This window comes from Agrobacterium albertimagni AOL15, from assembly GCF_000300855.1.
Lineage (GTDB): Bacteria > Pseudomonadota > Alphaproteobacteria > Rhizobiales > Rhizobiaceae > Allorhizobium > Allorhizobium albertimagni.
Genome location: NZ_ALJF01000005.1, coordinates 1 through 53,172 on the forward strand (window position 1 = coordinate 1; position 53,172 = coordinate 53,172).

At 59.7% G+C, this 53,172-nt stretch carries 38 protein-coding genes, 1 pseudogene and 1 riboswitch; of the genes and pseudogenes, 15 read left to right on the forward strand and 24 right to left on the reverse strand.

All coding sequences use genetic code 11. The annotated features are described in order from the left end of the window. Positions 1–199 precede the first annotated feature (199 nt). A pseudogene (locus QWE_RS24640) lies at positions 200–412 on the forward strand (transposase); the annotation flags it as partial. A gap of 106 nt (positions 413–518) precedes the next feature. Here QWE_RS24640 and QWE_RS06845 read toward each other — a convergent pair. From QWE_RS06845 to QWE_RS06870, 6 genes are all read right to left on the reverse strand, one after another. Next, positions 519–2,300 carry a sensor domain-containing phosphodiesterase gene (locus QWE_RS06845; protein ID WP_006725368.1) on the reverse strand — a complete coding sequence of 594 codons (1,782 nt, stop codon included), beginning with the start codon at positions 2,298–2,300 and terminating at the stop codon, positions 519–521. 792 nt (positions 2,301–3,092) lie between these two features. Continuing rightward, positions 3,093–3,692, reverse strand: a complete 600-nt coding sequence (locus QWE_RS06850) for a histidine phosphatase family protein (protein ID WP_006725369.1) — start codon at positions 3,690–3,692, stop codon at positions 3,093–3,095. After that, a complete protein-coding gene (locus QWE_RS06855; RefSeq protein WP_040299694.1) occupies positions 3,689–4,729 on the reverse strand; it encodes an ABC transporter ATP-binding protein in 1,041 nt (346 codons plus the stop codon). Before QWE_RS06855 ends, QWE_RS06850 begins: the two co-directional genes overlap by 4 nt. Before the next feature lie 10 nt (positions 4,730–4,739). After that, positions 4,740–6,479 carry an ABC transporter permease gene (locus QWE_RS06860; protein WP_006725371.1) on the reverse strand — a complete coding sequence of 580 codons (1,740 nt, stop codon included), beginning with the start codon at positions 6,477–6,479 and terminating at the stop codon, positions 4,740–4,742. 54 nt (positions 6,480–6,533) lie between these two features. Beyond that, entirely contained in the window at positions 6,534–7,646 is a 1,113-nt protein-coding gene (locus QWE_RS06865) for an ABC transporter substrate-binding protein (RefSeq protein WP_006725372.1), read from the reverse strand. Positions 7,647–7,714: 68 nt separating this feature from the next. Further along, on the reverse strand, positions 7,715–8,584 hold the full coding sequence (locus tag QWE_RS06870) for a MurR/RpiR family transcriptional regulator (protein WP_006725374.1): 870 nt from the start codon (positions 8,582–8,584) through the stop codon (positions 7,715–7,717). 456 nt (positions 8,585–9,040) lie between these two features. Continuing rightward, a riboswitch (cobalamin riboswitch) is annotated at positions 9,041–9,255 on the forward strand. A 242-nt stretch (positions 9,256–9,497) separates the two neighbouring features. Here QWE_RS06870 and nrdH point away from each other — a divergent pair. From nrdH to QWE_RS06915, 9 genes are all read left to right on the forward strand, one after another. Continuing rightward, the gene (nrdH, locus tag QWE_RS06875; RefSeq protein ID WP_006725375.1) at positions 9,498–9,719 is read left to right on the forward strand and encodes a glutaredoxin-like protein NrdH; all 222 of its coding nucleotides are present in this window, start codon (positions 9,498–9,500) and stop codon (positions 9,717–9,719) included. A 9-nt stretch (positions 9,720–9,728) separates the two neighbouring features. Then, positions 9,729–10,127: a class Ib ribonucleoside-diphosphate reductase assembly flavoprotein NrdI gene (gene nrdI / locus QWE_RS06880; protein WP_006725376.1), complete on the forward strand. Its 399-nt coding sequence runs from the start codon at positions 9,729–9,731 to the stop codon at positions 10,125–10,127. Then, positions 10,115–12,268, forward strand: coding sequence for a class 1b ribonucleoside-diphosphate reductase subunit alpha (nrdE, locus tag QWE_RS06885; RefSeq protein ID WP_040299696.1), 2,154 nt, complete (start codon positions 10,115–10,117; stop codon positions 12,266–12,268). Before nrdI ends, nrdE begins: the two co-directional genes overlap by 13 nt. Before the next feature lie 18 nt (positions 12,269–12,286). After that, positions 12,287–13,276, forward strand: coding sequence for a class 1b ribonucleoside-diphosphate reductase subunit beta (gene nrdF, locus QWE_RS06890; protein ID WP_006725378.1), 990 nt, complete (start codon positions 12,287–12,289; stop codon positions 13,274–13,276). 48 nt (positions 13,277–13,324) lie between these two features. Then, positions 13,325–14,419 carry a 5-methyltetrahydropteroyltriglutamate--homocysteine S-methyltransferase gene (locus QWE_RS06895; RefSeq protein ID WP_006725379.1) on the forward strand — a complete coding sequence of 365 codons (1,095 nt, stop codon included), beginning with the start codon at positions 13,325–13,327 and terminating at the stop codon, positions 14,417–14,419. Between the two features lie 396 nt (positions 14,420–14,815). Then, complete coding sequence (locus QWE_RS24345) at positions 14,816–16,879, forward strand: extracellular solute-binding protein (RefSeq protein ID WP_006725380.1); 2,064 nt, start codon at positions 14,816–14,818, stop codon at positions 16,877–16,879. Between the two features lie 75 nt (positions 16,880–16,954). Then, complete coding sequence (locus QWE_RS06905) at positions 16,955–18,724, forward strand: ABC transporter permease (protein ID WP_006725381.1); 1,770 nt, start codon at positions 16,955–16,957, stop codon at positions 18,722–18,724. Between the two features lie 12 nt (positions 18,725–18,736). Further along, positions 18,737–19,801, forward strand: coding sequence for an ABC transporter ATP-binding protein (locus tag QWE_RS06910; protein WP_006725382.1), 1,065 nt, complete (start codon positions 18,737–18,739; stop codon positions 19,799–19,801). Further along, complete coding sequence (locus QWE_RS06915) at positions 19,798–20,583, forward strand: NUDIX hydrolase (RefSeq protein ID WP_006725383.1); 786 nt, start codon at positions 19,798–19,800, stop codon at positions 20,581–20,583. Before QWE_RS06910 ends, QWE_RS06915 begins: the two co-directional genes overlap by 4 nt. A 425-nt stretch (positions 20,584–21,008) precedes the next feature. On the opposite strand, the gene QWE_RS06920 is transcribed toward QWE_RS06915, so the two are convergent. The 9 genes from QWE_RS06920 to QWE_RS06960 form a co-directional block, all read right to left on the reverse strand. After that, positions 21,009–22,241 carry a type II toxin-antitoxin system HipA family toxin gene (locus tag QWE_RS06920; protein WP_006725384.1) on the reverse strand — a complete coding sequence of 411 codons (1,233 nt, stop codon included), beginning with the start codon at positions 22,239–22,241 and terminating at the stop codon, positions 21,009–21,011. After that, complete coding sequence (locus tag QWE_RS06925; RefSeq protein ID WP_006725385.1) at positions 22,238–22,510, reverse strand: helix-turn-helix transcriptional regulator; 273 nt, start codon at positions 22,508–22,510, stop codon at positions 22,238–22,240. Before QWE_RS06925 ends, QWE_RS06920 begins: the two co-directional genes overlap by 4 nt. 339 nt (positions 22,511–22,849) lie before the next feature. After that, positions 22,850–24,682 carry an ABC transporter ATP-binding protein gene (locus QWE_RS06930; RefSeq protein WP_006725386.1) on the reverse strand — a complete coding sequence of 611 codons (1,833 nt, stop codon included), beginning with the start codon at positions 24,680–24,682 and terminating at the stop codon, positions 22,850–22,852. A 47-nt stretch (positions 24,683–24,729) separates the two neighbouring features. Then, complete coding sequence (locus QWE_RS06935) at positions 24,730–25,488, reverse strand: DUF1028 domain-containing protein (protein WP_006725387.1); 759 nt, start codon at positions 25,486–25,488, stop codon at positions 24,730–24,732. Between the two features lie 3 nt (positions 25,489–25,491). After that, complete coding sequence (locus QWE_RS06940) at positions 25,492–27,276, reverse strand: gamma-glutamyltransferase family protein (protein WP_006725389.1); 1,785 nt, start codon at positions 27,274–27,276, stop codon at positions 25,492–25,494. A gap of 24 nt (positions 27,277–27,300) precedes the next feature. After that, entirely contained in the window at positions 27,301–28,176 is an 876-nt protein-coding gene (locus tag QWE_RS06945; RefSeq protein WP_006725390.1) for an ABC transporter permease, read from the reverse strand. Beyond that, a complete protein-coding gene (locus QWE_RS06950) occupies positions 28,173–29,120 on the reverse strand; it encodes an ABC transporter permease (protein ID WP_006725391.1) in 948 nt (315 codons plus the stop codon). The genes QWE_RS06945 and QWE_RS06950 overlap by 4 nt, the downstream gene beginning before the upstream one ends. Before the next feature lie 72 nt (positions 29,121–29,192). Then, the gene (locus QWE_RS06955; RefSeq protein WP_006725392.1) at positions 29,193–30,701 is read right to left on the reverse strand and encodes an ABC transporter substrate-binding protein; all 1,509 of its coding nucleotides are present in this window, start codon (positions 30,699–30,701) and stop codon (positions 29,193–29,195) included. 98 nt (positions 30,702–30,799) lie between these two features. Next, the gene (locus QWE_RS06960) at positions 30,800–31,531 is read right to left on the reverse strand and encodes a FadR/GntR family transcriptional regulator (protein WP_006725393.1); all 732 of its coding nucleotides are present in this window, start codon (positions 31,529–31,531) and stop codon (positions 30,800–30,802) included. A gap of 638 nt (positions 31,532–32,169) precedes the next feature. Between QWE_RS06960 and QWE_RS06965 the strand changes: the two genes are divergently transcribed. Further along, complete coding sequence (locus QWE_RS06965) at positions 32,170–33,120, forward strand: dienelactone hydrolase family protein (protein ID WP_006725394.1); 951 nt, start codon at positions 32,170–32,172, stop codon at positions 33,118–33,120. A 106-nt stretch (positions 33,121–33,226) separates the two neighbouring features. On the opposite strand, the gene QWE_RS24350 is transcribed toward QWE_RS06965, so the two are convergent. From QWE_RS24350 to QWE_RS07005, 8 genes are all read right to left on the reverse strand, one after another. Continuing rightward, on the reverse strand, positions 33,227–34,003 hold the full coding sequence (locus QWE_RS24350; RefSeq protein WP_006725395.1) for a hypothetical protein: 777 nt from the start codon (positions 34,001–34,003) through the stop codon (positions 33,227–33,229). Continuing rightward, on the reverse strand, positions 34,000–35,031 hold the full coding sequence (locus QWE_RS06975) for a zinc-dependent alcohol dehydrogenase (protein WP_006725396.1): 1,032 nt from the start codon (positions 35,029–35,031) through the stop codon (positions 34,000–34,002). Before QWE_RS06975 ends, QWE_RS24350 begins: the two co-directional genes overlap by 4 nt. Before the next feature lie 30 nt (positions 35,032–35,061). Beyond that, positions 35,062–35,790 carry an ABC transporter permease gene (locus QWE_RS06980; protein WP_420804546.1) on the reverse strand — a complete coding sequence of 243 codons (729 nt, stop codon included), beginning with the start codon at positions 35,788–35,790 and terminating at the stop codon, positions 35,062–35,064. 115 nt (positions 35,791–35,905) lie between these two features. Further along, positions 35,906–36,673, reverse strand: coding sequence for an ABC transporter ATP-binding protein (locus tag QWE_RS06985; RefSeq protein WP_006725398.1), 768 nt, complete (start codon positions 36,671–36,673; stop codon positions 35,906–35,908). 52 nt (positions 36,674–36,725) lie between these two features. Then, positions 36,726–37,748 carry an ABC transporter substrate-binding protein gene (locus QWE_RS06990; RefSeq protein WP_006725399.1) on the reverse strand — a complete coding sequence of 341 codons (1,023 nt, stop codon included), beginning with the start codon at positions 37,746–37,748 and terminating at the stop codon, positions 36,726–36,728. 149 nt (positions 37,749–37,897) lie between these two features. Continuing rightward, positions 37,898–38,845 carry a LysR family transcriptional regulator gene (locus QWE_RS06995; RefSeq protein ID WP_006725400.1) on the reverse strand — a complete coding sequence of 316 codons (948 nt, stop codon included), beginning with the start codon at positions 38,843–38,845 and terminating at the stop codon, positions 37,898–37,900. Then, positions 38,835–39,740 (reverse strand): alpha/beta fold hydrolase, encoded by a 906-nt coding sequence (locus QWE_RS07000; RefSeq protein ID WP_006725401.1) that lies wholly within the window; start codon positions 39,738–39,740, stop codon positions 38,835–38,837. The genes QWE_RS06995 and QWE_RS07000 overlap by 11 nt, the downstream gene beginning before the upstream one ends. Before the next feature lie 12 nt (positions 39,741–39,752). Continuing rightward, complete coding sequence (locus QWE_RS07005; RefSeq protein WP_006725402.1) at positions 39,753–40,661, reverse strand: LysR family transcriptional regulator; 909 nt, start codon at positions 40,659–40,661, stop codon at positions 39,753–39,755. Between the two features lie 96 nt (positions 40,662–40,757). On the opposite strand from QWE_RS07005, the gene QWE_RS07010 reads away from it, so the two are divergent. Beyond that, complete coding sequence (locus tag QWE_RS07010) at positions 40,758–41,579, forward strand: shikimate dehydrogenase family protein (protein WP_202802980.1); 822 nt, start codon at positions 40,758–40,760, stop codon at positions 41,577–41,579. After that, positions 41,572–42,840, forward strand: coding sequence for an FAD-dependent oxidoreductase (locus QWE_RS07015; RefSeq protein ID WP_040299710.1), 1,269 nt, complete (start codon positions 41,572–41,574; stop codon positions 42,838–42,840). The genes QWE_RS07010 and QWE_RS07015 overlap by 8 nt, the downstream gene beginning before the upstream one ends. A 263-nt stretch (positions 42,841–43,103) precedes the next feature. Here the strand turns inward: QWE_RS07015 and QWE_RS07020 are convergent, their stop codons facing one another. Further along, on the reverse strand, positions 43,104–43,964 hold the full coding sequence (locus tag QWE_RS07020) for a LysR family transcriptional regulator (RefSeq protein ID WP_006725405.1): 861 nt from the start codon (positions 43,962–43,964) through the stop codon (positions 43,104–43,106). 83 nt (positions 43,965–44,047) lie between these two features. Between QWE_RS07020 and QWE_RS07025 the strand changes: the two genes are divergently transcribed. Beyond that, positions 44,048–45,037: a bile acid:sodium symporter family protein gene (locus QWE_RS07025; protein WP_006725407.1), complete on the forward strand. Its 990-nt coding sequence runs from the start codon at positions 44,048–44,050 to the stop codon at positions 45,035–45,037. A 981-nt stretch (positions 45,038–46,018) separates the two neighbouring features. Next, positions 46,019–53,172 (forward strand): peroxidase family protein (locus tag QWE_RS25690; protein WP_006725408.1); only part of this gene is annotated, 7,154 nt, incomplete at its 3' end.

The window sequence follows — 53,172 nt, forward strand, 5'->3', positions numbered from 1 at the left end:
CAACTACGGATTCGCGCTCTCGGCGCAACCGGGCGAGTCGCAGAGGCGGCCAGCTACTAACACGAGCTCACAGCTCATCTAATGTATCGGCCTGCCCGCACCTTCGTGCTCCCGGTGCCTCTGTCCCGGATGCTCACAGCATACGCCGCAATTCTCAGAACTGCAGCAGGACATCACCACCGCTGGTCTTATACCGGTTACAAATCCGATCGAGCGTCTCAACGGCGAGATCAAGCGACGCACAGAAGTCGTCGGCATCTTCCCCAACGACGATGCCATCGTCAGGCTCGTTGGGGCGCTGCTGCTCGAGCAAAACGACGAGTGGGCCGTTCAGCGATCCCGCTACATGACACTTGAGACCATAGCAGCAATGAGCGATGATCCACTTATCAGCCTGCCAGCCGCAAGCTGATCAATTCCCGGCTTTGTCCGGAAGGCACGGCCAGCGCCGGAGCTACACCACGCAGTGGGACACGATCCGCCAAACTCAACGGTGCTATCTTTGTATCGCACCAGGGTCAGTGGTTTTGCCCTCTTTCCTTTAGCAATCTTGCTGCTTCGGGGCCTGGCAGCGCTTTGGAGTAAAGGTAGCCCTGACCGAGTCTACATCCTCGCTCAAGCAGCAGCTTCTCCTGGCTCTCAAGTTCAATACCCTCTGCGACAACTTTGATCCCCGTACGCTGCGCAATGTGCAACAGGCCTTCTATGATCGCGGTGCTGGCCTCGTTGGCGCCGAGGAGATCGACGAAACTTTTATCGATTTTGATGATATCAACCGGCACGGTCAACAGATGGGTGAGGGAAGCGAAGCCTGTTCCAAAATCGTCTAACGCGATCTTGAAGCCGGCCTCTCGTAGTCTCTTGATCTGGCGTGCAATTCTACCGTTTCTGTCGCCAAGATAAACGGACTCGGTGATCTCAAGAATGATGTGACTGAGGGGAATGTTGGCCGAAGTGAAGGCCTCCTTTAGGTCTAGCAGGAAGTCATCGTCTGAAAGGTCGCTTGCCGAGACATTGACACCGACGTGCTGGAAGGGGACTGAGGAGGCGCGCCATGTGCCGATATCTTTGGCGATACATTGGATCATTTGCCGGGTGAGTTCGCCTGCTACGCGCGCGTCTTTCGTCGCCTCATGGAAGTTTCCAGCGGCCAGGATGGTGCCATCGTCAAGCCTGATACGGGCCAATGCCTCGGTTCCAACCATTTGACGAGTATCAAGCCTGCAGATCGGTTGATACCAGGCTTCGACCCTTCGTTCAGCGAGCGCGTTGGATAACAACTGGATCGCTTGGTTGCGTTTGCCGATCGTAGTTACAACCTTCGGGTCGAAGGCGGTCCAGGTGCCGCGGGCAAACTCCTTGCCGTGGTAAAGAGCCTGATCCGCCTGTTGTAGAAGGTTCGTCTCCGAGCCGAGCTGAGCTTCGCTCGCCAGTCCTATCGTCACGCTGGGTACCATCTTGATCCCAGCGCATGTCAGTGTTTTGGTAGAGAAGTGACGGATCCGTTCAGCAAGGTTGGCCACCTGTTCTGGCCGAAGTCCTTCAGCAACTACGGCAAACTCGTCGCCGCCGATGCGGAAAGCTTGTCCCTCCACGACGATGTCCATGAGATGTTTGGCGGTTGCTGCTATCAAACTGTCGCCTACGAAGTGCCCAAATGTGTCATTGACTTGTTTCAGATTGTCGACGTCGATTAGCAGAATTGACCTTGGAGCCCTCGGGGCTGCTTCCACCATGCGCCGGAACGCTGTTCGATTGGGCAGGTTCGTAAGGCTGTCCGAGTATGCTAGGCGCTCCATCTCCGCGATCCGCTCTCTGTGCTCGAGGGCGATCAAACAGAGGGGCAGACAGCCCTCTACGATGCTTTGCTCTAGCGGTGTCGGCCCACGGCACTCGTTGAAATAAAGAGCGATCGTGCCGATCACCTTGCCCGCTCGCGAAAGGACTGGGCTTGAAAAGCATGCGCGCAGTCCGAGTGGCTCCACGAGATGAGCATAGTTACGCCACCGCTCGGCATTTTGTAGGTCAATATCGGTCATCGCTTCGCCCGTGACCGCAGCTGCACCACACGATCCCTGCCAAGGCCCTATCGGTTGACCTGCAATGGCTTTGGCAAAAGAAGGGTCCAGGTTTGGGCCGGCGAAAGGCTGCAGGCGAGCTGCATTGTCGACCAAAAGAATTGTGGCTGTGGTCGATGGCAGCTGGGCCTCTATGAAGAGGCAAAGCGCCTCGACCGCTTTCGCAGGCTCCTGACCCTCGGCCAGCATTCTCAAAACGACGTTTTGCACCTCGACAAGCATGCTTGCGCCTTCTTCTCGTCCCTCGCCGACATCGCCTTATGCCATCGTGCTCAGAGGTTCAAATGTGCATCTTGAAGGGGCTGCGTCTAACAAATTTTAATGAAGACGAACATTCAAAGGCATCTATCATTATTGGTAAACAAGGCATGTAGGTCGAATTGCAGTTGCTCTGATCCCCAAAAACTGGACCAGTTCACAACTGGAAACCGCTGTGTTTTTCTGGCTGGGAGAAGCAGAGGAAGAATGAAGGCATTGCAGTCTCAGGTTGTCCAAAAGGCGTTCATTTTGAAGCAGCGCTTCGACGGCGTGCCTGCGGCCGAGATCTGATGGAAAGCGGGATCGGTAAGGAAAGAGCAGCGTGGCAAGGCCCGATCGATCTCGAATAGGGATCCCGGCGCCGGAAAGATGCTCTCGCGCGCTGCCCGGCGCGTCAGATCGATGTCGTTGCGCCTTCAGATAGTTCGAGCGAGAAATAATGGCCGTCGAAGTCCTTAAATGAAGGCTGAAAGTCAAGCTTCCGTGGCGCGCGAGCTGCGAACAATCACGCATCCCTTACCTGGTCGTGGTGTTGCAGCGAATGGTTGGGAGCCTGGGCGAGACAGTCGTGATTGGGCCCAACAGTGCGGGCGAATGCGGGCTTCGCTGCCCTGGTGCAGCCGTCCTTGGCTGGAGGGCCGAGGCGATTTGGTCGGCATGTTTAGTACGAGGATTGGTTTTCGACGCGCTATTGCCGCCGCCCGCACAGGCATCTCGCAACTGTCAGCTGATGGGCGATGGTCGCGTTCGATGCCATCAGTCCGGCGCATCGAGAATGGGTGAGAAGACCGTCGCGTTGAAGACTTCCAGCCGGGCCTTCTTGGTCGGAAACGCTATGATCGACAGGCTTGCCGGACCCACCGGGATGATCCGGGCCGGGGCAAGGCCAAGAGCAACATCAAGAGCTGCGCGGATGACGCCGCCGTGGCAAACCATGAGCACGGTTTCCGCCGGATCGGCCAGAGCCAGATTGATCGCTGAGCGAATTCTTGCCCTGAAGTCGCTCCAGATCTCACCGTTTTCAGGCGCAAAGGTGCCAGCCCTCCAGCGGGCATAGGCCTCGGGCTGGGCGGCGATCAAGTCTGCGATTTCGACGCCCGTCCAGTCACCAACATTATGCTCGCGAAGCAGCGGCTCCCTGGTTGCATCCGGATAACCGAGCAGGCTTGCCGTGTTAGCCGCGCGCTTCAGGTCGGATGTCAGAACCAGGCCCGGGCGGAAGGTAGCGATCATGGGGCCAAGCGCCCGCGCCTGGTGTCTGCCGCGTTCCGAGAGGTCGATATCGGCCTGTCCCTGCAGGCGGCGGATGGCGTTCCATTCACTCTCGCCATGACGCACGAGGAGGATACGTTTCATGAAAGGCGTGTTCCTTGTGTGTCGAAGATTGCCGCTGGTGCGCCGGGTAGCCGGAAGCGGAGTTTTTCTGCTGAACGGACGGCGCGATTTGTGACGGTCGTGATCCGGATGCCGTCTATGAGGCCGCTGACGAGATAGCGTCCGGCCATCGGCACGATTTCGGCGAGTTCCACCTCGATGACATGAGGACCACTTTCGCTGACGACTTCGATCTGGTCGGCGCGGACCATGGCATGGCCTGTCGCATTGAGGAGGGAGGGATCCGCAACCCTGCCGAACCACCTGCCTCCTGTGATCGGAATGAGGTTTGCGGCCGGCGTGCCGACAAAACCGGCGACGAAAGCCGAGGCCGGTTCGGCAAGCAGCGTGTCTGGTGCGTCGAATTGTTCGACAATGCCATTGTTCATGACAGCCACATGCGTGGCCATGGTCATCGCTTCGACCTGATCATGGGTGACGTAGACGGCCGTGGCGCCTGTCGCGGCATGCAGCTTCAGCAGTTCGAAACGCATTTCCACACGCAGCGTGGCGTCGAGGTTTGAAAGAGGTTCATCGAACAGCATGATTCTCGGACGTGGTGCAATCATTCTTGCGAGTGCGACGCGCTGCTGTTGGCCGCCGGAGATTTCGCCCGGATATCTGTCGGCGAGCGCTGATATGCCGAGCATCTGCATGGCATCGGCGCGGCGGATGCGCCGTTCTTCAGCCGGGAGCTTGGCCACTTTCAGGGGCCATTCGATGTTGCCGGCAACCGTCATATGCGGCCAGAGCGCATAAGACTGGAAGACCAGGCCGGCATTGCGATCTGCTGGCGGCAGGGTGAAGCCGGCATTGCCGTCAGCGACCAATGTGTCGTTGAACAGGATCCTGCCGGATGTCGGCTGGTCAAGGCCGGCCAGCATGCGTAGCATCGTGCTTTTGCCGCAGCCCGACGGACCGAGCAATACGAGAAATGAGCCCTCAGGCACCGAGAAGCTGACATTTGAGACAGCATCATGGCCGGCAAAGGACTTCGTGACGTGGTCGAGTGAAATCACGGGTGGGGCCTCAAGCGAAGTCTTGGCGGCGGCGGCCACGCAGAAGCGTGGCGGCGCCGGTGGCCAGCATGGAAATGATCAGGATGACGAGGGTGACCGCATTGGCGAACTGGTGGAAGCCGTCCGAGGCATAGCTGTAGGAAAGGACAGCCAGCAGCGGTGAGGTCGGCGTGTAAAGCAGAATGGTGATCGCCAGATCGCCGATGACATTGACGAAGGATATCAGCAATCCGGCGGCGAGCCCGCGTGCCGCAAGCGGTATCGTGATGGCACCGAGCCGGCGGAAGAAGCCGGCGCCTGTCATGCGGGCTGCCTCGTCGATATCGCCGGAGATCTGCGTGACCGTGGCGCGGCCAGTCTGCACGGCAAAGGGCAGCATGGCAGCAGTCAGCGCCAGACCGAGCAACAGTTTGGTGCCGTAGAGAGCTGGAAGCGGACCTATCGGTGCACCATAGAGAGCGATATAGGCGGCGGCGAAGGCGATGCCAGGCAGCAGCATTGGCAGAAAGCTGAGTTGCGAGACAAGACTGCTCAGCACGGGCGTGCTCTGCCGTGTCAAGGCCACGGCGATGAGGATGCCGATGATATTGGCAGCCAGCGCTACCGAGGCGCCGAGCATGAGGGTCGTAGTCAGCGCGGAGATCAACTGCGGATTATGAAAGATCCCCGGTTGACCGCGCGCAAAGGCCGGACTGCTTTCTCCGGTCCAGTAATGCAGTGTCCAGTCGGAGAACAATGACAAGGACGACGGGGCGAGGCTTGCGGCGGCGAGCAACAAGATCGGCAGGACGGTCGTCATGATGCAGACCGTCCAGGCGATCACGGCCAATGGCAGTCTGGAGCGGCCAAGCGCGAAGCGGCGTGGACGGGCACCCTTTCCACTGATCGTCGCGAAGCTGCGACGGCCTGACAGCAGACGATTGCCGATGCCGAGGAAGATTGCGGAAATGCCGATCAAGAGGATGGCCAGCACATAGCCGCGCTCGGTCTGACCGATTTCGATCATGCCGAACAACCTGGTGGAGAGTGTCTGCATGCGCACCGGCAGGCCGAGAAGGGCAGGGGCGGCAAAGTTCGACACCGCGCCTGCAAATGCCAGTGAACCACCGGCGATGATTGCCGGCGTGACGATCGGCAGCACAATGCCGAACAGAATGCGCTTGCGCGAGGCGCCGGTCATCTGGGCTGCTTCGACCAGATCGCCGTTGACCGTGGAAAGTGCTGCGGCAATCACTGTGAAAGCCAGGGCATAGTAATGGGCTATGAGCACGATGATGGTCGGGGTCATGCCCCAGGACAGCCAGTCCGGCACGCTGAGACCAAAGCCCTCAAGCAGGCCGCCGCCACCACCGACGCGACCATTGCGAAAGACGCTGCCCCAGGCGAGTGCGGTGGCAAAGCTCGGGATCATGAATGGCAGCGTTGCGAGGAACGCAATCGCAGGGCGACCCGGAATGTCCGTCATCACCACCAACCAGGCGAGCAAGCCACCGAGCAGCACGCAACCGATGCCGACGCTGAGGCCGATTATCATCGTGTTGATCGTCGGCCGCCAGAACAGGTTCTGGGACAGTCGGCTGGCCAGCACATCGACCCAGGCGTTGGCACCGGATCCGGATCGCGGGCTTAGGGTCTCGACGAAAATGGTGAACAGAGGGGCGACAACCAGAACGACGAGAAGCAGGGCCATGGCGATGGTCAGGCCGTGGCGCGACAGGTTCTGGTAGTGGCGGCGCAAGGTCATTGTCATTCCGGTGCTCCGGAGAGACGGGCGACCGCGCCGCCCGTCTCTCGTTCGTCTGTGTTATTGTAGAGCAAGAATGAAATCGGCCACTTCGGCCCGGATTTTCGCCGTCTCCGTCGGCGAGATCTGCCATCCCGTGAAGTCCGAAAGCGGGATTGCGTCCTTGTGTGGCGTAATGTCGGAGCGCGTGGGCCAGTCGCCGGCAACATAGAATGGCTTGAAGCCCTCTCCACCGGTTTCACTGTCGTCTCCCATCATGAAGTCGACAGCCAGGCGTGCAGCAGCCGGGCTTGCAGGCTTCGGGTTGATCGCGAGAAGGGCGGGGAAGACGATGCCGTTCGAAGGCGCGACATCGTTGGCGACCTGCAGTGCCCAGCCTTCGTCTTCGTTGTCTCGACGGTCGGAGTAGCTCGTGAAGCCGATCGGGGGTGTCTGCTGGCCCTTTGCGCCAATCGCCTTGTTGACGTCATCCGTGGAGCTCACCAGCACCAGATCATTTGCAAACAGGTCGGCAATGAACTGCTGGCCAGCATTCTCGTTTTCGTCAGAAAGTGTGATCGGCTTGCCGAAACTTGCTTCATAGGCACTCGCCATCTCGTCGGCTCTCAGCACGATCTCGGTCATCAGGTCGAGATAGTCGCCGCGCTGCAGTGGATCCACCATGATCACGCGGCCTTTCCACTCGGGCTTGGTCAGATCCCAGAGGTTCTTGACCGGGGAGCCATCCGGATGGGTTTCCTCGTTATACATCAGTACTTTCGTGGAGAGCCGCTGAGCGAGCAAGGGCGTTTTGAACTGCTCGGCCACGACAGCTGCTACGCGTGGCGGCACGTAAGGTACCAGGAGGTTGTTTGCCACCAGTTCGGTCAGCACGACCGGCGCGTCGGAAATGTAGATCACGTCAGCGCCGGGAAGCCCGGCCTGTGCCTCGCTCTTGATGCGGGCGATCTGCTCGGTTGACGACATGTCGAAGGTGATCATGTCGATGCCGGGATAGGCGGCCTCGAAAGCTTGCTCGACCCGGCCAATGCGACTGGTGAAAGCGTAGACGGTGACTTTGCCTTCATGCTTTGCCTGCGGCAGCAATTCGGTGGCTGACTGCGTATCGAGGTCTTGGGCATGGGTCGATGTTGCCAGCGCGAGCGCGCAAAGCGGGGCAAGAATTCTGAACATGGACGTCTCCTCTCGTGAGTACCATAGTTCGTGTAGAGTATTCTTGCTACATTTTTATGACATGCAAGTTATCTTGCATAACCCTTCTCGAATCTCGAAATGAGGTCTCCCAGGCGATCGAGTTTCGACAAGGCATCTCCACCTCGTCGCGCCGCAAGGGCAAGGTTGATCGCATTGCAAATCGTCATCGGCACGGTAAGCGTCTGAAAGCTGTCGGGCATGCCAGCCCGCGGGGCGGAAAGCAGTACCTGTGGGCGCGGGGTCAGCGATGCACCCACCGTGCCCGCAATGACCACGGTCGATGCTCCCACTTCGGTCGCAACATCCATAAGACGGGCGTAGTCGGGGGGCTGTCGACGGAATGCGAACAACAAGAGAGCGTCGTCGCCAGACAGCGTCAGCATCTGTTCGGCAAGGTCGCGCCGGGTGCCGGTGAGGGGATGGCTGTCTATGCCGAGCCGCCGCAGCCGCCGTTCCATCAACACAGCCAGTGCCTCGGCATTGCCATGGCCGTGAATGAAGACCCGGCGGCGATCGAGTTTCTCGGTAGCTTCCAGAATTTTGGCGTCGGTGACGTGGTCGGTCATGGCCTTGAGCGCTGCCAATTCGCTTTCGACGAGCAGCGGCAGAAAGCCATGGGTCCTGGCATCATTCAGCGTGGCGGAAATGCGCTCCGCCGGATCCGCCACCTTGAGGAATTCGCGGCGCAATTCGTCGCGAAACTGCGAATAGGAGGAGAATCCAAGCTTGCGTGCGAGGCGAGACGTTGTCGCCTCATGCACACCGAGCCTGGCTGCAAATTCGCTCGATGTCCCGATTGCAACCGCGTGAGGGGCTTTGAGTAATTCGGATATCAGCCGCTGTTCCGTGGCGGTCAGGTTTTCGGCGACAGCCTGTACGCGATCAATCAGTGTTGTTTGGACTTTACTGTCTGACATGGCCTGCCCGCATCCGAGGTTGACGTCGTACCGGACTAACCGGTCGTCTTGGGAAAACGTGAATGAAGAGCATTTACGAGGAAATGCACGACAGATCTACAGAGGGCGCCATGGGAAGATAATGGCCATCTGCATTGAAGCGTGACCAGGCGAGTGTGACACCTGCGCACGGAGCTGTGCATTCTCCCGCCAACGAGCCGAGAAAGGTCGTTATCACCCGCTCCGCCAAGCAGACCGCATGGAAGCCGGGAGGAAGCACCGTGCAGGACGCCTTGCACTTCAGCCACGAGTGACTCCAGATGGTCGGCGGAAGCTTTAGCCGATGACGTGCTGTTTTGATGGCTAAACCACAATTGAGGGCGGGACGACGCGGGCCCCAAACACTACGCGGCATATTATCCCCGACGGACTCGACACGATCCCATCATAGGCGTTGACGCGGATTGAACCTTCTCTACTATATGTAGTGTTCGAGGTTCCCTTCGATTCGTAGCAGGATCGGGGGCTAAGACGGGAATTCGGTAGCGGACATGATGTCTGTGAAGCCGAGGCTGCCCCCGCAACTGTGAACGGTGAGCGCTTTCTCCATCATGCCACTGGGTTTTCCCGGGAAGGCGGAGAGGGTGCTGAGACCCGTGAGCCAGGAGACCTGCCTTGATCGTAACGTCCGCCGGCGGGGTGTCCGGCAGGGTGCGGTTGATTGTGTCCGGATCTCTCCGGGCCGGTGCCGTTCTCGCTGCCCCGTCAAATGTCTGCTTCGGGGTGAAGGCCATGAACATGTCATTCCAGATCATCGCTGATCCGTAGTCGTTTCGACTGCGGGCAATCGTCTCGTCCTGTCCAAAATTCCGTCTCTCACCCGGCTGCGCCCCAGTCCGGCAATGCTTTTTCACGCCATTCTCTTGAGGAAATCATGTCGATCACCGTCTATTCCAAGCCCGCATGCGTTCAATGCACCGCCACCACCCGCGCCCTCGACCGTCAGGGTATCGATTATACTGTGGTCGACGTCTCCGAGGATGCCCACGCCTTCGCGTTGGTTCAGGATCTCGGCTATCGCCAGGTGCCCGTCGTCATCGCTGGCGAACAGCATTGGGCGGGCTTCCGCCCTGATATGATCAGCGCGCTGTCGTAAACCACGACCATGTGCGGCCTCGTCTATTTCTCCAGCCGGTCGGAAAACACCCGCCGCTTCGTCGAGAAGCTCGGGAGCGAGGCATTACGTCTGCCAATCGACGGGACGGACGAGCCGCCCATGGTCTCGGACCCCTTTGTGCTGGTCACGCCGACCTATGGCGGCGGCGGAGACAAAGGCGCGGTGCCGAAGCCGGTCATCCGCTTCCTCAACAATCCAGGCAATCGAAGCCTGATCCGCGGCGTGATCGCGGCAGGCAACACCAATTTCGGCAAGGCCTACGGGCGTGCCGGCAAGATCATCGCCGACAAATGTGGCGTGCCGCTTCTCTACCGCTTCGAGCTTCTCGGAACGCAGGAAGACGTTACCGCCGTCAGACAGGGACTGGAACGATTTTGGACACGCTGACCCATACGAAGACGAGCGCGCCTGCCGAGGCCACGCTCGATTATCACGCACTGAATGCCATGCTGAACCTCTATGACGAGGAGGGCAAAATCCAGTTCGACAAGGACCGGCAGGCGGCGAAGCAGTATTTCCTCGAGCACGTCAACCAGAACACCGTCTTCTTCCATAACCTCCGGGAAAAGCTCGATTACCTGGTGACCGAGGGCTATTATGAGCGCGAGGTTCTGGACCAGTATTCGTTCAACTTCGTCCGCGACCTCTTCGACGAAGCCTATGCGCGAAAATTCCGCTTTCCGACCTTCCTCGGCGCCTTCAAATACTACACTTCCTATACGCTGAAGACCTTCGACGGAAAGCGCTATCTCGAGCGCTACGAGGACCGCGTCTGCATGGTGGCGCTGACTTTAGCGCGGGGAAATGAACAGCTCGCCCGCGATCTCGTCGACGAAATCATCTCCGGACGTTTCCAGCCGGCAACGCCGACCTTCCTCAACGCGGGCAAGAGGCAGCGCGGCGAACTCGTCTCGTGCTTCCTGCTGCGTGTCGAGGACAACATGGAAAGCATCGGGCGCTCGATCAACTCGGCGCTGCAGCTCTCCAAGCGCGGAGGCGGTGTTGCGCTGTCGCTTACCAATATCAGAGAGATGGGCGCGCCGATCAAGCAGATCGAAAACCAGTCCTCCGGCGTCATTCCGGTGATGAAGCTGCTGGAGGACAGCTTCTCCTATGCCAACCAGCTCGGCGCACGACAGGGTGCGGGTGCCGTCTATCTGCACGCCCATCACCCCGACATCATGCGCTTCCTCGACACCAAGCGCGAAAATGCCGACGAGAAGATCCGGATCAAGACACTCTCGCTGGGTGTCGTCATTCCCGACATCTCCTTCGAACTCGCGAAGAACAACGAGGACATGTATCTATTCTCGCCGCATGACGTGGAGCGGGTCTATGGCTTAGCCCTCACCGAGATCTCGGTGACGGAAAAATACCGCGAGATGGTCGCCGATGCCCGGATACGTAAGAAGAAGATCAAGGCGCGCGATTTCTTCCAGGTAATCGCCGAAATCCAGTTCGAAAGCGGCTATCCCTACATCATGTTTGAGGACACGGTGAACCGCGCCAATCCGATCGCCGGCCGCATTTCCATGAGCAATCTCTGCTCAGAAATCCTGCAGGTGAGCGAGGCAAGCCAGTTCAACGAGGAACTGTCCTATGCGCAAATGGGCAAGGACATCTCCTGCAATCTCGGTTCGCTGAACATCGCGTCTGCGATGGACAGTGCAGACTTCGGCCGGACCATTGAGACATCGATCCGGGCTCTCACCGCCGTCTCCGAGATGAGCAACATTGCCTCCGTGCCTTCGGTCGCCAAGGGCAATGACGACAGCCACGCGATCGGCCTCGGCCAGATGAACCTGCACGGCTATCTCGCCCGCGAGCGCATCTTCTACGGTTCGGACGAGGGCGTCGATTTCACCAACATCTACTTCTATACCGTGACCTATCACGCGCTGAGGGCATCGAACCGGCTGGCCGTCGAGAAAGGCCGAAGCTTCAAGGGTTTCGAGAATTCGAAATATGCGACGGGCGAGTATTTCGACAAATATACCGAGCGCGAATGGAAGCCGGCGACGGCAAAGGTTGTCGAGCTCTTCGACAAGGCCGGCATCCACATTCCGACGCAGGAAGACTGGGCGAAACTGAAGGCCGCCGTCATGACTGACGGTCTCTACAATCAGAACCTCCAGGCCGTGCCGCCGACGGGGTCGATCTCTTACATCAACCACTCGACCTCCTCGATCCACCCGATCGTCTCGAAGATCGAGATCCGCAAGGAGGGCAAGATTGGCCGCGTGTATTATCCGGCAGCCTATCTCACCAATGACAATGTCGAATACTTCGAAGATGCCTATGAGATCGGGCCGGAAAAGATCATCGACACCTATGCGGCAGCCACCCAGCATGTCGACCAGGGCCTGTCGCTGACGCTGTTCTTCCGCGACACCGCGACCACCCGCGACATCAACCGGGCGCAGATCTACGCCTGGAAAAAGGGCATCAAGACCATCTACTACATCCGCCTTCGCCAGATGGCGCTGACCGGCACGGAAGTGCAGGGCTGCGTCTCCTGCGCGCTGTGACCGCAAGGATCGAATCCTATGAATATTCAAGTGAAGACCTCTCCCATTCGCGCGGCAAGCCGTATCCGTGCCGTCAACTGGAACCGCATCGAAGACGACAAAGATCTCGAGGTCTGGAACCGGCTGACCTCGAACTTCTGGCTGCCGGAAAAGGTGCCGCTGTCGAACGACATTCCCTCCTGGGCGACGCTGAAGCCGGAAGAGCAGACGCTCACAATCCGCGTCTTCACCGGATTGACGCTGCTCGACACGATCCAGAACGGAGTTGGTGCCATCAGGCTGATGGCCGACACCCAGACCTCGCATGAAGAGGCGGTGCTCTCCAACATCTCCTTCATGGAAGCGGTGCATGCGCGCTCCTACTCCTCGATCTTCTCGACGCTCTGCTCGACGCCTGACGTCGACGATGCCTATCGCTGGTCGGAGGAGAACGAGTTCTTGCAGAGGAAGTCCGCGCTGATCATGGAGCAATATGACGGCGCCGATCCCCTGAAAAAGAAGGTGGCTTCCGTCTTCCTCGAGAGCTTTCTCTTCTATTCCGGCTTCTATCTGCCGATGTACTGGTCGAGCCGCGCCAAGCTCACCAATACTGCCGACCTCATTCGCCTGATCATCCGCGACGAGGCCGTGCATGGCTATTACATCGGCTACAAGTTCCAGCGCGCGCTGGAGCGCGAACCGCAAGCGCGCCGACAGGAGATCAAGGACTTCGCTTTCGATCTGATGCTGGAGCTTTACGACAACGAGGCCCGCTACACCGAGGACCTCTATGACGGCGTCGGCCTGACCGAAGACGTGAAGAAGTTTCTGCATTACAACGCCAACAAGGCGCTGATGAACCTCGGCTATGAAGCGCTCTTCCCGCCGGAGGCGTGCAAAGTCAATCCGGCGATCCTCTCGGCGCTCTCGCCCAATGCCGACGAGAACCACGACTTCTTCTCCGGCTCCGGCTCTTCTTACGTCATCGGCAAAGCGGTTGCGACCGAGGATGAGGACTGGGATTTCTGAGGTCGCCAGCAAAATTCACGACAAGAACCGTTTTTAGGGAGTCTATTCGTGCCAACACCTCCATTTCGCGCCGATCACGTCGGCAGCCTTCTGCGTCCCCGCCGGATTGCCGAGGCGAGAAACACTCAAGCGCCTGCTGCAGAACTGCGAGCCATCGAGGATCAGGAAATCCCCGCGCTGATCAAGCTGCAGGAGGATGCCGGCCTCAAGGTCGTCACCGACGGCGAAGCGCGCCGCGCCTTCTGGCACTTCGATTTCATGGGCATGCTCGAGGGTATGGACATGGAGACACGCGGCGAGGGCGTGCAGTTCCATGGCACCCAGATCCCACCGGTGCATCCAGTCATCAACGGCAAGCTGGGCTTTCCCGCCGATCATCCAATGCTGGAGCATTTTACCTTTGTGAAAGAGCATACGAGCGTCTGCCCGAAGATCTCGATTCCCGGGCCGTCCTGCGTGCATTTTCGCACCGATCCTGCGGATGTTCGCCCGGTGATCTACAGGGATACGCAGGTGCTGTTTGCCGATATCGCGGAGACCTACAGGCAAGCGGTCGCTGCCTACTATGCTGCAGGTTGCCGCTACCTACAGCTCGACGATATCTTCTTCGCCTATCTCGGCGATCCGAAGCAGCGTGAGCAGCGCAAGGCGATGGGGCAGGATCCCGACTGGTTGATCGATCGCTATGCCTGGATGCTGGAGGAGGCGATCAAGGATCGTCCCAAAGACATGGTGATCGGCATGCACATGTGCCGGGGCAATTTCCGCTCCACGCACGCCGCTTCCGGCGGATATGATGCGGCAGCTGACGCTATCTTCAACAAGACCAGTGTCGATGTCTATTTCATGGAATATGACACGGATCGGGCCGGCGGCCTGGAGCCGTTGAAGCTTCTACCCAAGGGCAGGAAGCGGATCATGGCGGGCTTCATCACCACCAAGACGGGCGAGCTGGAAAGCCCGGATGCGCTGCGCCGACATTTCGACGAAGCGGCAAAATTTGTTGATACGGATCAGCTCGGTATTGCACCACAATGCGGCTTCGCGTCCACCGAACACGGCAATGCGATCACCGAGGACGACCAGAAGCGCAAGCTGGAACTGGTGGTGAAAACCGCCGAGGCTATCTGGGGCCATACCTGACCACCACCAGGCGTGTGCGAGCGTTTTCGTTGGCTGGCTAGGTCAACCTTTGCCCTCTGCACACATCCTGGGAGGCGAGAACCAGAAATGTAGGGGGCGATTTTGTTCTATAAACACGCGTGCGCCGCCAGGATAACCTACAGGCCTTCGGATCGGAGACTTGAGAAAGGTAACACCGGAGCCCGCGGTTCGACTTCCATCAGGAGCATCGACCACGCTGTGAAGCCGTTATGTCGTGTCCTCGACAGGCGAGAGGGCACGGTTGCTGCGTTCCGGCTGTTACCGTTTTGACATCTATGATGGATAATGGTGCCGGTGTCGGTCTGCGCCCACGTGGACCACTTGGGTGCGTCCCCCATATGCTTGCGACGTGGGCCTGGTCAGAAGGGGCCGACCATGTTGGATCTCAACGACCTGCGTCTTTTCGTGCACATCGTGGATCATCAGGGCATCCTGAAGGCGGGTCGAGCACTGAGATTGCCGAAATCCACCATGAGTCGTCGACTGGCGGCCCTTGAGGAGCAGTTGAAGTCAAGGCTTGTCATCCGTAGCGGCGACGAGTTCAGGCTGACGGCTGTCGGGGAGGAGACCTACCGTTTGGGCTTGGCCATGGTTGAGGCCGCGCAGCAGGCAGAAGACCGCCTGATGCGGCCAACGGGTGCGATCTCGGGTCGCGTGTCGATCAACGTCTCGCCTCTACTGGCTTCGTCGCTTGGCGCGCATGTGGGCGCCATGATGCAATCCCATTCTGGCCTGGATCTCGTGCTGGATCTTGCAGACCGGGTGCTGGACCAGAACAGCGATACTTTCGATCTCTATCTGTGCGCGCATCACTGGCCGCTTCGGGATTCACCCCTGATCCAGCGGCGGATATGCCGCAATCCGCTGCTTATGGTCGCCAGCCCTGAGGTTGCTGCACGCGTCGTGGGAACAGGACCAGCCTCGCTTGAATTCCCGGACCTGTTCGTTCATGGCATGGATGCCAGCGCGACGGAGTGGCCTTTCCAGTCGGAAGCCGGTGACACGGAAGTCCTGGCCTGCGCCCCACGGCTGACCACGACCAATGTCGATGTGCTGCTTTCGCTGGCTCTCTCCGGCGCGGGCCTTGTCCTTGTGCCGGAATTCGCAATCAGGCAGCCCGTGGCGGACGGCTTGCTGGTTCCCGTGATGCCCGGCTGGGTCGGGCCAACACTCACCATGACGCTTCTCAGCCCGCCCCGGCGGTTGATGAACACGACGCTGCGGCGCGTGGCCGACGAATTGGGCGCCTATGTCAAAACCGCGGTTCTCCAGGGAATTCAGCCTGTTCCGAATCCGGGACAGGGCGTGCTGAAAGCGGACCGGTCTCATTTCATGGAACTGTCATCCAGCACGCCTAGCCAGGGTTTGCGCGCCGACAAAAGCGGTGTGCCAACCCTGACCCTGGCCGAGAGCGAGATTGCGATGAGACCCTTTTTCAGAGCCTTTGGCGTAGCTGCCCTGACAATTGCCGCTGCCATACCCCTGCCTGCCGCTGCCGAGGATGCACCAGGCCCGCTTGTGCTTTACACCAATGATTTCGAAGGCGTGATCACAGATCGGTTCGAGGCCGATACCGGCCGCCAGATCGATGTCGTGCAGATGAGCGGCGGCGAGATCCTTGCCCGTATCGCCGCAGAGGCAGCCAATCCCCAATGGGATGTGCTGATCTTCAACGGCTCATACAGCTTCAAGATGCTGGATGACCAGAACCAGTTGCTGCGCGGGGTCGAGCCTGCCAATATCGGCAATCTCAATGAGACGGGCCGTACCTATCTGCCGGAAAACCGTTCGTGGTTCCCGATCGGCATGGCGGCATCCTGTGTCATGCTGTATCGCACCGACACGATCGACAACCCGCCAACGAAATTTGCCGATCTCGCCGATAGCCGCTTCAACGGCAAGTTCGGCATGGCTGATCCGGCGATCGCCGCGCCGGCATACCCTTGCGTTGCCGAGTTTTTCCACACGCTCGGCAAGGACAAGGCCGAGGCTTATTTCACCAGCCTGTTCGACAATGGCATGCGCGTGTTCCGCACCAATGGTCCGGTTGGTCGCGCCATCGTCTCGGGAGAGCTCGATCTCGCCCTGATCACCTCGCAGGTGGCCTATTCGCTGAAAGCTGCCGGCGAGGCGCCCGTGGAAGTGGTCTGGCCGGAAGAAGGTGCGCCCGGCGTTGTGCGCGGTGTCGGCATTCAGGCCTCGACGAAGCGGTCGGACTCCGCCCGCATCTTCGTCGAATGGCTGCTCAAGCCTGAAACGCAGACCTATCTGTCGCAGGCGGCCGCCGCCGACGGCCTGTTCGAACCGACCGTCGACGGTACCACCCGTCGTGCCGATGGACCGGCAGAAGGTGTCGTCTACCGCGTTGCGCCCGATGACTTCTCCGTGGCCAACGAGGCCGAGATCAAGACCTGGTTCGCCGACCGCGCCCTGCAATAGGATAGCGTCCTTCCACCCCGGAGTGATTGCGCTCCGGGGTTCATCTCCCCCGAGAGGATGCCCTGCGAGGATGCCATGAGCGAGTTTGCCGCGACCCCTGCCACCATAACTCCAGCGCCCATGACCGCAGTCGCGACACGGCGCGCCCTGCTGCGATCCGAGGACTGGCTTGGGCTTGCGGTCGTCGCCGTGCTCGTGATCCTGGTGCTTGGGCCCATGGCGACCGTCATCGTCCAGGCCTTCATTCCCGGCCTGTTTTCCGGGCAGGTTAAAGCCATCGGCTTATCCGGCCTTTGGGAAATCTTCGAGCGGCCGCTTTGGCAACGTTCGCTGATGAACTCCCTGTTCCTCGCCAGCCTTGCGGGAGTGCTCGGCGGTCTGCTGGGAACCGGGCTTGCCATCGTGAGACATTCCTCCCGCATGATACTCGGCCCGGCGCTGGATATTGCCGCCTGGGCGATCATCATCCTGCCCTCCTTCATCCTCGCGCAGGGCTGGATCCTGTTTGCCAGTCGTGGTGGCCTGGCCAATCAGTGGTTCGGCCTGACCTTCGTGCCCGATATGGTCTTCAACCCCTGGGGGCTCGCCGTCATCATGAGCCTGAAGGCGTTTCCATTCGCCTACATCACAGTATCGGCGGCGATGCGATGGGACATGGACGATTACGCCCATGCCGCTCGGCTCTGCGGCGCCTCACCGCTCCGCGTGCTGGCCACGGTGCGGCTTCCCATGCTGCTGCCTGCCGTGCTTTCGGGCGCCGTGCTGATCTTTATTGACGTGCTCGGCGATTTCGGCCTGCCGGCGGCGCTCGCGACCACCTACCGCTTTCCAACGCTCACCTACGCGATCTATGTCGCGATCAACCAATCGCCGATCCGCTTCGACCTTGCGGGCGTGCTGGCCTTCTACGTCACCGTGATCATGCTGGCGGCAGTGCTTGTTTATTTCGCGATCCTGCGCAACCGCCGCTTCGATTTTTTGAGCGGCAGGGCCCGCATGCGCCACGCCCAAGGCGCGCGCTTCAGCCTGATCCCGAACGGCCTTGCATTTCTGACGCTGACTGTTGCGATCATCATACCAATCGGCTCCAGCGTGCTGGTCTCCTTAACGGACCGGATTTCGGCCGGCTTTGCCTTCGAAAACCTGACGCTTGCCAATTATGCCTATGTGCTCAATACCGGCGGCGCCTTCGTTGGAGCCCTTCGCACCTCGATGGGCATTGCCGCGGCGGCAGCGATGGGCAGTGCCATTCTGGCAGCAGCAGCGGCCTATATGCTGACCTTTTCCGATTTCCGCCTGAACCGACTGATTGACGTGACCTGTACGCTGAGCCTTGCGGTTCCCGGCGTTGTTCTTGGCATCGGTTACATCTTCATGTGGAATTCCCCTTTGTTCGATCGGCTCGGCATCTCCCTCTACGGCAGCCAGTCGATCCTTGTGCTGGCGGGCATTGCAGGTGCGGTACCGATTGCGATCCGCGTGCTTCTCGGCGCCATGGCCCAGGTTCCAGCGAGCATGCTCTCTGCTGCCTCCCTTCAGGGAGCCGGGCTCACCCGCCGGATCATCACCATCGCCTTGCCTCTGATTGCCGCGGCCTTGGTTTCGGCAACGCTGACTGCCTTCGGCTCGGCGATCTTCGACCTTGCCATCAACTCGATCTTGCGGCCGCCCCGGCTTGATGTCTTGCCGGTCTATGTCAATCGCGCCTTCGAGCAGAGCCAGTTCGGCGCGGCAACCGCCGCGACCCTCGTCGCCGGTCTCGCAACCATCCTGATCATTGTCGTCATCAACATCCTTTCCGCCGCCGCGATCCGCCGTTTGGTCGCCCCGGCGAACCGGAACTGAAAGGTCTGCTAAATGCTCGGTATCGATAACGTAGTCCGGCGCTTCGGTCGGCAGACCGTGCTCAACCGTGTCTCGCTCGAGGTGCCAGACGGCAAGGTCGCCTGCCTGGTCGGCCCCTCCGGCTGCGGCAAGTCCACACTGCTGCGTCTGGTTGCCGGCCTCGATCGACCCGACGACGGGCAGGTTCGGCTTCGCGGAACGGTCATCTCTTCGCCCGGCTGGGCATTGGAGGCCCATAAGCGGGGTCTGAACATGGTGTTTCAGGACTATGCCCTGTGGCCGCACATGACGGTGGAACGGATCATAGGCTACGGACTGAAAAAATTGAGTGTTGCCGAGCGCGGCGCCCGTGTGAAAGACCTTCTCGACCTGATGCAGATCGCCCCGCTGGCAGGCCGCCTGCCTTCCCAGATCTCCGGCGGACAGCAGCAGCGCGTCGCCATTGCACGGGCATTGGCGACCGACCCGGATCTGCTGCTTCTGGACGAGCCGCTCTCCAATCTCGATGTTCAACTGCGGCTGGAGATGCGCAAGGAGTTCAGCGAGCTGTTCAAGCGCGTGGGAAAGACCGTGCTCTATGTCACGCATGATCCGCTCGAGGCATGTTCATTTGCCGATATACTGGTCGTCATGAAAAGCGGTGAAATTGAGCAGGTCGGTTCGCCGGAAGCGCTGTTTGCGGCACCACGCTCCAGATGGATTGCCATGCTCGCAGGCTTCGAGACCCGGATGGAAGGCCGGGTGATAGAGACGGCGCCAGATGTCGGGTTGACCGTGCTTGTGGGCGACCAGCGCATCTGCGTTCCGCGACCTGCCGACATCGATCCGGCCTATCGCGGTGCCGTTACCGTGATGCTGCATCCCGCAAGCATAGACATGGGAGACGGAGGGACGGTCGCAGGTATCAATACGCTCGCCGGAACGGTGACACATTGCCTTTATGAAGGGCGTCAGTGGCGCACTGTTCTCGACGTGGTTGGCGGTAGCCTTTCCTTGATGACGCATTCAAGACTTGCTGTCGGCGACACGGCCAGAATCTCCTTCAGACCAGACGCAGTGGTGGTATTTCCCGCATGACGCATAACGACGAACCCAGGCAGGGCCATTGGCCGGTTGCTTTCCGCCCGTTTTCTCTCACAAGCTATGCCGCGCCACTCGGTTTCCTTCCGGGTCCATGCGCCCGGGTGCTGATCGACGGTGGTCTCATGGTGGCGGATGGGGCGGCACTGTCGATGCCTTGCGACGGCGATCTCACCGAACGACTGGAAAAGGCACGTCTCCTTCTTCTCGACGCAGGCCTCATCGGACCTCGACGGGGGGAAATGATGCCGGTGCGGCCCTCGTTTGACGCAGATCCCATTGCCATTATCGATAGAAGCGCCATGCGCATTCTAGGTCTCTGGGCCACGAAGGTACACGTCAATGGCCTGGTGAACACGGGGTCAGACACACCTCCCGATGTCTGGCTTTCGCTGCGGGCGGCGCATTCCACTGCCTTTCCCGGCTATTTCGATACCCTGGTCGCAGGTGGCCAGCCTCATGATCTCGATGCGGCCACAACCGCCGTCAAGGAAGCGTGGGAAGAGGCGGGCATCGACGCCACGCTGATGGAAAATGCCCGGCATATCGGCGATGAGCCGGTCTGCTATGTGAGCCGCCAGGGCTTTCATCAGGAGCTCTTGTCGGTCTACGATCTCGTCCTGCCGCGCGACTGGAGCCCGACCTGCATCGATGGCGAGGTCGAATCAAACACGCTCGTCTCCATGGATGAGTTGCGGTCCGGCCTTGCGGGTGCGCTGGACATCAAGTTCGGTTCCCACCTCGTCTGCCAGGACGTGGTCACCCGTCACGGAACATGATGCGCCTTGATGACTTGATTGGCATGGCGGTTCAACGTCGCTGCCGTGCCTGAACAAGCTTCGCTCTCACGGAAGTCCTTCAAGTACGGGTGCTGCGGGTTATCGGGTTCAGGCAGTGGCCTTGTGCCAAAGCCGCGTTGCAACCTTGATGGGGACTTACAACTTCCATGAGGCCGAGTTGCTCCATCAGGACTGACGCTGCGTTGTAGCAGTGGAATGAGATCACCTTTCCATCTTCGACACTGCAGTCGGGAGATGCGCTGTCTTTTTGGGGAGAGGTAACCCGGCTCCTGCAGCGCCGTAATATACAGCATCATGATGAAACTCGGTTGATCGACCTGTTCTCTAGGGTTGGCTCTTCGAGAGCACCTGCGGCTCAAAAATATCCGCAGCCAACGAAGCGCTCGAGCATCGGATAATTCCGCTCAAAGCTGACGCTGAATTCGTTTGCATCTCTTCTGGATCTCGTGGATCAACCTGTCCAATACGCGCGTTGGATCGCCTGAGATGGCCAAAACGGTCCCTGCGGCATGGTCGCATCGACTGGCGACCAGTTCTGTTAATTCTTTTACACGTTTTAATGTCGATGCAGCACTTAAGCCCACGTCTTCAGCAAGCGCTTTCCAATCCCTGCTGCGTAAATCGGGCGCAATGAACCGCCCCCCAATGCCTTGCGGCAGGTTTTGGTCTACCTGGCGATATACTGCTGCGCACATCAGGTCATATAGGGGCGCAACCTTTGCCGACCCACCAGCGCCGATCAGTACGGAATAGTTTTTGGCATGGGAATCCGAGTTGCATACCAGGACGTTGAAGATCACCGCATCCAACAGCTTCTGGCGTTCCGCCGGGGATACAAGATCACTGATCACCTTGAACATCATCTTCAGTGTCACGCCGCTGCCCGTCGAGGATCTCTCGTATTTCTGCGAAGGGAAGTGACCGGTTAGCTGACAGAGGTCTTCTTGGTGAAGCCTGCGGATTTCGCCCTCTAAATCCGTGAAACGGTCATAACGCTTCACGAGCAGATAGCGTCTTTGGCCGGCTATGCCAATCGTGGCTTCGGCGGCCTCCAGCCCGCATGATCGTGCAAGGGCGAGGCAGAAGGCTTCATTTTCGACGCTCCCAGCCAGTCGTTTGGTATCCGGTTTGATGATGTGGGTCGATGGCGTACCATCGACTGGGATGGAGATTGCGCCCTTCTCGTCCACGAAGACGGGCAGCTTCTCCTGTACTCCCGCGAGCGACATGGAGACGCCGTGGTTGCCGACCAGGAAAGGTTTGGAAGGAAGTTCATTCAGGATGCGCTCCAGCGCCTCCTCGTGCGGAATGGGCTGCAGGTTGAGGCCCGCCTTTCGGGGTTGGCCGATGGACAGTGCCCCGGCCGTGTCTCGACCTATATGGCCAAGCAGACCAACGATGTCCTGAGGTGAAACTTTCAGCCGCTGACCGATTTCGGCTAGATGCGTCTCCGGGAGCAGGTTTGCAAGCCATGGCAGCAACCGGTCTGCAGTCACCGGGCCTGAGCGCAGTGGCATCGTGAGCGAAACTGGAAAAGCTGAGCGACGACCTTCCCAGGATGACTCATAGTCCAGCCGCCATTCGCCTTCGAAGGTCATCTGCGCGACGGCCAGGGTTTCATAGAAGATGGTTGTCATCTCCCGTCACCGAAGGTCGGGAGGAAACCGAGATCATCCTTCAATGTGTCCGAAGGCATCTGCGCGGTCTTGAGGTCACCCACCTCGATGCCGACGGTGCGGGCAACGATCAAGGATTTTTCGAGCTGGCAACTCGGCTTGCCGGATTCGAGCTCTACGATGAAACGCTCGCCCGTGCCTGACCGTGTCGCCAGCTCAGCCTGTGTCCAGCCAAGGGCCTTCCGTTTCGCCCTGATGGCGGCGCCGAAATCGCGTGCGGACCTGAACATCGAGTACCTCCTGGATCGGCTTACCGTACAGGAAGATTTCTTAAGAAACAATGCAAACCTTACCGATCGGGAAGTAGAGATGTCGGAAGGCCAAACGCAACCCGATCGGGAAGTTTGGCGCTTCCGGGAATGGTCGAATTTACAGTTCTTGAGATCCGGGGTGCCGCGTGCGCTACGCCTCCGGTATCGTAATTTGTCGAACGCGGGCAGGAGGTCAGTAAGAACTTAGGCTTCTCAGCTATCGCGGGCTTCATAGGCCGAGAAGCTCACCTGCGACATCAGCACGACCGAGGCGACCGAGCCACTCCGTTGGTGCAAGGCCAGGGCGTTTCATCGACTTCAGCGCATTTGGACGAAATGTCCCTGACCGACTTCGCGATATTCTCGGGGGGGTGGGGTGTAGCCGGTTGGCCTTACCGGGCTTTTCAATTCGTCATCGGCCGTGCTGCGCCTCAATCCGCGGCGTTCAGGATCGGGAACCGGCACAGCGGCCAGAAGCTTCTTGGTGTAGTCGTGTTGCGGGTTGTTGAATATCGCCGAACGCGGGCCGATCTCGACAATCTCGCCAAGATACATGACCGCAACCCGGTGACTGATCCGCTCGACCACCGCCATATCATGGCTGATGAACAGGAAGGCAAGATTGAACTCTTCCTGCAGATCCATCAGCAGATTGCAGACCTGTGCCTTGATCGACACATCCAGGGCCGAGACGCTCTCGTCAGCAACGATCACCTTGGGATTGAGCGACAAGGCGCGTGCAATGGCAATGCGCTGGCGCTGTCCGCCGGAAAACTCATGGGGATAGCGATCCATCATCTCCGGAGCAAGACCAACTTTCTTGAGCAGATCCGCGGCTTTGGTCAGGGCCTCCTGACGGGTGCCGAGGCCATGCTTGAGGTATGGCTCCGCGATGGTGGCGCCTACCGTCATGCGTGGATTGAGGCTGGAGAATGGATCCTGAAAGATCATCTGCACGCTGCGGCGCATGGCGCGCAGGCTCGGCTGGTCAAGGGTCAGGACATTATAGCCATCGAGATGGACTTCGCCACTCTTGGGCTCAACCAGACGCGTTATCGAACGTCCGGTGGTCGACTTGCCGCAACCGCTCTCGCCGACAATCGAAAGCGTCTCACCCTGGAAAAGCTCGAACGAGACATCTTCGACAGCGTGCACGGCGCCTGTCTGCCGGCCGAAGAGACCGCTGCGGATGGGGAAGCGTGTCACCAGGTTCTTCACCGCGAGCACCGGCGTCTTGTGCGTGTCGACAGTGTTCACCACTTCGGTCGGTTCGCTTGCCAGACCAGAGGCGATATCAACGATCGGGAAACGCAGCGGCCAGTCATGACCGTGCATGGAACCGAGTTTCGGCACAGCGGCGAGCAATGCCCGCGTGTAGGGATGCTGGCCGCGGTGGAAGACGTCGGCTGTTGCTCCCTGCTCGACCACATCGCCGCGCAGCATGACGATGGTACGCTCGGCGATCTCGGCGACAACGCCCATGTCATGTGTGATGAAGAGAACGGACATTCCGTCTTCCTCCTGCAGCTCCTTGATCAGGTCGAGGATCTGGCCTTGGATCGTAACATCCAGCGCTGTCGTCGGTTCGTCGGCAATCAACAGGTTCGGGCGCGAAGCAAGCGCCATGGCGATCATCACCCGCTGTCGCATGCCACCGGAAAACTGGTGCGGATAGTCATCAAACCGGCTTGCCGCGTTCGGAATACGTACCTTGTCCAACACGCGGATCGTCTCGCTACGGGCATCGGCTTTTGTAAGGCCCTTGTGCCAGGTCAGCACTTCCGAGATCTGTCGGCCGATCGTGAAGATCGGATTGAGGCTGGTCATCGGCTCCTGGAAGATCATGGCAACCTCGTTGCCGCGCACCTTCTGCATATCCTTTTCAGTCAGCGAAAGAATGTCTTTGCCGTTCAGCCGGATCCGTCCCTCGACGCGGCTCTGTTCGCGGGCCAGCAGCCGCATGATCGACAAAGAGGTCACACTCTTGCCGGAGCCCGATTCGCCGACAATGGCGACAGTCTCTCCGGGGTTCACATCGAAGGAAATATTGCGGACGACCGTCCGCCACTGGCCATCGACGAGAAAGGACGTTGTCAGCCCCTCGACGGAAAGAACTGCGGGTGTCTCTGTCTTGGCGGCAGCTGGCATCATGGCTTTCAGGTTCCGATCCTTATAGTGGGGTTCTGATACGGTCTGGCTCAGGTGAGCTTCAGCGGCGTGGCATGGGAAGGCGAGGTGCGGCCCGCTGCGATGCGGGCCGCTTCGAGGGCTGCAATCTTTTCGTCGATCAGCCGCCGGTCCGTCAGGCCATGGGGATTGGTGCGGGTCGGCATGGTTTCCGCAACATGCAGGAAACGCTCTTGTGCCACCGCATACAGTCTGCGCAATTCTCCGAGCGGATCGGGGTTGTCGTCTGCGCGAATGTCGAGCCAGGCGAAATCCTGATCTCGGTAGATCTTCAATGCTGCCGACTGCCGCCCACGCTTGTCGCCTCCTGCGGTCTCGCCGGCATCCATGGCGGCCAGAAGTCGCTCGGCGAGCGGTGCGCCCGCAGTTTCCTTGTAGACGCGCAGGGTCTCGGCGATGACGCGGGGGCCAGCCAGCATGTTGCCGGCAACCGAGACATTGTCGTCCACAACATGGCCGGCCCAATCGATGCATTTGTTGCCCGTGAATGCAGCATTGCGGCCTTCACCGTCGATAAGATGCATCTGCCTTTGCTGGCATCCGTCATCGCGATCCGTCAGAGTTGCGATGATCGAAGACGGCGACTGGCCCTTCGCCAGAAACTTCAGGCCATCGGTGCCGTAGAGTGGGCTGATGAAGGCCTGGGTGGCAATTGCGCCGATCCCGCCACGCATGAAAGGGACGATGGCACCGACCGCGAAAAAGCGGCTGGCGACTGAGATGCCGAAATGGCCGGTGTCAGGATCGCGCGCAACGATGGACCAGGTCATGGACTATCTCCCGATCGCATAGGCTTGCATCAGCCGCGGCGTCGCGGCTGCGCGCAGCAAACCGTCAGTATCGCGGCGGGCGGCGGTCAGACGGCCGACGCTCCAGGGTTCTGCTTCGGTGATATCGTGGCCCATGGCTTTCAGCGCCTTGATCGCAGCCGGGCCGATATTGCTCTCGATCATCACATTGCCCGGCTGGCTGGTGCGCGGATAGAAGGAGCCGGGGAAATGCGCCGTGTGGAACAGCGGCATGTCAATCGCTGCCTGCAGGTTTTGCTTGTGATGCACATAGCGCAGGAAGAAGGACAGTTGCCACTGATCCTGCTGATCGCCGCCGGGCGTACCGAAGGCCAATGTTGGGCGGCCTTCGTAAAGTGCGATCGATGGTGTCAACGTCGTGCGAGGTCGTTTGCCAGGAGCAAGCGAGGTCGGAAGGCCTGGCTTCAGCCAGAACATCTGGGCACGCGAGTTGAGACAGAAGCCGAGGCCCGGGATGATCGGTGATGATTGCAGCCAGCCGCCAGACGGTGTGACCGAAACCATGTTGCCGTCCCGGTCGATGACGTCGATATGCACGGTGTCGCCGCGCTTTTCGGTCAGATGCGACATGGTCGGCTCGTAGACGGCGCCGGTTCCAGACATGGATCCCAGCATCTCCATCGTCAGGGCGTGCTGGGCCTCGAAACCCGGTAATATGCCGGGACGAAGCTGCATCGAGGCCTGCGGCGCGATCAGCCCGCGCCGTTCATCGTTGTAGACGTCCGATAGCAATTGCTCCATCGGTACATTGGCAAAGGCCGGGTCGCCGTAATAGACCTCGCGGTCGGCATAGGCGAGCTTCATCGTTTCCACCACTGTGTGGACGAAGTCGGCACCCAGCGGGTCCATCGCCGCCACGTCGATGCCCTTCAGCAGTGCCAATGATTGCAGCAGCACCGGGCCCTGGCCCCACGGACCGGTCTTGGCGATGCTCCAGCCGTGATAATCCAAGGTTTGCGGCGCTTCTACCGTTGCCGACCAGCCGGCCATGTCGGCTGCGGTCAGAACGCCTTTGTGCCGGCTGCCACTTGCATCCATCACTTCGGCTGTCTTCAGATAGTCTTCGATCGCCTGGGCGACGAAGCCGCGATAAAAGGCGTCACGGGCCGCGTCGATCTGGTTTTCGCGACCCTTGGCGCTTTCAGCCTCCTTGACGATCCGGGTGTAGGTGGCTGCGAGAACCGGATTGCGAAACAGCGCATGCGGTTCGGGCGCAACACCCCCCGGCAACCATGTCTCAAAGGATGTCGGCCATTCCTTCTCGAAGAAATCGGCCAGTCCCTTGATTGTCGCCGAAACGCGCGGCAGCATCGGGTGGCCGTGCTCGGCATAGTGTATGGCGGGCTCCAGCACGTCGCGCACGCTCATCGTGCCGTAGTCGCGCAGCATGAGCATCCAGCCATCAAAGGCGCCGGGAATAACGGTGGCGAGCAAGCCGTCGCCGGGGATAAGCGTCATCCCTTCTGTTCTATAGTGCTCGATGGTCGCGCCAGCCGGGGCAGGGCCCTGCGCACAGATCACCTCGACCTTGCCCGTCTTTGCCGAATAGACAAGCGCTGGCATGTCGCCGCCGGGGCCCACGAGATGCGGCTCGAGGATCTGCAGGACGAAGCCGGTTGCGACTGCCGCATCGAAAGCATTGCCGCCCTTTTCGAGGATGCTCATGCCGACAGCAGAGGCGATCCAATGGGTGGAGGTCACGACGCCGAAAGTGCCGAGGATCTCCGGGCGGGTGGTAAACTCAGTCATTCAATATTCCTTTGCAAGTCTTCTTCACGTCTCTCGGGGGTCGAGCGCATCGCGCAAACCATCGCCGAGCAGGTTGAAACCGATCACGACCAGGAAGATCGCCGCCCCTGGCCACATGGCCATCCAGGGGGCCTGATCGAGAAAGTTCTTCGCGACATTGAGCATCGATCCCCAGCTTGGTGCGGGCGGCTGTTGACCAAGCCCCAGGAAGGAAAGGCTTGCCTCTGCGATGATCGCAGTCGCCACTGTCAAGGTTGCCTGCACGATGATCGGGGCTGTGATGTTGGGCAGGATGTAACGAAGCATGATGTCGAGATGGCCAAGGCCGATCGAGCGAGCACCTTCGACATAATCCTCTGTCTTGACGGCAAGCACCTGACCGCGGGTCAGTCGCACGAAGACCGGCATGGCCGACAGGCCGATGGCAATCATCGCATTGCTGAGGCTTGGGCCGAGAAAGGCGGCGAGTGCGATCGCCATGATCAGGAAGGGTAGGGCGAGGAATGCTTCGGTGATGCGTGAGATGACCTGATCGACCCAGCCGCCGAAATAGCCGGCAACCAGGCCGAAGGGAACGCCGATGACGACAGCGATCGCGACCGAGAAGATGCCCGCCATCAAAGAGGCCTGCGCCCCCCAGATCATCCGGGACAGGATATCCCGACCGATTTCATCGGTGCCCATCCAGTGTGCGGCAGACGGTGCCTTGCGGATGGCCGTCCAGCTGGTGGCCAGCGGATCGGCGATCGGCAGAAGCGGCGCTGAGACGGCAAGGAGCGCAAAGAACAGGATAATGCACAGACCAACCAAGGCACTGCGATTGGCTTTCAGCTTGCGCCAGGCGCGATTGCTGCTTCTGGGAGGCACGGTCAGCCCCGCTGTCGAATGAAGTGCTGTCACAGGCTGGCCCTCATGCGCGGATTGAGGATCACATAGAGGACGTCGGCAACCAGGTTCATCAGGATGAACCCGACGGCCGTGCACAGGACGACACCCTGGACCACGGCATAGTCGCGGTTGAAAACTGCATCGACAATCAGCTTGCCGAAACCCGGTATGGTGAATATCTGCTCGGTCAGTACGGCGCCCGCCAGAAGCTCGCCAAACAAGAGAGCGCTGAGCGTCACGATCGGCAACAGGGCGTTGCGAAATGTGTGGCTGAGGATGACGATCCGTTCCGACAATCCCTTGGCGCGTGCTGTGCGGATATAGTCGGCCTTCATCACGCTCAGCATGGCCGAGCGGGTGTGACGCATCAAGGTCGCGGCGAGCGCTGTTCCCAACACGAAGGCCGGCATTATCATGGTTTCAATCGAGCGCATCGGGTTAACGAAGATCGATTCATAGCCTGACGCAGGCAGCCAGCCGAGTTTTACCGAGACAAGCAGGATGAGCATGATGCCGAGCCAGAAGTTCGGGATCGACAGACCGGACAGTGCAATTATGTTGGCGATGTAGTCGATGACGGTGTTCTTCTTGACGGCGGCCAGGATGCCCATTGGCACGCCGATGACAAAGGCGAAGATCATCGCCATGACCGCCAGCTGGATGGTGACCGGCAGTTTTTCGCTGATCAGTTCGAGCACCGGTTGGTTGGTGCGCAGTGACGTCCCGAAATCACCCTGCAGCACATTGCCGATCCAGTAGCCATACTGGTAGATCACAGGATCGTTCAGGCGGTATTTGTCTCGCAAAAACTCGATGACCTGCGGGTCGCGCTCCTCGCCGGCCATGGCAAGGATCGGGTCGCCTGGCAGCAGTTTTTGAAGTGAAAAGACGAAGATCGAAACGATCAAAAGCGTCGGTATGGCGACCAGCAGCCGTTTTCCGATGTAGATGTGCATGAGCATCCGGTCCTGATTTCGAGAGGTTCCTGCGGAGCATTCGGCGCGCTCCGCAGGACAGATCGGCGCGGTTCAGCCTTTCTTGACACCAACCAGGCGGATCATGCCGTCCGGCGAAGGTTCAAAACCGGTGACTTCTTTTTTGGTCGCCCAGATCCAGGACTGGTGGCCGAGGTAGATGACGGGCAGGTCGTCGTTGAGGATCTTGCCAGCCGCATCGTATTTCTGTTTTCGAACGGCGTCGTCAGTGGAGGCACGAGCTTCATTCAGCAGGGTGTCGACCTCAGGATTGCAGTACTTCGTGTCGTTGATCCCGCCCTCGCAGGTGACGAACTGATGGAGGTTGCCATCGGGATCGACACGGCCGGACCAGTCGGAACGGCTGAGCTGATAATTGCCAGCGGTCTGTTCGCTGAGCAGTGTTGCAAACTCGGTGGTCTTCAGGCTGACATCGAAGCCGGCCTCGGCCACCATCGCCTGGACGATCTGCATCATCTGAGCGGCAACGGGATTGTTGGGGATCTGCATTTCGATCGGCACGCGTTCGAAGCCGGCTTCCTTGATCAGGGCTTTGGCCTTTTCAAGATCGCGGGCCGGAACCGGCAGATCCTTGTTGAACCATGGGCTGTTCGGTGGGAAGGGCTGGTTGCCGCCGACCGCGGTGCCTTCATAGACGACCTGGTTCAGCGCTTCGCGGTCGATGGCCAGTGAGAAGGCCTGGCGCAAGCGCTTGTCCTTGCCGAGCGGATTGTCGGCGCGGGCGCCATTGCCGATGTTCACATAAAGCGCCATGTAGCCGATGTTGACGACGTCGGCATAGGTGAGGCTGTCATCGGCCTTGACGGATGTCGCGTCGGTCGCTGCGAGCCGCTCGATCATGTCGAGTTCGCCAGAGCGCAGGTTTGCCAGCCGCACCGTGGTGTCAGGGATCGGCAGGTAGGTCACCTTGTCGATGAAGACATTGTCCTTGTTCCAGTAGTCGGCGAACTTTTCGAGCACGATGCGGTCTTGCTGGATACGCTCGACAAACTTGAACGGTCCAGCGCAGACTGGTGCCGAACCAAAATTGGCACCCAGTTCAGCGGCGGCCTTGGGTGAAACGATCATCCCAGCACGGTCGGAAAGTTGTGCGAGCAGCGTTACATCGGGAGCCTTGAGTGTGAATTTGACCTCGTATTCACCGGTGGCTTCCACCTTGTCTACCGAGCTCAGCTCGCTCTTGCGACGCGATTCCGGTAATGTCATGTTGCGCTCGATGGTGGCCACGACGGCTGCAGCATTGAGTGGTGTATCGTCATGAAACTTGACGCCTTCGCGCAGTTTCATGGTCAGTTCCTTGCCATCGGCAGACCACGCCCACTCCGTCGCAAGTTGCGGCACGATCTTCAGGTCGGGTGAGACGTCGACGAGCTTGTCGCACATGGCGGTGTAGACGATGCGGCCGACAAATGTGCGCGATTGGGCAGGGTCCAGCACGTCGGCGTCGTCTTGCAGGCCGATGCGCAGTTCGGCTGACAAGGCGGGGCCTGCAAGCATGGCGCTCGCCAGGAGTATGGTGGATAAACGCGACAGTATCTTCATGGTCGAAAATTCCTCTGGTCTGGTTTTCTGTTCTCATGGGTGTCGCCGGTTATGGCTCCGGCGTTCAGGCTAGGCCGGCCGTGGCCGGAATTGGTTTATCAGGACACCTCCCCCAGCGGGTCGCCCTCCAGATGGTCCATGGATGTCTGGCGGATCAGCCGCTCCTGCAGCATCAAGAGGTGCTGGCGCATGGCCTCGCCAGCCTTGGCCGGATCACGCGATGCAATCGCGTCGATGATCGCGGCATGCTGCGCGTTCGACATGCTGATGGTGTTCGTATTGCTGCGGGCGCGCTCGCGGATCGATTGCCAGGCGTCGTCCTGGCGCACCCGGTTGATAACGTCGAAGATCGACAGGAAAAGCTGATTGCCGGCTGCTTGCGCGATGTGACGGTGAAGTGCCCCGTCCCAGAGTTCCTTGGCATCGGCATCCTCGCTGTCGAGGATCTTGTTGGCGAGTTCGCGCATGCGGTCGATGTCGCTGCCTTTGGCGCGCAGGGCGGCCAGTTGCGCCAGTTGCGGCTCAATGCGCAGGCGTACTTCCATGATCTCCATGAAGTTGGTTCCAGCGACGATGGTCTCGAGCCTATCGCTCCATTCGTCAGGCCTTTGGCCAGCAAACGTTCCCGCGCCCTGCTTGCGCCAGATCGCGCCCTCGGCTTCGAGCACTTCGAGCGCCCGCCGGATCGCCCGGCGGCTCAGGCCAAGTTCTTCCGACAGCGTCCGTTCGGTCGGTAGCTTTCCATGGGCACTGATCTCGCCATGCCGAAGGAGAGCCCGGAGCTTTTCCAGGGCGTAGTTCGAATTTTCCTTGGGTGAGCTCTCTGGCATGAAAGGTCCGAACCAATTGTTGATTGGTTCAGTGAACGTCGAAAATCACTGGTCGTCAAGCTGCTTTTTGGGCAGATTTGAAATTGCTCAATAATGTGGCAGCCTGATTGGATTGGGTTGGATCCGCGGCCCGAGCGGCTCGGACATATACGAATTGATGCCTGCTCAGAGGGCGCGGCAATATCCTCCTGTCGGACGGTGGCCTGAACTGTCCGCTAACCACGATCGACCGCTGCCGCTTTTGCCAAGGTTCTACTTCCCGCTCACCACCAGACATGATGTCTGCCAGGATCCGACTGGTCCCACACGACTGTGTCCAGGCGTTGGAGCCATGATCTGCATTCAGGAAAAGTTCTTGATATGCGTCTTGCCGACGCGCGCCGGGCCGTCAGGCGTCATCGGACGGAAACCGCCCCAGAAAGTCGGAACGCGATAGTCGGTTGCCTTGGGAAGCAGGATTAGTATGCAAGTTCGATATTCAATCCACGTCGACCGGCTCCTCAGCAGCGACCGGTGGAGAGCCGTCTTGGGAAAATGAGACGGAGGAGGCCTTCGCTACTTGTCCCTGTCAGCAGCGTCTGGACCCTCATTGCCCGATGTGGTTAACTTTTGTTCTAGGTCTGGGTTGAGGGCTTGTCATGAAGCTGGCATCGACATGGGGCGTCTTGCTTTTTCTCGTTCTTGCGATGGCTGCCAAAGGCAGTGAAGAAGAACTGGCGATACCCTCCTGGACGATGAGTGACCATCAGTTCCTGTCGGGACAGATCGATGCTGCTAAACGCGTGAATTTGCTTGGCGGATTGATGTTTCCGGACAAAGAGCCAGTCGGCCCCGTGCCGGTGATCGTGTTGCTGCACGGCTCTGACGGGCCCCGAAGTGCAGCCGCCTGGAACTGGGCGCGCATCTTGGCCAGGGCGGGTTTTGCATCATTGCGCGTTGACAGCTACTCGGCGCGAGGACACGACCAGATCTACACCAATCAGGGCGCGGTCGGGGAGTTTGCGAATGTGGTCGACGCATTTTCAGCGCTTGCAGTTCTTGCTCAGGACCAGCGGATCGATCCGAAGCGCATAGTGGTGATGGGATTTTCACGGGGAGGCATTGGGGCACTCTACACGGCCATGCGTCGCTTCGAAGACATCTGGGCTCCGACCGGTCTGCAATTTGCTGGGCATCTCCCCTTCTATCCACCCTGCAATTTCGCCCTGGAAGGTCAACTGGAGGTCGGACCTGAGCCTATCCGCGCCTTTCATGGTGATGCAGATGTCTGGAATCCACTCCTTCCCTGCAAAAACTACATCGATCGGCTGGCGGCCGCCGGACACGATGCCTCGCTGACAGTTTATGAAGGGGCGCATCATTCTTTTGATCATCCAGGCAGTCCTTCTTACAATGTCGTCAGTGACGCGCAGACCTCTCGCGCCTGTTTTCGTCGCGAAGTGAATGGGATCCTGACGAATTCTGCCACTGGAAACGCTTTTTCCTGGACCGACGATTGTGTTGAATTGGGGCCCGCGGTCCAGATGAACCCCGCAGCGATGTCCGCAGCCGAGCAAGATGTCTTGGCTTTCCTCGCTGATCTATTTTGATCGTCGTGCAACATTGCATCGCCGGTGGTCGACGGCTCTCCGAGTCATCGCAGTTCCCGTCAAAATCCTCAGGAGCAGGTTCTTCTCCAACATTGAGTTGATAAGTCTAGAATGCAGATAGCTTCCGGTCTTGCGCGGGGTGGCATTTTCCCCAACTGCCCTCAGTGAAACGCGACCTCATCGTCTCGCTGGCCCGAATCTCAGAGCGGTTCGTTGGCACTTCACCGTCATGAAAGCTGACGAGTAGCTCCAACAGTCCTTCGCGAAGATTGGCCCGCGGCTGCAATATATCGTTCGCCGCCACTGCAATTCCCGGGCGGGCTTGCTCCAATCCGCCACGGCTGCTGCTTTCGGCGAGCACGACCACATTGAGCATATCGGTATCCGGTTGTGGCTCCTGCTCGAATACCTCGTACTTCTGGTTGGGTTCCGCAAGCCCGATCCGATAGGAGAGTATCCGGCCGCTAGACACCAGGTCCTGAAGAACCAGTGCCAGTTTGTTGGACGATCCGTCAGCATGGCTGCGGTCAACAGAATAGGCCTTTACCAGCATGTGGGAGCCTATCCCCCTGCCGCCGGAGGCGATGCATTCGGCTGGTATGCGCAGAACATTGGAAAAATGCTCGCGCATCTTCAAAGACCATGGCGTGGGGCAGCGCACGAGATCCAGATAATCAGGATGTTCGAGTGCAGCCGTGTCATCAAGCTCATACAATGTGAAATAGCGATCAGAGACGGTCCCGAATGCGGCGTAGCGACGGGCCGCGCGGATACCAGGCGGTGTCAATCGCTCGGGCACGTGTTCGAACGTATGCCAGGTCTCGTATTCCTCTCTCAGAGTGGTGGGGAAGTCATTCCAGAGCGCTAGGAAGGCCTTGGTCATGGTGTGTCACCAATCACCAGCATGACTTTCGACGCAACGCGGGTGCGGGCAAGCTCCATCCCCTCCAGCGCGTCAGCCAGTGCGAAGTTGTGGCTGATCAGGCCGCGCATCAGGTCCTGGTGTTCATCGAGAAAGCGCAGCACTTCATCCCATGTTGCGGCCGGTGCGCGATAGGAGCCGCGGATCTGCTGATGCATCCGCACAAGCCGCGTAAGGTCTATCTCGGCAGGACGAGGGTGGATGCCGACGATCGTGAAGATGCCGCGCTTTTTGAGGAAAGGCAGACTGGCATTGACGAGAGACGGCACTCCGGCCGCCTCGATGATGGCATCGAATGGTGGATAGGCGTTCAGTGCCACTTCAAGTCTTGTTTCCTGCGTGTCGATCAGATCGGTGAAGCCGGCCGCGCGCAATGCGGCGAGCCTTGGGGAGTCGTCGTGTCCAAGCACCACCACCCTTGCGCCTTTAGCCCGAGCGAAGATCGCAATGCCCTGGCCAATGAAGCCGGGTCCAATCACAAGCACTGTCTGGCCGGCTCGGACACCAGCGGTGGCGACAGCCTCAGCGCACACGGTCATCGGCTCCGTCAGTGCGGCGACTGACAGGTCGAGGCCGTCCGGAACCCGGTGGCAGTTGGCATAGGGAACCTTTACCAAAGCGGCAAAGGCGCCGTTGCGCCCGATACCAACGCCTTTGCGGGCGACGCAGTTATCTTCGTCTCCAGCAGCGCATGCTGTACATTGGCCGCAGGTGGTTGACGGACGCGCAGTCACCCGAAAGTCACGAACGTCCTCGGGAATTCCCGGTCCAACCTTTACGATTGTTCCGGCAAATTCGTGGCCGAGCGTAACCGGCATTGCCCTTTCCATCGACTCATAACCCGGTGTCCAGGCAGCGATATGGAGATCTGTGCCACAGATCCCGGCATAATGGACACGGACCAACACCTCGCCAGCATCAGGCACAGGATCGTCAGGCGTGCGAAATTCTAGCCCCGCGGCGGGACGGGTCTTCTGCAAGGCAAGCATGTCGGTCTCCAGGAAATCAGGGCGCGGATGCTATCCGCGCCAGCTGAGAAAGTGTTTTTCGACCCTGCCGATGACAAAGCTGACGATCAGGCCAAGTACAGACAGAATGGTCACCCCGGCGAACAGCTTTTCGAGATCGTAGAGAGAGCCGGCTTCGAGAATGTAGGAGCCGACGCCATACTGCGCACCAAGCATTTCAGCGGCCACGAGCAGGATGATGGCAATCGAGACCGAGACGCGCAGACCCGAGAGGATTGCCGGGAAAGCCCCCGGAAGCACGATCTTGCGCACGATCGACCACCAGCTCAGCCCAAAGCTCTGGCCCATGCGGATCAAGGTTCGGTCGACATTGTCGACGGCGCCGTAGGTTGCGACCACCGTCGGGGTAAAGGTGCCGAAGGCGATCAGCATGTATTTCGACATCTCATCAATGCCGAACCATATAACGAACAGCGGCAGAAGCGCGATCTTTGGGATCGGAAACAGAGCGGCGACGAGGGGTACAAGGCCAGCGCGCACATAGCTGAACAGACCAATGAGAACACCAAGTGCGATGCCGGCAGACACTCCCAGCAGGCCACCGACGAGAAGGCGCTGCAGTGAAGGAAGCAGATGCTTCCACAGCAGGCTGGTCTGCCAGAGCTGAACAAAGGTGTCGAGAACGGCAGATGGGCGGGGCAAGGTGAGGTTTGAGATAAAGCCGCTGCGCGTTCCCGCTTCGGCGAGCGCGATCAGGAGGACAAAGACCACCAGTCCCATACCGCGCACCGGCGCTGGTGCGAAGCCGCCGCCGCGGAAGCTGACGGTTTTGACGACACTGGCATGGCGATCGTTTTTGTCGGCCAGCGGGACTCGCGCCGCAATCGACGTGCTTTTAGACATTGACCAGTTCCTTATCCGCCGCCATGGCCTCTTCGCGCATCAGGTCCCAAAGCTGTGCTTGCTTTGCCTCAAGCTGGGGATCTCCGAGATGCCGTTCAGCAAGCGGGATATCGATATCAACGATCTCGCGGATGCGACCGGGGCGGCGCGATAACACGACGACGCGGTGCCCGAGCCGAACCGCCTCATTGAGATTGTGCGTCACATAGACGGATGTGAAAGGCTGACGGGTCCAGAGAGAAACCAGATCATCCATCAGCAGCTCACGAGTCTGGCTGTCGAGTGCCGACAAGGGTTCGTCCATCAGCATGACGGCGGGCCTGACGGCGAGCGCCCGGCTGATGGCAACGCGCTGGCGCATGCCGCCAGATAGCTGCTTTGGAAGCGCCGAGCGGAAATCGGAAAGACGAGTGCGTTCCAGAACGTCGGTGACGATGTCATCCATCTCGCGACGGCTAAGGCCGTGATCTTCGAGAACAAGTTTGATATTGCCTTCCACCGAGCGCCACGGGAGAAGCGCGAAATGCTGAAAGACATAGGTCAGCGGGTTGAGCGAATCCTTGGGTGCGTCGCCCATCTGCAGGACCTCGCCCCTCGAAGGGCGCTCGAGCCCGCCGAGGAAGCGCAGAAGCGTAGACTTGCCGCATCCCGACGGACCGATCAGACAGACGATCTGTCCCTGCGGTATGTCGAGTGAGATGTCCTTAAGGACTTCTACAGCTCCGTAGTAGTGGCTAATATTGTTCAGTCTCAAGTCCATGGCGATCTCCTGGCGGAGGCCAAGGGGCCTCCGCATGCCGCACGGCAAATGATCAGATCGTCTTCACATAGGATGCGTCGAACAACTGCTCGTGGGTGATGGCGTCCTTGACCATGCCTTCGGACTTGAACCACTCAAGCTGCTCGATGCAGCTATCGAGCGACAAAGCGAGGCCTTGGTTGATGCGCATCGAGCCATCGATCAGGTTCTGCTTGGCAAGCTCCGCCGGGCTATCACGCTCGACATATTTGTGAACGATCGTCGCCAGGGCATCGACCTCGGCGGCGTCTGCGGTGTTGTCGACGAAGGCTGCATTGTAGTCGGCGACTGCTCGGGAATAGGCCTTGATAAAGGCTTCCGTCATAGCGCGCTCGTCTTTCGCATTCTTGGTCGAGGTGAAGGCTGTGGTCACCTGATAGTTCGGTGCATAGTCCGACATGATGCCGATCTGCTGGGCAGCACCTTCCCGGATCATCTTCTTGGCAACGCTCGGCTGAATGACCCAGGCGTCGATCTGACCGGTGGACAGCGCACCTACGATAGCGCCGAGCTTTTGCAAGGGGCGGAGCTCGATATCGGCGAGACTAACGTTATGGGCTTGCGCGATCTTGTGTGCCATGAAGTGGAATGACGAGCCGGCTGTCGTGATGCCAAAACTCTTGCCAGCCAATTTCGATGGGTCGGTCAGGCCGGCCTCGTATGCCTTGTTCGAGGCAAGCACGATCGCACCAGTAAGTCCTTTTTCCTCGGTCAGCGCGCCACCGATTACCTTGACAGCATTCTTTTGCGCCAGACTGATCAGACCGCCACTCATGGCTGTCACACCGAAATCGGCATCACCGGAGGCGATTGCAACGGCCATCGGTTGGGCCGCTTCAAAGAATTTCAGTTGTATGTCGAGGCCAGCATCCCTGTAATAGCCGCGCTCGAACGCAATGAAGCTCGGGGCATGGCTAGCCAGGTGCAGGACAGCAAGATTTCGGGTGGCTGCGCGGGCGGGAAGGCCGAATGCGGCAGCGGCACCCAAAGCGCCCATGCCCCAAAGCGCCTGACGGCGTTTCATCGTAAACTGCATTGTCTGTTCCTCCAATTCTGACGCCTCCCCGGCGCCATCTGTCTTAATTGCCAGCCAGGTGGAGGCGAGACAACCAACAATGATTATGTCTCCCATGCCTTAAAGGCATGGCGGGGGATGAATGTTGCTCGACGATGAAACGCGCGCAGTTATCCGGGCGCTGGCAGGTTGGCCAGCTTGCGGCCAAGGATTTCGATCAGCTTCTTTAGGTTTGCCGAATGCGGACGACGGCGGTTCCACAGCACTGAAACCTCGAACTGGGGGGCGTTCTCGATTGGTCGGACGACGAGATTGCTGCCCAGTGGACCAAGCGTCGTCATGGTGTCGACCAGCACGATCCCCATTTCCTCATTGGCAAGTGCAAGTGCTGTGTCGGAGAACCGGGCGACGGCGCGCGCATTGACCTTGACCTTTGCGCGATCGAGGAAGCTATCGACGATCCGTTGATGTGCGCCCCCCGCGGCAAAGGCAATAAAGTCGGCGCCTGCAAGATCCGCTGACCTCAGCAGCGACTTATCTGACAGCGGATGGCTGCGGGGAATGACCGCAACAAGATCGGCCCGACCGACGGGCTCGACCGCGATCAAGGGGTGATCGGGCGATGCGATTGTTACCAGCGCCTCCCCGCGCCCAGTGGTCAGGTAATCTTCGATCTGGTCAACCGGTAGGACATCGAAGAACAATTCGATGCCGGGCACCTCCTGGGAGAGCTCGCGTAGTGCCTGCGGCACCAATGCGCGCGCGACGCTTGCCGTTGAGCCGATACGGAAGACCGCAGTCTCTCCGCGCACGATCCGCTCGATCTGTGCGCCCACTCCGGTGAGCTGACGCAGTAGGGGATCGATTTCGGCCTGGATCTGCAAAGCTTCCGATGTCGGCACCAATCCGTTTCGATCGCGGATGAACAGCGCGACGCCGAGGAGGTCCTCTATGCGTCGGATCGTGCGGCTCAGCGCAGGCTGCGACACGTTGAGCACCTTGGAGGCACCGGTGATCGAGCGGGCGCTCATGACGGTGTGAAAGACCTCGATCTGGCGCAGGCTGAGAAGTTGCTCGGGAGAGCCTGTCCCGGAAGCGCTCAGATCTTCAGATGCCATGGCCGATCCTCCCGAGGAAGCGCAATATCCGTTCGCGAACCTGGTCACTCGCCGTTTCTGGCAGCAGGTGGCCGCCTTCGAGCCCCACACCTTCGAGGTCGCTTGCCCAATCGTGCCAGATATCGAGCGGCTCGCGTCCGCCGCCATACCGCCGGCCCGCTTCCCAGATCAGCAGCACCGGCGCGTCAATCATGCGACCGGCTCTCCGGTCCGCGAGGTCATCAGCTTCATCGGTGGTGGCGCCCGCACGGTAGTCTTCGCACATTGCGTGGCGAACATCTGGGTCTTCGAACGAGATGCGGTAGTCGGCGATCGCTCTGGGGTCGAGTCTTTCGAGCCCGCCTGCCATCTTGGAAAGCGTGGTGTCGAGCAGAAAACGAGGATCACCCGCCATGAGCTTTTCCGGCAGTGGTGCGGGCTGCGCCAGCATGAACCAGTGCCATGCGCCCATGCCAAATGCCTTGGACGCACCTTCCCACATTTCCGGCGTGGGTACGACAGTCACTGGGACCAGCGCCTTGATCCTGTCTGAAAAATCCAGCGCCATCCGGTAGGCCACCCGACCGCCGCGATCGTGTCCGACCACGGCAAATGTCTCGTGGCCGAGTGCGCACATCATGGCAACCAAACTCTCGGCCATGCGGCGCTTCGAACCGGCGCCTTCGAAATTGGCGACCACGCGGCTGCGACCATAGCCTGGTAGGTCAGGCACGACCACGCTACAGGTTTCGGCAAGACCCGGGGCCACACGATGCCAAGCCGCGCGCGTTTCCGGATAGCCATGCAGGAGCAGCACCGCCGGTCCTTGGCCACCGGTCAGTACCGAAAAGCGGACATTCGCAGTCTCGACAACCGACTCGGAAAATCCCGGAAAGAGCGTTTCCACATCCGTCATGTCAGTAGCTCCTCAACACATGCCCGCATCTGCGGCGATGGCGCGCAACTCGGCGATCAGCTTGTCGGCCGCCAGCGGGCGGGGCCTGAGCAGGCAGGAATGGACATAAGCCGAAACGGTGACGCTGTTCTCGATTGGTATGGCAACGAGGCCGCTTGACCGACAGTCCATCGCCGAGAAAGCATCCAGGATTGTGATCCCGATCCCCTCGGAGACGAAGGATAGGGCAGCTTCGACGAAGTGTACAAAGACGGAAGTCTGACGCATGGTACCCCAGCGCCGGAAGGTCTCGTCGATATGCAGGCCGTGCGTGGTGGCTGGAGCAAAAGAGATGAGCGTCTCATCCATGATGTCTGCGGGCGTGACCGAAGGTCGCGACGCCAACGCGTGCCCAGCCGGCACCACGCAGACGAGATTGGTTTCCGCTATTTTGACGGTATCGATCAGCGGGTCTTCTACCTCTGCAATGGTAGCCACGCAGCTGCCCTGCCCGAACAGCAGGTAATCCCGGACATCGCGTTGTGGCAAGGAATCGCAGTAATAGGTCCCAGCTGTGCCTTTGAGCTGCAATTGCCTGACCGCCTTGGGCAGCAGCCGCATGCCGATGCTGGGCGTCGCACCGAAGCGAAACGTCGTGGCCTGACCGCGCGCGATCGAATAGACAAGATTGGACAGCATTTCGGATTGCTGGTGAACCCGCTCTACCTCGGCCAGGATCAGCCGCGCCTCTTCAGTCGGCACCATGCGGCCTGAGATCCGAGCAAACAATGCCACTCCCAACTGGTCCTCGAACCGCTTGATCGCAACCGAGAGACTGGGTTGCGAAACGCCGAGATGCCTTGCTGCCGCTGTCAGCGACTGTGTCGCCATGACGATCCGGAAGATCTCGAGATGCCGTTCCTTCAGTTTCGGTGTGGCCATGTTTCCCACGCTGACTCTATAACTTTTGACTATGTGTGTCGCGAGTTTATGTATTGGCGTCAATAGCACTGTTGCCGCTATGCCATATGCATGACAATGAAACGGTGCGACATGATTGGTGCTTCTACCCGCCTCGTAGCCATTATCGGCTCGCCCATCACTCAGGTGAAATCACCTGAAAACTTCAATCGCTACTTCGAGGATATCGGATTAGATCGGGCCATGATCGCGCTTGACCTGAAGGCAAGGCATGTTGCGGATTTCGTTGCGATGGTCCGCGGGTGGGAAAACCTCGACGGATTCGTCGTCACTATTCCCCACAAGAGTGCAGTAGCCGCTCTGATTGATGAGGTGAGCCCCCGCGCGCTCTGGCTGGGCGCAGTCAATGTGGTGCGGCGTCATCCCGACGGACGACTGTCGGGGGACATGACCGATGGAACGGGCTTTGTCGAAGCGCTGCGCGCGCGGGGCTTTGCCCTCAAGGGCAAGTCGGCACTGCTGATTGGTGCGGGGGCCGCTGGCAGCGCCATCGCCCTGGCACTCGCCGAGACAGGCCTTGCCGATCTCTCGATCCAGGATGTCGAGGCGGAGCGAGCCAGCACGTTGGTTGATAAGCTGACCGTGGCATTTCCTCACTGCTGCAGCGCCCTGATGGTCGGTGAAGCGCGTCCGTTCGACTTGGTCGTAAACTGCTCGCCGGCTGGAATGTTCGAGCTCGACCCGCAACCGGTGGCGCAGAGGATAATAGACGCCATGCCACCAGAGGGCATGGCCGCCGAGGTCATCACCTCGCCCGAGCTCACGCCATTTCTTCGGGCTGCCCTGGCGCGCGGTCTCGCTGTCCAGACTGGCGTCGAGATGGCCATGGCGCAGTTTCAACTGCTCCGGAAGGTGATGGATGGAGCAGCTCATGTTTAGCGGCCGGCAGGAGACATATGACGTCGTCGTCATTGGTGGGGGGGCAGGCGGCATGAGCGCGGCTGTTGCAACTGCGCGGCTGGGTGCTCGGGTCCTCCTCGTCGAGCAATACGGTTTTCTCGGAGGCGCTGCCTCGCATTCGCAGGTGCTGGCCTATTGCGGCTTTTACCAGAAGGGCGCCACACCGGTGCCGGCGGTGCTCGGCATCGGCGCCGAATTGCTGGCGGAGCTTGAAACCATCGGCCAAACGGTTGCGCCGATCATGTCGCGAAGCGGAAACTGGATCGTCATGCTTGATCCGGAATCGGTAAAATTCGCCTTCGACCGGATGTCAGATGTTGCCGGAGTGCATGTGCGGTTGCACAGCAAGCTGACAGCCGTCGCATTGGATAAGGGCCGCATTGCTTCCGTAACGCTTGCCGATCATGATGGGACGGTCACGATAGAGGCTGGCAGCTTCGTTGATGCGAGCGGTGAGGCAACGCTGTCGGTGCTGGCCGGTGCCCGCCTGACCAGCGACATCAGTCGCGGCAATCATGTGCAGCCCGCTTCGATGCCCGTTCGGATCGGCGGTGTGGCACCCGATACACCAGTCGACAGGACGGTGCTGGCTGGGATCATAGCGCAATACAATGCCACGTCATCAGACAGGCCCATTCCGCGTGCAGATGGTGGCGTGATATCACGGCTTCCCATTTCGGGCGATGTTTGGTGGATGACGATCGATCTCGCACTAGGCGGGTTAAGTGGCGAAGATCTATGGGCCGTGGAGCGGGAGGCCCGGCGGCAGGCCTGGCGCAATCTCGCACTCATCAGACAAATGCCTGGGTTCGAACGAGCCTATCTCGTGGCAACCGGACCGCAGATCGGGATCCGTGAAACTCGCAGGCCGCTCTCGCGAGACGACATGACCGGGGCCGCGCTTGAGGGAGGCACACGTCGTTCTGACGGTATTGGCCGCGCCGCCTGGCCGATGGAGGTGCATGAGGCGCCGGGCCAGGCTTTTTTCGTCGATGTCGGCGGCGAGGGGTTTGCTGACATCCCGATGGGCGCGCTGCAGGCTGCTGATCTTGGCAATCTCTACTTGGCAGGGCGTGTCATTGGTGCCGAACAGGCCGCCTATGGGTCGGTACGGGTCATGGGCACTGCTTTCGCAACCGGGCACGCTGCAGGCATAGCTGCGGCTCTCGGGGTGACGGCAAGGCAGGTTTGTGTTGATGAACTACGACGTATCCTTGTCACCCAAAATGCGATTGTCTGATCAAGGGCTGATAGTGGGGAAGCACATAGTGAGTGGAGAAATTGCTTCTGCATAGATGCGATGTCGCAATCTGTGGCCGGATGCTTGAGCCTTTTTCTTTTCCCGCGACAAGGCTTTGACAGTTTCCGGATGAAGGGATTCGCAGAAGAGGACAATTGAGGATCCAGGCCCTGCGCTGCGGAGAGCGGTGAACTCGGACTGACGATCAGTCCAGCCGCCAACTCATGTAACGCGGGGCATTTGATCAAGGCGTGCCGCATGACCTAGCGGGTGGAGTGGAGGGCATTTGCTACGCGTTCCCGGACAAGGCGGTTGAAGGCCGTGACCGTATTTTGGTCGGCGCCCGGAGACGCCACGAGGATGAATTCGACATCCTCGATCTTTGGTAGGGCCGAAGGGGGCAGTTCGCGTAGCCCTAAGGGAGCGAGACTGCGTGGCTGCACGAGGACACCCATGCCGGCTCGGGCTGCAGCCGTCAGGCCGCTCAGGCTTTGGCAGGAGCAGACAATCCGCCAGGGCAGCGCCGCACGTTCGAGAGCCTCCATCAGCAGTGTTCTTGTCAGGCTCGGCGGCGGAAAGACGATGAGCGGAAGAACCGTTTTTTCCATCATGGCCTCAGGATCGGCTGCAAGCCAGACCAATGGTTCGCGCAGGATCGCTTCGCCTCGGCGATCTCCCAGGCGACGCTTTGCAAAGACCAGGTCCAGGTCGCCCTTGTCCTGCATGTCGGCCAGATCCTTGGAGAGGGCCACCGTGAGATGAAGCTCGACAGCCGGATAGTCGGCGATGAACTCACGCAAGAGCGTCGGAAGCTGGCCGGAAACCAGATCTTCCGAGATGCCGAGCCGCAATCGACCGCTGGGCTTCTCACCCTCGAAGAGGGATGCCGTTTGCCGCTCGAGGGCGAGGAGTTCACGGGCGTGCGGCAAGAGGGCCTCGCCATCGGCAGTCAGGCGCACGCCATGGGTGTCACGGTCGATCAGGCGTCTGCCGATCGCCTCTTCAAGGCGTTGGAGATGTTGACTGACAGTTGACTGTCGCAGCCCCAGTTTCTGGCTGGCGAGGGTGAAGCTGCCGAACTGGGCGATTGAGACGAAACTGCGCAATTGAACAAGGTCGAGCATATCACGTCTCTCGATAACTGTTATTTCTTGCATCAGATTATACGATAACTAGTCTTTGATTTCTGTCCAGCAGGAACCCTCAGATGAAACGCCTTCTTCCCGATACATTCACGCTGCTGCTTGTTGCGATGGTGGTCGTTGCAAGCCTCTTGCCGATTTCCGGAGAGCCGGCGGAGTGGTTCGGCCTTGCGACCAATCTGGCGATTGCGCTCTTGTTCTTTCTGCACGGTTCGCGCCTTTCGACTGATGTGGTGGTGGCGGGCTTCCTGAATTGGCGCCTTCAGGGCTTCATCCTTGCCGTCACATTCGTGGTCTTTCCGCTGCTCGGTCTCCTCGTGGGGGTGCTCTCGCCCTGGCTTATCCCGCCTGCCCTTTATCTCGGCCTTCTCTATGTTTGCGTCTTGCCATCGACCGTGCAGTCATCGATCGCCTTTACCTCGATTGCAGGTGGCAATGTTCCTGCCGCCATCTGTGCAGCCTCCGCATCGAACATTCTTGGCATGTTCCTGACACCGGCGCTCGTGGCCGTCCTCTTCACAGCGCAAGGTCATGTTGGAGTGTCGCTGGAGATGATCGGCAAGATACTCCTGCAGCTTTTCCTGCCCTTCGTGCTTGGACAGGTCCTGCAGCCCGTCATCGGCAACTGGATCCGGGCGCGAAAATCACTGCTCGCCCCCGTTGATCGTGGTTCGATCCTGATGGTGGTCTATCTCGCCTTTTCCAATGCGGTCATTCAAGGCATCTGGTCTGAATTCACCACGGCCGATCTGGCGCTGGTAATCGGGCTCGACATTGCCCTGCTGGTGGTCGTTCTGCTTGTCACGATTTTCTGCTCGAACCTGTTCGGTTTCAGCCGGGAGGATCGGATTGCCGCGGTCTTCTGCGGCTCGAAGAAGAGCCTTGCCAGCGGTGTGCCGATGGCCGGTGTCATCTTCGCGGGTCAGTCGGTCGGCGCGATCGTCCTGCCGCTGATGCTTTTCCACCAGATCCAGTTGATGGTCTGCGCCTGGCTCGCGCGGCGCTTTGCCAATGCACAGGTCAAAGCTGAACGATTGGTCCAACCGGGAGCCTGAGTCCGACGTCGATCGCGTTATCCGAGCGTGCCTTGATCTTTTCTGCCAATCAAAGGACTCCTCCTAAAGTGGAGAAACACCAGAGGGTAGGTCGCTGTTTTGTGGAAGTTGAGGCCGCGACAGGGAGTGGGGCATCATTTCAGTCCTTGAAACATGGTAAGTCTGAAAAAATCTAGCGGCGTTCGCGATCTTTAGATCCCGGCCGCGCAGTAGGAACCCTCCAAGGAGCGGCCTACAAACCGGACGAGACTTATTCGCTCGAGGTCCTCGGGGTGGAAACCGAAGGCAGGATCAAGGAGGAACCTGAGAAAGCTCTTGGTCATCCCCGGCCCAAATCCCCCAAACGTTAGATCTCCTGATGATTATTGAAAACTGGGGCGTGGGTAATTCGGGAGCCATACGGGCTCTAACGTCCTGCGCTTGTTCCCTGGCTCAAGATATCGGTACCGCGGTAAGCTCTCGAAGGTTTCACTGAGGAGTGCCGATTGGATGACCACTTTCGTTGCTGCGCCGCGACGAGGATAGCCATAAACGACGGCGCGGCCGGGAGCGCCGTCACCCGATCGGGCAGCGATAGACTGCCAAAGAGATCTACGAGTACGTCGGGTCCAAGCGACGTAGGATATCAACCCGGAGCTGTTCGATCATCTGCGCTGCGGGATCAAGGCCTCCTCCCATCGCGGGCACTTCCAATAAAGCGCCCGACGCACTGCTGAGGCAAATTAACACAAACCTGAACGGCACTTCGGCAGGACGGATTTTGCGTTCTGCTCCAAGTGTGTCCGAAGCATCGGTCCAGCGGCCCCTTTTCAGTAGGGCACAAAGTCCCTAGTCCCGTTCGGACCTTCGGGGATATTTTCGTTGGACCATGAGACATGGTTCCGTCCTTTGATCTCCTGCAAGCTTCAGCCTCCAATACTGCGCGGTTAGCTGTGGCTGCTGCGCTGATCAACAAGAGGGGCGGGGAGACCCGGTTGCATCATGGTACAGCTCAACAAGAACGACCTCGATTTTATTCTGCGTCAAATCAAGATCGCCGAAGCGCATGTCGCAGCCTCGAATGCCGGGACAGATCCGAGAATTGCACTAGAACAACTCGTCTCGAGCCCGCTCCTGCCTTATGGCTTGCGCACGGTTGATGGTTCATTCAACAACTTCCAGCCGGGCATGACGCGGTTCGGATCGGCCGATCAGCCGATGGTCCGGCTACTCGATGCCCAGTTCTCCACTGCGGAAGTCAATCCGCGCACTGGTCTTCCGACCAGCTACGGCCAGCCCTCTGGAAGCGTCTATGACAGCCAGCCGCGCATCATTTCCAACCTTGTTGCCGACCAGTCATTGAGTAACCCGGCTGCCATCTCCGCAGCACTTGCTTCGGTTGGGATCACGGGTGCCGACGCGCTGACGATCGTGGGAGAGGTCATGCAGCTCCAGGCTGCCGTCAGTCAGGCACAGGCCGCAGTGGCGACTGCGGCATCATCGGCTTCTGCCGCCCGCACCCAGGCTCAGGCTGTCGTCAACAGTGCGCAGGACACAGTCACTGTTGCCCAGCAGACGGTGATAGCGCTGCAGGGAGAACTGAGCGCACTTGTCAACGCTGCGGCCCAGGGCTCGGCCGCGTTGACAGCGGCGGAGGCTGCCGTTGTCGCCAACCAGATCGAGGTGGGAGCCGCTCAGGCCGATGTCGCCGCCAAGCTTGCGCTGATGCAGGAAGCCGGCGATGCTGCTGCCGCGACCCAGAGCGCAGAAAATCTCGCGCTTGCCAACCTGACGGTTGCAGAAATTGCGCGCAATAACGCTGCGAATGCCTATTCAGCCAATCCGAGCCAAGCCTCGGCCGACGCTTTGGCCCAGGCAACGCTCGCCTACAACGCGGCTCGCACGGCTTATGAAGTCGCACAGGAGGATGACGAAGCCGCCGATGCGGCACTTGTTCTCGCTCAGGCTGCCCATTCTGCTTCGGTGACGGTTCTGCAGGGGGAACTCGACCAGCAGGTCGAGCTTGTTGAAGCTGCCGAACTGGCCGAGGCCGGTCACGCGGCAGCAGATGCTGCGGTCGCCGCAAAGACGGTCGAGTTGAATGATGCAACCCTTGATCTTGCCGAGGCGCAGGCCGATCTCGCCGGCGCACAGGCCTCCTTGCAGGCACTTCCTCAGACCGACGCTGCCGCGACCGCGCTCGCGAATGCCGCCGTAGCGGCCGCCAAGGCGGCCGTCATCGCCGAGTTGTCTTCACACGGCGTCGAAATGGACGGCGACAACGTTTTCATAAAGAATATCGCCGCCGACCTCGGCGATACCGCCTCCTTCAACGGCTTCATGACGATCTTTGGTCAGTTCTTCGATCATGGTCTCGACCTTACCACAAAGGGTAGCTCTGGCTCGGTCTATATTCCGCTGCAGCCGGACGATCCGCTCTATGTGGCGGGCAGTCCGACCAACTTCATGGTGTTGACGCGCGCCACCAACGCGCCGGGTGCCGACGGCGTCATCGGCACTGCCGACGACGTACGCAACCACACAAATGAAACCACGCCCTGGATCGATCTGAATCAGGTCTACACGTCGAACCCGTCCCATCAGGTCTTCCTGCGCGAATATGTGCTGGTCGGCGGAAAGCCTGTTGCCACCGGTCAGATGCTCGAAAGCGTAACCGGTGGCCCGCCGACCTGGAAGGACATCAAGACCCAGGCGGAACTCGTCCTCGGCATCAAACTGCATGATCTGAACGTTCACGCCGTTCCAGCGGTGCTGACCGATTTCTACGGCGAATTCGTGCGCGGGGCCAACGGGTTCCCGCAACTCGTCACCCCGACGGGCGCCGTCGAAGGCAATCCTGTTGCGCCAGCCGATGCCATGCAGGCGGTTTCAGCTGGCCGTGCCTTCCTGAACGATATCGCCCACGACGCCGTGCCTGGTGAGTATGTCATGGCACGCACCGAACAAGGGCAGGCCGTCTACGCGCAGAAAACAGCGGATACAGACACAGACACCGGTAATGCGCAGGGGCCTGCCAACGTGTTCGGCGGTGTCTCGACCTATGACAACGAGCTCCTCGATCGTCATTTCATCGTCGGCGACGGTCGCGGCAACGAGAATATCGCGCTGACGGCGACGCACGCCATTTTCCATGGCGAACACAACCGTCAGGTGGAGGAAATCAAGGCAAGCCTGCTTGCCGGCGGCGATGTTGCCTTCCTGAACGAGTGGCTGCTCACCGATGTCGACACCATGCCCGCGAGCGGTGCCGGTCTGGTCTGGGATGGCGAGCGGTTGTTCCAGGCTGCCCGCTTCTCGACAGAAATGGTCTATCAGCATCTCGTCTTCGAGGAGTTCGTTCGCGCTGTTGCTCCGCAGATCGACCCGTTCGTTTTCTCCAATTCAGTCGAAATCGACAGCGCGATCTTCGAGGAATTCGCCCAGGTCGTCTATCGGTTCGGGCACTCGATGCTGAACGAGAACGTCGACATCCTGAAATTTGCCGGTGGTCAGGTCAGAGCGGAAGAAAAGGGTTTGATCGACGCCTTCCTCGACCCGGTGATGTTCGATGCGCAGGGCGTCGACGCCCATGCAGCAGCCGGCGCGATCCTGCGCGGCATGACCCGTCAGGCCGGCAACGAAATTGACGAATTCATGACCAGCGCGCTGCGTGACAATCTGGTCGGCCTGCCGCTCGATCTTGCCGCGCTCAACATCGCCCGTGCCCGTGAAACCGGAGTTCCCTCGCTCAACGAGGCTCGTCGGCAGATCTACGACCAGACGCAGGACACCTATCTGAAGCCCTATGACAGCTGGGTGGATTTCGCCCAGAACCTCAAGAACCCGCTGTCGATCGTCAACTTTATCGCGGCCTATGGCACCCATGCGACGATCCTCTCTGCAACAACAGCCGACGCCAAGCGGGATGCCGCTTGGGATCTGGTGTTCGGAAAGGCAAATGAAACATCCACACAACGCGAGGCTCGCCTCGACTTCCTCAACTCCACGGGCTCATGGGCCAATGCTGAAACAGGGCTCAACAAGGTCGACTTCTGGATCGGCGGTCTCGCTGAGGCCTTGATGCCCTTCGGCGGCATGCTGGGGTCCACCTTCACCTTTATCTTCGAACTGCAGATCGAGAAGCTGCAAAATGGTGACCGCTTCTACTATCTCAGCCGCACCCAGGGTCTGAACCTCCTGACGGAACTGGAGAGCGACAGCTTTGCCGACCTGATCCGACGCAACACCGATACCGAAGAGGTCGGCCTGCACATCAATGGCGCTGCGTTCCAGACCGCCGATTACATCATCGAGATGGACCAGTCTCGCCAGTACAACAAAGGTCTCGCAGACAACGGAAGGGCTGATCCGACCCGTGCACCCGATGTCATCTCTGCGATCACCGGGACCGACAGCCTCGTCACCCGCGGCCCTGATTACCTCAAGTATAATGGCGGTGAGCATGTGGTACTCGGTGGCACAAACCGGTCGGAAACGATCATCGGCGGTGCTGGCGACGACACAATCTGGGGTGAAGGCGGCGATGACCGGATTGAAGGCGGTTACGGCGTTGATCACATCCATGGCGGAGACGGCTCTGACGTCATCACCGACAGCGGCACCGATATCGGTGCAGCGGACGTGCTGAAGGGCGAGGGCGGCGACGACTTGATCAATGGCGGCATGGGTCTCGACCTGATCTTTGGTGGTGACGGTTCCGACATCCTGGCTGGTGGTTCCGAAGCCAAGAGCATTTTCGGTGGTCAAGGGAATGATTTCATCCGCGCGGCCTCCGGTGGAGGTGGCGTCGTCTACGGCAACGAAGGCCACGACTGGATGGAAGGTCAGGGGAATATGAACACCCTGACCGGTGACAATTCGGAGCTGTTCTTCAACTCCCGCGTCATTGGCCACGACATCATGATCTCGGGTGAGAACGATACCGATTTCGATGCCGAATCCGGTGACGACATCATGGTGCAGGGAATTGGCATCAACCGGAGCAATGGCATGGCCGGCTTCGACTGGACGACCTTCAAGGGCAATGATTACGATGCCGTGGCGGACATGAATGTCAGCATCTTCGTCAACCAGCAGAACAACATCCTGCGGGACCGCTATGATCTCGTGGAAGGCTTATCCGGCTGGAAGAACAATGACAGCCTCACCGGGCGCGACGTCGTCGTCGGCGGCTACGATGCAGCTGGCAACGCCGCGCAGGTAAGCCCGGATGCACCGATAGAGAGCTTCTCCAACGCGCTTCTCGAAAAGAACGTCGACAACATAACCGGGCTTCGCGAGCTGGTGGCGCATCTCGAGCGCTTCGTTCTCACCAACCCGAACAATGCCAACGGCGACAGCCAGTTGGCTGTAATGGACACGTCCGACGGTTCCGACATCCTGCTCGGCGGCGGTGGCTCCGACATGATCCGCGGCATGGGCGGCAACGACATCATCGACGGTGACAGTTGGCTCAACGTCCGCATTCGTATCGATGCACCCGGAGGTCCTTATACGGCCGACAGCCTGGCCGGCCCGGTCTATCTGGAAGCGGATCTTATCAACGGCATGCTTAAGCCAAATGCGATTGCGCAGTTGGAAGGTGCGACGCTCGAGAGCCTGCTGTTCAGCCGGACTTTCCGGCCAGGGCAACTGTCCATGGTCCGCGAGATCGTTGACGGCGGTGGAGCTGCTGATGTCGACACCGCATTCTACTACGACAACTTCGAGAACTATGAGGTCACGTACAACGATGACGGCAGCGTCACCGTTGATCATGTGAACCCTACGGCAGGTATTATCGACGCAGTGTCGGGCCGCAACCTTCAGGCGGAGGGTACGGACCGGCTGTTTAATATCGAGAGGATCCAGTTCGCCGACCGGGTACTCGACCTTCGCAACGTCGCGCCGGAGATTGCGCTCGACGGTTTCGACACCGTGACCCGCGTGTTGGCCGACAATTTTAACACGGCAAGTGGTGGCAACAACAACACGGGTACGACCAGCTTCGTTTCAGGCTGGGTCGAGGCGGGCGACGGGAACAATTCGGTCACGGGCGGAAACGTCCAGATCGACCAGAATGACAGCAACCAGCTCCGCTTCAATCCGAATGCGGCTGACGGTGCAACGATCACACGATCCCTCGATCTATCGGGCATGCAGTCTGCGTCGGTGTCCTTCAGTATTGCAGATGAGGGTATATCAGCAGGCGGCTTTAACGGTGATAATGAAAGGTTGCATTTCGAGTACGCGGCGGATGGCGTGAATTTCGTGGCCGTGGCGACTTTCAACGGCAACAATGGTGGCAGCCAGTCGATCACACTGCCAGTTGGTAACGGTTTCACCGCAAATGCCGCCGTTCGTTTCCGTCTCGAAGGAACCCTCGACAATAACGAGCGCTTCATTGCCGACAACCTGACCATCAACGCCATCGGCACGCAGCCGGTCACGCCGCCCAATCAGGACATAACCAGCACCTTTGTCGAAGGTCAGTCACCGATTTCGATCGGGTCTCAGCCGCTGATCACCGATGATGGACAGTTGCTGGCTTCGGCTCGGGTGGTTCTTACCAATGCCCAGGCCGGTGACAGCCTCGCCGTGGGGGGGCTTCCCAACGGCATCACTGCGACGACCACGCAAGCAGGCGGCACGATCGTTGTAACACTTGCCGGCGAAGCTGCGCTTTCGGCCTATCAGGCTGCGATGCAGGCGATCACTTTCGCCAACAGTTCGGACGCGCCGTCCGTCGTTCCGCGTGTGATCGAAGTGACTGTGAATGACGGGCGCCTCGATAGTGCGCCGGCGACGCATACGGTGACCATCACGCCGGTCGATGATCCGACCATTGCGAACAATGATACGGTCATCACCAATATCAGCCGTGGCACGGCGATCGTCATTCCGGAGTGGGCGCTGCTCTACAATGACAGCGATCCGGACAATACGCTCGACGTCACCGCCGTGTCCTCGAACGGCCAGGGTGGACTGACTGGCGTCAGCCTCAACAATACGGTGAGACTGGTTACTTTCACCGATCCGACAAATGGCGGTGCCGGCGGCAGCTTCGGCTACACAGCAACGGGGGGCAACAGCGATACCGCGACAGTGACATTGTCGCAAAATCAGGGCACAACTGGGGGCAACGGCAACCAGATCCTGGCGGGCAACAACAACGCTTCCACCTTCGACGGTGGAGCCGGCAATGACGTCATTCTGGCCGGTGGCGGTGATGATACGATCAATCAGACGAGCGATCAGGGCCGCGACATTGTCGACGGCGGCACAGGCAACGACACCTACCGCCTGATCGGGGTGCAAGGTGCCGAGAGGTTCCGCATTTATGCCGTGACCAACAACCAGAACGCATCGCTCGCCGCCATGCTCGGCACGGCCTTCCTGCCGACGACCGAGATCGTCATCACCCGTGCTCTGGCCAATGGCGTAGAAACAGTGGTCGCCGAACTCGACAACATCGAGGAGATCTCAGTCAACACGCTGAACGTCTCGCAGAACAACAACAATGGTGGACCGGACGGCGGCACGAGTGGCGGCGACATCATCGAAGTCATCGGCAATTTCGACAGCACCAGCCTGAACTACTCGACCATCACCATCGATGGCTCCGCCGGAGACGACGTGGTCGACATCTCGGCCCTGACCTCTGCCCACCGTATCGTCTTCCGCTCGAACGGCGGCAATGACACGATTGTCGGTGCGCTACGTCCGCAGGATGTCGTCGAAGTGGCCCCGGACGCCAATCCGCAAGACTACAGTGAGAGCGACAATGGCGACGGCACGACGACGCTCTCCAATGGCAGCCACTCGCTGACTTTTACCGGACAGGCGCCAATCCTGGTCGGTGCTGGTGAAGGTGAGGACCACGACGCCGGCCCGGATGATGACGGTGCTGACGATGACGATATGGTGGTGCCTCCCGCAACGGGCGGCTCACCCCTCACGCTGATCGGCACGGCCGCGGCGGAAGCGCTTCTTGGCGCGGGTGGTGACGATACGATCCTGGGTGGTGCTGGAACGGATGTTCTGGTCGGTCAGGGCGGCTCGGACATTCTGCGTGGCGAGGATGGCGACGACGTGGTGTCGGGCGGCGATGGCAATGACGTCATCAATGCCGGCCAGGGCGACGACGAGGTGCATGC

Coding starts and splice junctions, on each gene's coding strand:
- QWE_RS06975 (WP_006725396.1), bottom strand. CDS start 35,031: ATGCTTGCCTTGCAGAAGACCCGTCCCGCCGCGGGGCTAGAATTTCGC.
- QWE_RS06865 (WP_006725372.1), bottom strand. CDS start 7,646: ATGTTCAGAATTCTTGCCCCGCTTTGCGCGCTCGCGCTGGCAACATCG.
- QWE_RS06955 (WP_006725392.1), bottom strand. CDS start 30,701: ATGAAGATACTGTCGCGTTTATCCACCATACTCCTGGCGAGCGCCATG.
- QWE_RS06990 (WP_006725399.1), bottom strand. CDS start 37,748: ATGCAGTTTACGATGAAACGCCGTCAGGCGCTTTGGGGCATGGGCGCT.
- QWE_RS06965 (WP_006725394.1), top strand. CDS start 32,170: ATGAAGCTGGCATCGACATGGGGCGTCTTGCTTTTTCTCGTTCTTGCG.
- QWE_RS06905 (WP_006725381.1), top strand. CDS start 16,955: ATGAGCGAGTTTGCCGCGACCCCTGCCACCATAACTCCAGCGCCCATG.
- QWE_RS07025 (WP_006725407.1), top strand. CDS start 44,048: ATGAAACGCCTTCTTCCCGATACATTCACGCTGCTGCTTGTTGCGATG.
- nrdI (WP_006725376.1), top strand. CDS start 9,729: ATGTGCGGCCTCGTCTATTTCTCCAGCCGGTCGGAAAACACCCGCCGC.
- QWE_RS06870 (WP_006725374.1), bottom strand. CDS start 8,584: ATGTCAGACAGTAAAGTCCAAACAACACTGATTGATCGCGTACAGGCT.
- QWE_RS06915 (WP_006725383.1), top strand. CDS start 19,798: ATGACGCATAACGACGAACCCAGGCAGGGCCATTGGCCGGTTGCTTTC.
- QWE_RS24345 (WP_006725380.1), top strand. CDS start 14,816: ATGTTGGATCTCAACGACCTGCGTCTTTTCGTGCACATCGTGGATCAT.
- QWE_RS07000 (WP_006725401.1), bottom strand. CDS start 39,740: ATGACGGATGTGGAAACGCTCTTTCCGGGATTTTCCGAGTCGGTTGTC.
- QWE_RS07005 (WP_006725402.1), bottom strand. CDS start 40,661: ATGGCCACACCGAAACTGAAGGAACGGCATCTCGAGATCTTCCGGATC.
- QWE_RS06930 (WP_006725386.1), bottom strand. CDS start 24,682: ATGATGCCAGCTGCCGCCAAGACAGAGACACCCGCAGTTCTTTCCGTC.
- QWE_RS06920 (WP_006725384.1), bottom strand. CDS start 22,241: ATGACAACCATCTTCTATGAAACCCTGGCCGTCGCGCAGATGACCTTC.
- QWE_RS06910 (WP_006725382.1), top strand. CDS start 18,737: ATGCTCGGTATCGATAACGTAGTCCGGCGCTTCGGTCGGCAGACCGTG.
- QWE_RS06995 (WP_006725400.1), bottom strand. CDS start 38,845: ATGGCATCTGAAGATCTGAGCGCTTCCGGGACAGGCTCTCCCGAGCAA.
- QWE_RS06850 (WP_006725369.1), bottom strand. CDS start 3,692: ATGAAACGTATCCTCCTCGTGCGTCATGGCGAGAGTGAATGGAACGCC.
- QWE_RS06940 (WP_006725389.1), bottom strand. CDS start 27,276: ATGACTGAGTTTACCACCCGCCCGGAGATCCTCGGCACTTTCGGCGTC.
- QWE_RS06980 (WP_420804546.1), bottom strand. CDS start 35,790: ATGGGACTGGTGGTCTTTGTCCTCCTGATCGCGCTCGCCGAAGCGGGA.
- QWE_RS06960 (WP_006725393.1), bottom strand. CDS start 31,531: ATGCCAGAGAGCTCACCCAAGGAAAATTCGAACTACGCCCTGGAAAAG.
- QWE_RS07010 (WP_202802980.1), top strand. CDS start 40,758: ATGAAACGGTGCGACATGATTGGTGCTTCTACCCGCCTCGTAGCCATT.
- QWE_RS06985 (WP_006725398.1), bottom strand. CDS start 36,673: ATGGACTTGAGACTGAACAATATTAGCCACTACTACGGAGCTGTAGAA.
- QWE_RS06935 (WP_006725387.1), bottom strand. CDS start 25,488: ATGACCTGGTCCATCGTTGCGCGCGATCCTGACACCGGCCATTTCGGC.
- QWE_RS06845 (WP_006725368.1), bottom strand. CDS start 2,300: ATGCTTGTCGAGGTGCAAAACGTCGTTTTGAGAATGCTGGCCGAGGGT.
- QWE_RS24350 (WP_006725395.1), bottom strand. CDS start 34,003: ATGACCAAGGCCTTCCTAGCGCTCTGGAATGACTTCCCCACCACTCTG.
- nrdH (WP_006725375.1), top strand. CDS start 9,498: ATGTCGATCACCGTCTATTCCAAGCCCGCATGCGTTCAATGCACCGCC.
- QWE_RS06860 (WP_006725371.1), bottom strand. CDS start 6,479: ATGACAATGACCTTGCGCCGCCACTACCAGAACCTGTCGCGCCACGGC.
- QWE_RS07020 (WP_006725405.1), bottom strand. CDS start 43,964: ATGCTCGACCTTGTTCAATTGCGCAGTTTCGTCTCAATCGCCCAGTTC.
- QWE_RS06925 (WP_006725385.1), bottom strand. CDS start 22,510: ATGTTCAGGTCCGCACGCGATTTCGGCGCCGCCATCAGGGCGAAACGG.
- QWE_RS07015 (WP_040299710.1), top strand. CDS start 41,572: ATGTTTAGCGGCCGGCAGGAGACATATGACGTCGTCGTCATTGGTGGG.
- nrdF (WP_006725378.1), top strand. CDS start 12,287: ATGAATATTCAAGTGAAGACCTCTCCCATTCGCGCGGCAAGCCGTATC.
- QWE_RS06950 (WP_006725391.1), bottom strand. CDS start 29,120: ATGCACATCTACATCGGAAAACGGCTGCTGGTCGCCATACCGACGCTT.